General features: G+C 72.9%; 45 protein-coding genes, 1 tRNA gene and 1 pseudogene (2 of these 47 running past the window's edge). 22 read left to right on the top strand and 25 right to left on the bottom strand.

The window, feature by feature from the left end; translation table 11 throughout:
* The 6 genes from ACZ607_RS00725 to ACZ607_RS00700 form a co-directional block, all read left to right on the top strand.
* Window positions 1–775, top strand: the 3' portion of a protein-coding gene (locus tag ACZ607_RS00725) for a vWA domain-containing protein (protein WP_469730368.1). It extends 587 nt beyond the left edge of the window; only the last 775 of its 1362 coding nucleotides appear in the window; its start codon lies off the left edge, out of view; it ends in the stop codon at window positions 773–775.
* A gap of 112 nt (window positions 776–887) precedes the next feature.
* Window positions 888–2336 carry an FHA domain-containing protein gene (locus ACZ607_RS00720; protein ID WP_469730366.1) on the top strand — a complete coding sequence of 483 codons (1449 nt, stop codon included), beginning with the start codon at window positions 888–890 and terminating at the stop codon, window positions 2334–2336.
* Window positions 2337–2408: 72 nt separating this feature from the next.
* On the top strand, window positions 2409–2813 hold the full coding sequence (locus ACZ607_RS00715) for a globin (RefSeq protein ID WP_469730364.1): 405 nt from the start codon (window positions 2409–2411) through the stop codon (window positions 2811–2813).
* A gap of 160 nt (window positions 2814–2973) precedes the next feature.
* Entirely contained in the window at window positions 2974–6303 is a 3330-nt protein-coding gene (locus ACZ607_RS00710) for an FtsX-like permease family protein (protein ID WP_469730362.1), read from the top strand.
* 1 nt (window position 6304) lies between these two features.
* A complete protein-coding gene (locus tag ACZ607_RS00705; protein WP_469730361.1) occupies window positions 6305–9076 on the top strand; it encodes an FtsX-like permease family protein in 2772 nt (923 codons plus the stop codon).
* Window positions 9073–10029 (top strand): ABC transporter ATP-binding protein, encoded by a 957-nt coding sequence (locus ACZ607_RS00700; protein ID WP_469730359.1) that lies wholly within the window; start codon window positions 9073–9075, stop codon window positions 10027–10029. The genes ACZ607_RS00705 and ACZ607_RS00700 overlap by 4 nt, the downstream gene beginning before the upstream one ends.
* A 15-nt stretch (window positions 10030–10044) precedes the next feature.
* Here ACZ607_RS00700 and ACZ607_RS00695 read toward each other — a convergent pair whose 3' ends face one another.
* The 7 genes from ACZ607_RS00695 to ACZ607_RS00665 all read right to left on the bottom strand — a co-directional run bounded on the left by ACZ607_RS00695 (window position 10045) and on the right by ACZ607_RS00665 (window position 18888).
* Window positions 10045–10743 carry a DUF8010 domain-containing protein gene (locus ACZ607_RS00695; RefSeq protein ID WP_469730357.1) on the bottom strand — a complete coding sequence of 233 codons (699 nt, stop codon included), beginning with the start codon at window positions 10741–10743 and terminating at the stop codon, window positions 10045–10047.
* Window positions 10740–11162: an acyl-CoA thioesterase gene (locus ACZ607_RS00690; protein ID WP_469730356.1), complete on the bottom strand. Its 423-nt coding sequence runs from the start codon at window positions 11160–11162 to the stop codon at window positions 10740–10742. The genes ACZ607_RS00695 and ACZ607_RS00690 overlap by 4 nt, the downstream gene beginning before the upstream one ends.
* Window positions 11163–11167: 5 nt before the next feature.
* The gene (ettA, locus tag ACZ607_RS00685) at window positions 11168–12832 is read right to left on the bottom strand and encodes an energy-dependent translational throttle protein EttA (protein WP_362669341.1); all 1665 of its coding nucleotides are present in this window, start codon (window positions 12830–12832) and stop codon (window positions 11168–11170) included.
* Between the two features lie 222 nt (window positions 12833–13054).
* On the bottom strand, window positions 13055–14470 hold the full coding sequence (locus tag ACZ607_RS00680; RefSeq protein WP_469731812.1) for a Cys-Gln thioester bond-forming surface protein: 1416 nt from the start codon (window positions 14468–14470) through the stop codon (window positions 13055–13057).
* Between the two features lie 244 nt (window positions 14471–14714).
* Window positions 14715–15140 carry a single-stranded DNA-binding protein gene (locus tag ACZ607_RS00675; protein WP_469730354.1) on the bottom strand — a complete coding sequence of 142 codons (426 nt, stop codon included), beginning with the start codon at window positions 15138–15140 and terminating at the stop codon, window positions 14715–14717.
* A gap of 95 nt (window positions 15141–15235) precedes the next feature.
* Entirely contained in the window at window positions 15236–17248 is a 2013-nt protein-coding gene (locus tag ACZ607_RS00670; RefSeq protein WP_469730352.1) for a YfjP family GTPase, read from the bottom strand.
* Entirely contained in the window at window positions 17245–18888 is a 1644-nt protein-coding gene (locus tag ACZ607_RS00665) for an ATP-binding protein (protein ID WP_469730350.1), read from the bottom strand. Before ACZ607_RS00665 ends, ACZ607_RS00670 begins: the two co-directional genes overlap by 4 nt.
* 318 nt (window positions 18889–19206) lie before the next feature.
* On the opposite strand from ACZ607_RS00665, the gene ACZ607_RS00660 reads away from it, so the two are divergent.
* Window positions 19207–19279: transfer RNA gene (locus tag ACZ607_RS00660), tRNA-Arg, on the top strand.
* Between the two features lie 228 nt (window positions 19280–19507).
* On the opposite strand, the gene ACZ607_RS00655 is transcribed toward ACZ607_RS00660, so the two are convergent.
* Together ACZ607_RS00655 and ACZ607_RS00650 are read right to left on the bottom strand one after the other, a co-directional pair.
* A complete protein-coding gene (locus tag ACZ607_RS00655) occupies window positions 19508–20077 on the bottom strand; it encodes a hypothetical protein (RefSeq protein WP_469730348.1) in 570 nt (189 codons plus the stop codon).
* Window positions 20078–20328: 251 nt separating this feature from the next.
* The gene (locus ACZ607_RS00650; RefSeq protein ID WP_469730346.1) at window positions 20329–20925 is read right to left on the bottom strand and encodes an NADPH-dependent FMN reductase; all 597 of its coding nucleotides are present in this window, start codon (window positions 20923–20925) and stop codon (window positions 20329–20331) included.
* Window positions 20926–21037: 112 nt separating this feature from the next.
* Between ACZ607_RS00650 and ACZ607_RS00645 the strand changes: the two genes are divergently transcribed.
* Window positions 21038–21877 (top strand): helix-turn-helix domain-containing protein, encoded by an 840-nt coding sequence (locus tag ACZ607_RS00645; RefSeq protein WP_469730344.1) that lies wholly within the window; start codon window positions 21038–21040, stop codon window positions 21875–21877.
* Window positions 21878–22011: 134 nt separating this feature from the next.
* Window positions 22012–23886 carry a TerD family protein gene (locus tag ACZ607_RS00640; protein WP_469730342.1) on the top strand — a complete coding sequence of 625 codons (1875 nt, stop codon included), beginning with the start codon at window positions 22012–22014 and terminating at the stop codon, window positions 23884–23886.
* A 40-nt stretch (window positions 23887–23926) separates the two neighbouring features.
* On the opposite strand, the gene ACZ607_RS00635 is transcribed toward ACZ607_RS00640, so the two are convergent.
* Window positions 23927–24727 (bottom strand): HAD-IIA family hydrolase, encoded by an 801-nt coding sequence (locus tag ACZ607_RS00635; RefSeq protein ID WP_469730340.1) that lies wholly within the window; start codon window positions 24725–24727, stop codon window positions 23927–23929.
* A gap of 107 nt (window positions 24728–24834) precedes the next feature.
* Here ACZ607_RS00635 and ACZ607_RS00630 point away from each other — a divergent pair, with 107 nt between their 5' ends.
* The 7 genes from ACZ607_RS00630 (at window position 24835) to ACZ607_RS00600 (ending at window position 32125) form a co-directional block, all read left to right on the top strand.
* Complete coding sequence (locus ACZ607_RS00630) at window positions 24835–26109, top strand: phosphoribosyltransferase family protein (protein WP_469730338.1); 1275 nt, start codon at window positions 24835–24837, stop codon at window positions 26107–26109.
* A 118-nt stretch (window positions 26110–26227) separates the two neighbouring features.
* Complete coding sequence (locus ACZ607_RS00625) at window positions 26228–26779, top strand: GNAT family N-acetyltransferase (RefSeq protein ID WP_469730336.1); 552 nt, start codon at window positions 26228–26230, stop codon at window positions 26777–26779.
* A 282-nt stretch (window positions 26780–27061) separates the two neighbouring features.
* Window positions 27062–28579 (top strand): sugar ABC transporter ATP-binding protein, encoded by a 1518-nt coding sequence (locus ACZ607_RS00620; RefSeq protein ID WP_469730334.1) that lies wholly within the window; start codon window positions 27062–27064, stop codon window positions 28577–28579.
* Window positions 28576–29628: an ABC transporter permease gene (locus tag ACZ607_RS00615; protein ID WP_469730332.1), complete on the top strand. Its 1053-nt coding sequence runs from the start codon at window positions 28576–28578 to the stop codon at window positions 29626–29628. Before ACZ607_RS00620 ends, ACZ607_RS00615 begins: the two co-directional genes overlap by 4 nt.
* Complete coding sequence (locus ACZ607_RS00610) at window positions 29612–30667, top strand: ABC transporter permease (RefSeq protein ID WP_469730330.1); 1056 nt, start codon at window positions 29612–29614, stop codon at window positions 30665–30667. The genes ACZ607_RS00615 and ACZ607_RS00610 overlap by 17 nt, the downstream gene beginning before the upstream one ends.
* Window positions 30668–30706: 39 nt before the next feature.
* Window positions 30707–31792 (top strand): rhamnose ABC transporter substrate-binding protein, encoded by a 1086-nt coding sequence (gene rhaS, locus ACZ607_RS00605; RefSeq protein ID WP_469730328.1) that lies wholly within the window; start codon window positions 30707–30709, stop codon window positions 31790–31792.
* Between the two features lie 18 nt (window positions 31793–31810).
* Window positions 31811–32125 (top strand): L-rhamnose mutarotase, encoded by a 315-nt coding sequence (locus ACZ607_RS00600; RefSeq protein WP_469730326.1) that lies wholly within the window; start codon window positions 31811–31813, stop codon window positions 32123–32125.
* A 95-nt stretch (window positions 32126–32220) separates the two neighbouring features.
* On the opposite strand, the gene ACZ607_RS00595 is transcribed toward ACZ607_RS00600, so the two are convergent.
* The 3 genes from ACZ607_RS00595 to ACZ607_RS00585 all read right to left on the bottom strand — a co-directional run bounded on the left by ACZ607_RS00595 (window position 32221) and on the right by ACZ607_RS00585 (window position 37553).
* Window positions 32221–33810: a vWA domain-containing protein gene (locus ACZ607_RS00595; RefSeq protein ID WP_469730324.1), complete on the bottom strand. Its 1590-nt coding sequence runs from the start codon at window positions 33808–33810 to the stop codon at window positions 32221–32223.
* A gap of 126 nt (window positions 33811–33936) precedes the next feature.
* Window positions 33937–34827 (bottom strand): ABC transporter permease, encoded by an 891-nt coding sequence (locus tag ACZ607_RS00590; protein ID WP_469730322.1) that lies wholly within the window; start codon window positions 34825–34827, stop codon window positions 33937–33939.
* Window positions 34824–37553 (bottom strand): alpha/beta fold hydrolase, encoded by a 2730-nt coding sequence (locus tag ACZ607_RS00585; protein ID WP_469730320.1) that lies wholly within the window; start codon window positions 37551–37553, stop codon window positions 34824–34826. The genes ACZ607_RS00590 and ACZ607_RS00585 overlap by 4 nt, the downstream gene beginning before the upstream one ends.
* Before the next feature lie 252 nt (window positions 37554–37805).
* Between ACZ607_RS00585 and ACZ607_RS00580 the strand changes: the two are divergent.
* Window positions 37806–38384: pseudogene (locus ACZ607_RS00580) on the top strand (phosphatase PAP2 family protein); the annotation flags it as partial.
* 90 nt (window positions 38385–38474) lie between these two features.
* Here ACZ607_RS00580 and ACZ607_RS00575 read toward each other — a convergent pair.
* Together ACZ607_RS00575 and ACZ607_RS00570 are read right to left on the bottom strand one after the other, a co-directional pair.
* Window positions 38475–39158 (bottom strand): response regulator, encoded by a 684-nt coding sequence (locus ACZ607_RS00575; protein WP_469730319.1) that lies wholly within the window; start codon window positions 39156–39158, stop codon window positions 38475–38477.
* 7 nt (window positions 39159–39165) lie between these two features.
* Window positions 39166–40605 (bottom strand): sensor histidine kinase, encoded by a 1440-nt coding sequence (locus ACZ607_RS00570; RefSeq protein WP_469731810.1) that lies wholly within the window; start codon window positions 40603–40605, stop codon window positions 39166–39168.
* A gap of 142 nt (window positions 40606–40747) precedes the next feature.
* On the opposite strand from ACZ607_RS00570, the gene ACZ607_RS00565 reads away from it, so the two are divergent.
* The gene (locus ACZ607_RS00565; RefSeq protein ID WP_469730317.1) at window positions 40748–41302 is read left to right on the top strand and encodes a nucleoside/nucleotide kinase family protein; all 555 of its coding nucleotides are present in this window, start codon (window positions 40748–40750) and stop codon (window positions 41300–41302) included.
* Here ACZ607_RS00565 and ACZ607_RS00560 read toward each other — a convergent pair.
* Both ACZ607_RS00560 and ACZ607_RS00555 read right to left on the bottom strand, forming a co-directional pair.
* Complete coding sequence (locus tag ACZ607_RS00560) at window positions 41268–41873, bottom strand: DUF4291 domain-containing protein (protein ID WP_469730315.1); 606 nt, start codon at window positions 41871–41873, stop codon at window positions 41268–41270. The two genes, ACZ607_RS00565 and ACZ607_RS00560, sit on opposite strands and share 35 nt — an antisense overlap.
* Window positions 41874–41994: 121 nt before the next feature.
* Window positions 41995–43098, bottom strand: a complete 1104-nt coding sequence (locus ACZ607_RS00555) for a C40 family peptidase (RefSeq protein ID WP_469730313.1) — start codon at window positions 43096–43098, stop codon at window positions 41995–41997.
* 260 nt (window positions 43099–43358) lie between these two features.
* Here ACZ607_RS00555 and ACZ607_RS00550 point away from each other — a divergent pair, with 260 nt between their 5' ends.
* Window positions 43359–44447 carry a hypothetical protein gene (locus tag ACZ607_RS00550; RefSeq protein WP_469730311.1) on the top strand — a complete coding sequence of 363 codons (1089 nt, stop codon included), beginning with the start codon at window positions 43359–43361 and terminating at the stop codon, window positions 44445–44447.
* Here the strand turns inward: ACZ607_RS00550 and ACZ607_RS00545 are convergent, their stop codons facing one another.
* From ACZ607_RS00545 to iolC, 6 genes are all read right to left on the bottom strand, one after another.
* Entirely contained in the window at window positions 44448–45485 is a 1038-nt protein-coding gene (locus tag ACZ607_RS00545) for a phosphotransferase family protein (RefSeq protein WP_469730309.1), read from the bottom strand.
* Between the two features lie 41 nt (window positions 45486–45526).
* Entirely contained in the window at window positions 45527–47026 is a 1500-nt protein-coding gene (locus ACZ607_RS00540) for a CoA-acylating methylmalonate-semialdehyde dehydrogenase (RefSeq protein WP_469730308.1), read from the bottom strand.
* Window positions 47027–47039: 13 nt separating this feature from the next.
* Entirely contained in the window at window positions 47040–48935 is a 1896-nt protein-coding gene (gene iolD / locus ACZ607_RS00535; protein WP_469730306.1) for a 3D-(3,5/4)-trihydroxycyclohexane-1,2-dione acylhydrolase (decyclizing), read from the bottom strand.
* The gene (gene iolB / locus ACZ607_RS00530) at window positions 48932–49813 is read right to left on the bottom strand and encodes a 5-deoxy-glucuronate isomerase (RefSeq protein ID WP_469730304.1); all 882 of its coding nucleotides are present in this window, start codon (window positions 49811–49813) and stop codon (window positions 48932–48934) included. Before iolB ends, iolD begins: the two co-directional genes overlap by 4 nt.
* Before the next feature lie 124 nt (window positions 49814–49937).
* Window positions 49938–50828: a Cgl0159 family (beta/alpha)8-fold protein gene (locus ACZ607_RS00525; protein ID WP_469730302.1), complete on the bottom strand. Its 891-nt coding sequence runs from the start codon at window positions 50826–50828 to the stop codon at window positions 49938–49940.
* A complete protein-coding gene (gene iolC / locus ACZ607_RS00520; protein ID WP_469730300.1) occupies window positions 50825–51901 on the bottom strand; it encodes a 5-dehydro-2-deoxygluconokinase in 1077 nt (358 codons plus the stop codon). The genes ACZ607_RS00525 and iolC overlap by 4 nt, the downstream gene beginning before the upstream one ends.
* Window positions 51902–52068: 167 nt before the next feature.
* On the opposite strand from iolC, the gene ACZ607_RS00515 reads away from it, so the two are divergent.
* Window positions 52069–52995, top strand: coding sequence for a sugar phosphate isomerase/epimerase family protein (locus ACZ607_RS00515; RefSeq protein WP_469730298.1), 927 nt, complete (start codon window positions 52069–52071; stop codon window positions 52993–52995).
* Window positions 52996–53198: 203 nt separating this feature from the next.
* Window positions 53199–53390 (top strand): helix-turn-helix transcriptional regulator, encoded by a 192-nt coding sequence (locus ACZ607_RS00510; RefSeq protein ID WP_129263096.1) that lies wholly within the window; start codon window positions 53199–53201, stop codon window positions 53388–53390.
* Window positions 53391–53420: 30 nt separating this feature from the next.
* Here ACZ607_RS00510 and ACZ607_RS00505 read toward each other — a convergent pair whose 3' ends face one another.
* Window positions 53421–54473 carry a zinc-dependent alcohol dehydrogenase family protein gene (locus tag ACZ607_RS00505; protein ID WP_469730296.1) on the bottom strand — a complete coding sequence of 351 codons (1053 nt, stop codon included), beginning with the start codon at window positions 54471–54473 and terminating at the stop codon, window positions 53421–53423.
* A 106-nt stretch (window positions 54474–54579) separates the two neighbouring features.
* Window positions 54580–56838, bottom strand: coding sequence for an MMPL family transporter (locus ACZ607_RS00500; protein WP_469730294.1), 2259 nt, complete (start codon window positions 56836–56838; stop codon window positions 54580–54582).
* 158 nt (window positions 56839–56996) lie between these two features.
* Between ACZ607_RS00500 and ACZ607_RS00495 the strand changes: the two genes are divergently transcribed.
* A protein-coding gene (locus ACZ607_RS00495; RefSeq protein WP_469730292.1) for a TetR/AcrR family transcriptional regulator crosses the window boundary here: on the top strand, window positions 56997–57054 show its 5' end (the start). Its footprint extends 701 nt past the window's final position; only the first 58 of its 759 coding nucleotides appear in the window; it begins with the start codon at window positions 56997–56999; the stop codon falls past the right edge of the window.

Here is a 57054-nt window from a genome sequence, read left to right as displayed (position 1 = left end):
GTTCACCTGTGACGCGAGAGGCGTCGGCACCGACTGGGAGGTGAAAGAGGTCACAGCGATCGCCTCGGCCCTGCTCGGGACGGCGGACATCGTCGCCGATCCGGCGGGCCTCGCCGCGGACTTCACACGGATGATGGAGAACGCGATGGGCAAGGAGGTCGCGGACGTGGTCCTGCGGCTCTGGACGCCCGTCGGTGTGGACATCGTGTTCGTCAAGCAGGTCGCTCCGACGGTCGCCGACCTGACCGGCCGCCGCACCGGGGCGGGACCGCGCGCCGGCGACTATCCGACCGGCTCCTGGGGCGACGAATCCCGGGACTACCACGTCTGCGTAAGGGTTCCGGAGGCCGGGATCGGCCAGGAGATGCTGGCGGCCCGGGTCTCGCTGATCCTGCCGCCCCCGTCCGGCGGGGGCGCCCCGCAGACCCTCTCCCAGGGGCTCGTACGGGCCGTGTGGACCGACGACATGGCCGCGTCCACGTCGATCAATCCCCAGGTGGCGCACTACACAGGACAGGCGGAACTGGCACAAGTCATCCAGCAGGGGCTTGATGCGCGTAAATCGGGAGACTTCGACGGCGCGACGGCCAAACTGGGCCGTGCGGTGCAGCTCGCGTCGGTCTCCGGAAACGCGGATACTGCGAAACTGCTTTCGAAGGTGGTCGACGTCGTCGACGCGGCGACCGGTACTGTGCGACTGAAAGCGAGGGTCGCTGAAGCGGACGAGATGACACTCGAAACGCGCTCGACCAAGACGGTTCGCGTCAAGAAATAGCGACGCGAGCGACAGGAACGCAGCCGTACGGAGGGCCGCCCCGGCCGACCGGACGCTGCACCGACCAGCATGGCGGCCTCCGGGCCGGACGAGGAGAGGGGGAAGCGCCGACATGCCGACCTGCCCGAACGGACACCAGTCGGGTTCCGAGGACTGGTGCGAGGTCTGCGGACACCGCATGGCCGGGACGGGCGCGCCCGCGGGCGCGGTCCCGCCGCCGCCTCCCCCGCCGCCCGCGCCCGGTTACGGATATCCGGGGCCCGGCTCCGGGGAGCCGACCGCACAGGCCGAGCTCTGCCCACAGTGCCGCACCCCGCGTGAGGCGATGGCGCCGTTCTGCGAGGAGTGCCGCTGGAACTTCCTCACGAACACGGCGACCTCGTACACCCCGCTGGCTCCGCAGGGCGGTGCGAGCGGCCCGGCTCCCGGGCTGAGTCTGCCGCCCGGCTTCCAGGCACAGCAGGGACCGCCGCCGCAGCAGCAGCGGGACCCGTTCGAGTACCAGGGCTCCCGGCCCTCGCAGATGAACCGTCCGGCCGAGCCGCTCTCGCCGGAGCAGGGCAGCCGTCCGGGTCCGCCGCCCCCGCCGTCGTTCCAGCAGGGGCCGCCGCCTCCGCCGGCGTTCCAGCAGCAGTCGCCGTCCCCGTTCGAGTCACAGGGACAGCAGGGACAGCAGGGGCAGCAGGGGCCGCACGGTCCTGGCACCCAGGGTCCCGGCCCGCAGGGTCCGCCGTCCCCGTTCGAGCCGCAGGGCCGTCCGGGCCAGGGCCAGCAGGTCCCCGGCCAGCAGGGTCCGGGCCCGCAGGGTCCCGGCGGCCCCCAGGGTCCCGGCGGCCCCCAGGGTCCCGGCGGACCTCAGGGTCCCGGGCAGGGTGGCCCGCCGTCGCCGTTCGAGCCGCAGCGGCAGGGGCCGCCTCCCCCGCCGTCGTTCCAGCAGCAGTCCGCGCCGCCGGCGCCCCCGCGCCCGCAGGCCCCGGGCCCCGGTGCCGACGACGACTGGATGCTGCCGCCGCCCTCGCAGCAGCAGCAGCCTCCGCAGGCCTTCCAGCAGGGCCCGCAGGCGCCCCAGGCACCGCAAGCTCCGCAGGCACCGCAGCCTCCGCAGCAGCAGTTCCCCGGTCAGGGCCCCGCCCAGGGCGGACGGGACCAGGGGCCGGGCAGCTGGACGGCCGTCATCGGCCCGGACCGTGACTACTTCCTGGCGATGATGCAGCGCAGCGGGCCCGAGGCGACGGGGCTCAACCTGCCCGCGTACTCCCCGGAGCAGCACCTTCCGCTCACCGGCAACCAGATCACCATCGGCCGCCGCCGGCACAGCACCGGCGAGTCCCCCGACATCGATCTCGCCGTGCCGCCGGAGGACCCGGGCGTCTCGCACCAGCACGCGGTGCTGGTGCAGCAGCCGGACGGCACCTGGGCGGTCGTCGACCAGAACTCCACCAACGGCACCACGCTCAACGGTGCCGAGGACCCGATCCAGCCCTATGTCCCCGTCCCGCTCCAGGACGGCGACCAGGTGCACGTGGGCGCCTGGACGACGATCACGGTCCGCCGCGACTGACCCGCACACCCCGGCCGGGGCGGGAGTCCTAGGACTCCTGACCTCGGCCGGTGCGTCTGCGACGATGGACGGGTGACAGAGATTCCGCGCGACACGCTTCAGGAGCAGACCTTCTACGAGCAGGTCGGCGGCGAGGAGACCTTCCGGCGCCTGGTCCACCGCTTCTACCAGGGCGTCGCGGACGACCCGCTGCTCCGGCCGATGTACCCGGAGGCGGATCTGGGCCCCGCCGAGGAGCGGTTCGCCCTGTTCCTCATGCAGTACTGGGGCGGACCGCGCACCTACAGCGACCAGCGGGGACATCCCCGGCTGCGGATGCGGCACGCCCCGTTCCAGGTGGACCGGGCGGCGCACGACGCCTGGCTCGGGCACATGCGGACCGCCCTCGACGAGCTCGGCCTTCCGCCCGAGCAGGAGCGGCAGTTGTGGGACTACCTCACCTACGCGGCCGCCTCGATGATCAACACCGCGGGCTGAGCCCTGGCCGCGCCCATGTGCGGAATGCGGTGCTCCGCTGCCGCATAACGGTCACGATCCCATCAAGGTGCACCCACAAGCGGTTTCCAGGAGCCTGTGCACTCTGAAAGCATCCGGTACACGTCGGGGGGCGTGCGGCTGCTGAGGTTCGGGGGATCAGGTGACGGGGTTCGTCCTTCTGCGGGTGCGCGCGCACCGGCTCCTCCTCGCCGCCGCGGTCCTGGCCGTCCTGCTCACCACCTGTGTGCTGGCCGCGCTCACCGCCTTCTCGGGCTCCATGGGCGACGCCGCGCTGCGCCACACGCTCACCCACCGCTCGGCCGCGCAGGCGTCCCTGTTCGTCTCCGCCGATGTGGACCGCGAGCAGCGGGACGAGGCCGACGCCGCCGTACGCCGGGCGGCCGGTGAGACGTTCGACGGGCTGCCGGTGACCGTACGGAAGCTGGAGAGCTCCGGGGCGTACGCGCTGCCGCCCGGCCCCCATGCGTCCGCCGCCCAGCGAGACGAGCCCGATCTGACGCATCTCGCCTCGCTCGACCGCAGCCGGGTCCGTCTCACCGCCGGGCGCATGCCGGTCGCCGGGGCCGGGAGCGCCGGGGAACGGGTGCAGGTCGCTCTGCCGCGCGCCGCCGCCGAGGCGCTGGAGCTGAAGCCGGGCTCCCGCCTCACCCTCACCGACCGGCTGGCGGAGACACCTCTGCCGGTCGAGATCACCGGCCTGTACGAGGTGTCCGACCTGGAGGACCCGTACTGGCAGCTGGACCCGCTGGCCGGGCGCGGCGCCCGCAAGGTCGTCTTCACCACGTACGGCCCGCTGCTGGCCGATCCCGCGGTGCTCGCCTCCGGCCGGGTCAGCGCCGGGCCGGTGTCCTGGCTGGCCGCCGCCGACTTCCGGGCGGTGACGACCGGCCGGACCGAGGCGCTGCGCCGGGCGTCGACGGACGGGCCGAAGGCGCTGTCCGCCTCCCCTCTCTTCGAGGACGGGGCGACGGTGCGGACCGCGCTGCCGACCGTCGTCGGCCAGATCGAGCGGGCGCTGCTGGTGTCCCGCTCCACCATCATGATCGTCGCGGTGCAGCTGGTCCTGCTCGCCGGGTACGCCCTGCTGCTGGTGGCCAGGCTGCTGAGCAGCGAGCGCGGCGGTGAGACCGAACTGCTGCGCGCCCGGGGCGGATCCCGGGGCCGGATCGCCTCGCTGGCCGCGGTCGAGGCGCTGCTGCTCGCGGTGCCCGCCGCCGTCGTGGCACCGCTGCTCGCCGGTCCGCTGACCCGGCTGCTGGCCGCCCGGAGCGAGCTGGGCCGCATCGGGCTGCGGCTCGACGGGGGCGCGGACGGCACGGTCTGGCTGGTGGCGGGCGCCGTCGCGCTGGTGTGCGCGCTGGCCGTGGTCGCGCCGGCGCTCGCGGAGGGCGCGGGAGGCCGCCGGGGCGCCCGTTCGGCGGCGCTGCCCACCCCGGTGCGCGCGGGCGCCGACATCGGGCTGCTGCTGATCGCCGGGGTGGCGTACTGGCAGCTGGACCGGCAGACCGGGGCGTCCGGCAGCGGCGCGCTCAGCGGTGACCGGTCGGGTGAGCTGGGCATCGATCCGCTGCTGGTCGCCGCCCCCGCGCTGGCGCTGCTCGCGGGCACCGTCCTGACCCTGCGTCTGCTGCCGCCCGCCGCCCGCCTCGCCGAGCGCCGTGCGGCGGGAGGCCGGGGGCTGTCCGCCGCTCTGGCGGGCTGGCAGTTCAGCCGCCGGCCGCTGCGGGGCGCGGGGCCGGTGCTGCTGCTGGTGCTGTCGGTGGCGATGGGCATGCTGGCCATCGGTCAGAGCGCGTCCTGGGACCGTTCGCAGAGCGACCAGGCGGACTTCAGGTCGGGTGCCTCCGTGCGCATGGTGGGCACGCTCTCGGGCGACCCGTCGAAGGCCGCCCCGTACACGGATCTGCCGGGTGTCCGGGAGGCCGCCCCCGCGTTCCGTACGACCGCCGAGCTCTCCGGCGGCCGGACGGCGGAGGTGCTCGCCCTGGACACCGCGCACGCGGACGAGGGGATGCTGATGCGGGAGGACCTCTCCGGGGTGTCCTCCGGCGAACTGTTCGACGCGATCGCCCCGCCGAAAACGGCACGGGCCGGGGTGGTCCTGCCGAAGGGCGGCGAACGGGCGGAGTTCGATGTCCGGATCCGTGACACCTCGGCGTCCGGCGGGAGATCACCGTCCGGTTCGACGGTGCTGGTCAGCGTGCTGCTGGAGGACCGTTACGGCCTCGGGTACCGGATCGGGGCCGGCCGGGTCCCCGTCGACGGCGGTGCGCACGCCCTGTCCTTCCCGGTGTCCGCCCCCGGTGAGCTGGCGGTGACCGGCTTCGAGGTGGACGGCGATGTGCCGCCCGCCCGCTCCGAGAAGCGTCTGGTCTCCGTGACGGGGCTCCGGTCCATCGCCGGGGACGGGAGCGAGCGGCGGGCGACTGCCGACGGCGTCCGCTGGCAGGCCGCGGCGACCGTGTCCGACGGGGGCGAGAGCCGCCCGGGCGGGGAGGTCCAGGAGGTGACCGGCTCGGGTGCCGCCCCGTCCTTCCGGTACGACAGCGGAGCGCTCCCGCCGGACGACTCGTTCTGGGGCGGCGGCGCCTCGGTCGGCACCCTCCGGATCACCGCCGCCCGGCCCGCCGCCCCCGCGCTGAAGGCGGTGGCCACCGACGCGTATCTGACGTACGCGGGGGCGGAGCCGGGGCAGGAGATCGACCTCACGCTGGCGGGCAACACCGTCCGGGTGAAGCTGGTGAAGTCGGTGCGGCAGCTCCCGACGACCGGCCCCGGCGCGGCCACGGGCTCGCCCGAGGGGGTCACGGGGGACTCGTCCACGAAGCCGGGCGGCGGTCTGCTGCTGGACCTGAGGGCGGTGTCGGAGGTGCTCGCCCACCGGACGGGCGCCACCCTCGCGCCGACCGAGTGGTGGCTGAGCGCCGCGCCCGGCGACGGCCCGAAGGCGGCGGCGGAGCTGCGCAAGCTGCCGGGCACCGACCCGGCGCAGGTGCGGGTGCGTGACGAGGTGGCGCGGGAGCTGGCGGACGATCCGCTGGGGGCGGGGCCGCAGTCCGCGCTGCTGGCCGTCGCCGTGGTGGCCGCCGCGCTCGCCGCGGTCGGGTTCGCCGTCGGTCTGGTGGGCTCGCAGCGGGAGCGGGCCGCCGAGTTCGCCGTGCTGCGTGCGCTGGGCGCGCCCCGCCGGCGGCTGGCCCGGACGGCGGCAGCCGAACAGGGCGTCCTGATCGCCCTGGCCCTGCTGATCGGGCTCGCCCTCGGGGCGGTGCTCACCCGGGCCGTCGTACCGCTCGTCGTGCTGACCGGACAGGCCACCAGGCCGGTGCCGGACGTGCTGGTGCTGCTGCCGGGCGGACAGGTCGCGGTCCTGCTCGCCTCGGTCGCCGCACTGCCGCTCCTGATCGTCGCCGCGATCACACTGCGCCGCGCCGACCCCGCGGTGTCGCTGCGCCACCAGGGGGACAACTGACATGAACGCCGCCAAGATCCCGGCCGCCTGCGCCCCCTGGGTGCGTACGCGGCTGCGCACCGCCCCCGGAATCCCGGCCGCCCTCGCGGTCCTGGTGTTCCTGACGGCGTTCCTCGCCGCCGCCTTCCCGCGTTCCGTGGACGCGTACGAGACGAAGGCGCTGCGCCACGACGTCGGGACGGCGGCGCCCGGGCTGAGCGTGCTCGACGTGGCCACGCCGCCGCCCTCGCTCGCGGTGCCGCGCCCGAAGCGCGAACAGGTCCTGCGGGAGGAGGCGCTGGCCGGGGTCGACCGGGCGCTGGTGAAGGCGCTCCCCGATCCCGTACGGGCCGATGTGCCGCGCTCCTCCTACGGGGTGCACACCACGAAGCCGATCGTCGCGGAGGAGCCCTGGCTGCCCCGCCCCGACGCGCTGCCCCCGAGGCTGCACTACGCCGTTCCGTCGGCGCTCGACGCGCACAGCAGGCTCACCGCGGGCCGCTGGCCCACCACGCACGGCGAGGTGACGGCCGGCACCCGCGAGGTGGAGGCGGCCGTCACCGAGGAGACCGCGGCGGAGCTGAGGATGAAGCCGGGCTCGACGGTCACGGTGCCCACCCAGAGCGGGAAGCAGGTGACCGTGCGCATCACGGGCCTGGTCGTCCCGCTGCATCCGGAGAGCGGCTACTGGGCGGTCGACCCCCTCTACCGCGCCCCCTCCCTGACACCCGAGCCGGGCTCCCGGCCCCCCGTCTCCTACTGGACGGCGACGCTTCTCCTGGCCTCCGACAGCGGGCCGGCGCTGCTGGACACGACGGGCGAGCCCGAGCTGTACTGGCACCTCGCCCCGGACGCCTCCGGCCTGACCGCGGCCGACATCCCGGGGCTCCGGGACGCCGTCGCCTCGCTGGAGAACGGCCCCGAGCTGCTGAAGCTGCGCGCCATCGTCGGACCGAACGCGACGCTGACCACGGACCTGGACGCGATCCTCGACTCCTACACGGCGATACGTACGGCCATCGGCCCCGTGGTCACCGTCGCCGCCGTGGGGATCGGCGCGGTGGCGGCCGTCGTCCTGCTGATGACGGGCGGGCTGATCGGTGCCCGCCGCCACCACGAGCTGGCCCTGCTGCGTTCGCGCGGCGGCTCGCTGCGGGGCATCGGCGGGCGGTTGCTGGCCGAGACGGCGGTGGCCGTCGTGCCCGCGGCGGCGCTCGGACTGCTGCTGGCCGTCTTGCTCATCGACGAGGCCCGGTTCCTGCCGGCCCTGGTGGGCGCCGCCGCCGTCGGGGCGCTCGTCTGCCTGGTGCTGCCGCTCCGTACGGCCCTGGGCCACCGCAGGCCGCTGCTGCACGGCGCCCGCGAGGACATGGTGGACACCAGGCCGTCCCGGCGCCGTACGGTGGCCGAACTGACCCTGCTGGTCCTGGCGGTGGGCGCGGTCGCGGCGCTGCGCCGCCGTGGCACGTCGACGGGCTCGGACGCGGACCTGCTGGTCAGCGCCGCACCGGTGCTGGTGGGGCTGATCGCCGCGCTCGTCCTCGTACGCCTGTATCCACTGCCGCTGCGGCTGGCGGCCCGGCCGGTGGCGCGGCTGCGCGGGGCGGTCGGCTTCCTGTCGCTGGCCCGCGCGGGACGGGCCTCGTCGAGCGGCACGCTGCCCCTGCTGGCCCTGCTGATCGCGCTGACCACGGCGGCGTTCGGCGGCTCGGTGCTCGCGGGGGTCGCGGACGCCCGCGACGGGGCGGCGCTGCGGGCCGTCGGCGCGGACGCCCGGATCAGCGCGGAGGGCGGGCCCTCCCCGCTCTCCGAGGGCTTCGTGCGCCAGGTGCGGGCGGTGGACGGCGTCGAGGACGTCACCGGCGTACACATCGAGTACAGGACCCCGCTCGCGGCCGAGAAGGACGTCAGGTCGGACACCAAGCGCGCGACCCTGATGGGCGTCGACCCCGGGTCCTACGCCCGGCTGGCACGCGTCACCGGGCTGCCGGCCTTCCCGGCCGCCGCGATCGAGGACCGGCCGGGCCAGGACGCGGCGCTGCCCGCGATCGTCTCCCCCGCGCTCGGTGAGCGGCTCGGCGGCGGGGCGCACACCGTACGGTCGCAGACGGGCGACATCCGGGTGCGGGTCGCCGGGGTGCTCGCACGGACCTCGGCGGTGAGCGACTCGGAGTTCCTGATCGTCGACGCGAAGCGGCTCTCCCGGCCGGACCCGACGACGCTGCTGGTGACCGGCTCCTCGCTCGACGGCCGGCAGTTGCTGGCCGCCGCGCGCGAGGCGGGATTGCGGTCCGAGGTGCGGCTGCGGTCGGCGGAGCGCGAGCGGTTCGTGGACACCCCGATGCAGTCGGGCGCCGAACGGATCTACGGGGCGGCCGTCGTGGCGGGCGCCGGATACGCGCTGCTCGCCGTGCTCCTCTCCCTGCTGCAGACGGCCCCGGAGCGCGCCACGCTCCTGGCCAGGCTGCGCACCATGGGGCTCACGACACGGCAGGGGCGGCGGCTGCTGGCGTCCGAGGCGATGCCCCAGGCGCTGCTCGCCGCGCTCGGCGGGCTCCTCGTCGGCTGGGCGACCATCGCCCTGCTGGCACCGGGCGTCGATCTGGGCGCGCTGGCACTGGCCGGTGGCGACCCCTCGACGCAGTACACCGCTTCGCTGCGGGCCGACCTCCCGTCCCTGGTGCTCCCCGCGGCCGGGGTGGTCGTCCTCGCCGCCGCCGTGGCCGGGGTCCAGGCGTGGTGGGCGAGCCGTCGCGGATCGATCAAGGAACTCAGGGCAGGAGACACCCGGTGACATCGTCGACAGAGACCACCCTGGCGGAACTGGAACAGCGGGCAGCGGCCCGCCGCGACCGGCCCTCGTACGGGCATGACGCCCTGATCGCCTGCGACCGGCTGGTGCGCATCTTCTCCACGGACGGCGTGGAGGTGCAGGCGCTCCAGGGCCTCGACCTGCTGGTCGCCGAGGGCGAGTTGATGGCGCTGGTCGGCGCCTCGGGCAGCGGGAAGTCGACGCTGATGAACATCCTGGCGGGCCTGGACGTGCCGACGGCCGGGTCGGCGAAGGTGGCGGGCTGCGACCTGCTGGCGATGGGGCAGAAGGAGCGGCTGCGCTACCGCCGGGACGTCGTCGGCTTCGTCTGGCAGCAGACCTCCCGCAATCTGCTGTCGTACCTCACCGCCGTACAGAACATCACGCTCCCCATGCAGCTGCGCGGTGGCAGCCGCAACCGTGAACGGGCCGCCCGCGCCGAGTCGTTGCTGGAGATGCTGGACGTCGCGGACTGCCGTGACCGGCGCCCCGCCCAGATGTCCGGCGGGCAGCAGCAGCGGGTGGCGATCGCGGTGGCCCTGGCCAACAACCCGTCGGTGCTGCTGGCCGACGAACCGACCGGCGAGCTGGACTCGGCGACCGGCGAGCAGGTGTTCGCCGCGTTCCGCCGCGCCAACGAGGAGCTCGGCACGACGATCGTGATCGTCACCCACGACCAGGCGGTGGCGAGCGAGGTGCGCCGCACGGTCGCGATCCGCGACGGCCGTACGTCCTCCGAGGTGCTGCGCACCACCGAGGTGGACGAGGCGACGGGACAGGAGTCCCAGGTGGCCCGGGAGTACGCGATGCTCGACCGGGCCGGCCGGCTGCAACTGCCGGCCGACTACACGGAGGCGCTGGGGATGGAGCACCGGGTGATGCTGGAGCTGGAGCAGGACCACATCGGGGTGTGGCCGGACGCGCCGAAGGAGTAGCTTCTCCCGCCCCGGTCAGGCCGTCCCGACCGTCACGGCGAGCGTGCCGAGTCCGCCGGCGCCCTCGCCGCGCAGGGCGATCGAGCCGAACGGGGTACGCAGCCGCAGCCAGGCACCCGCGGTGAGCAGCGCGACGGGGAAGTCGGGAGCGGGGCGCAGGAAGCCGAGGGACTGGGCGGCGTGGACGGCGCGCAGCGGGAGCTCGGTGTCCCCGACCGTCCGGGACCAGATGTCGCGGCCGATCAGGTCGCGCTCCGCCCGCGTACGCCGCTCCTCGGGCAACGCCGCGTCACGGGCCCGGAATTCGGCCACGGCGTCGGCGAGCCGGTCACGCAGATCGACGGGGTCCGGCAGCCCGGGGCGCTCCTGCCAGCCGCCGCGCGGCGGCAGCATCCCGGCCCACGGCGGCCCGGTGACGGGCGCCGGGAGGGCGCTGACACCGGCCGCCTCGTCGGCCCCGTCCGTGTCGAGTGCTTCCAGGAGCTCACCGGCGGAGACCGTGACGTCGAAGTCGTGGACGCCGGAGAGCCGGACCGTGCGCACGGCGAGCACCTCGAACGACGGTGGCCGGCCGAAGACGGCCAGCGCGCCGCCGCCCGCCTGGAGGCGGACGGCGGCGGCCCGGTCGTAGTGCAGCAGCCGGCCGAGGAAGGCGGCGAGATCCGCCGCCTCCCTCGCGTCGGCGAACCGCGGCGACCGCACGGGCACTGTCATGCGACGGCGGGCTCCTGGTCGAGGTACTCCTGGAGGAAGAGCTTCTCCTCGGCGGTGATCCGCCGGGGCCGCTCCGCCACCAGGTCGTAGGGCACGACGACCGTCGAGGCCCGTACGTACACCTGCTCGGGGTCCTTGATCTCGTAGGCGATCGTCAGCGACGCCGCGGTGATCTTCGTGACCCAGGACTCGATGGTCACCGGCGCGTGCCGGTGCACCAGCGGGCGCACGTAGTCGATCTCGTGCCGGGCCACGACGGACCCGCCCGCGAAGGACGGCGAGCCGTCCCCCGGCGCCAGCCGGAACATGAAGTCGATGCGCGCCTCCTCCAGGTAGCGGAGGAAGACCACGTTGTTCACGTGGCCGAAGGCATCCATGTCCGACCAGCGCAGCGGGCAGCTGTAGATGTGACGGGCCAAGTCGATCAGCCTCGCGTGAGCTTCTTGTAGGTGGCGCGGTGCGGGCGGGCCGCGTCCGCACCGAGACGCTCGATCTTGTTCTTCTCGTACGACTCGAAGTTGCCCTCGAACCAGTACCACTTGGAGTCGCCCTCGTACGCCAGGATGTGCGTGGCGACGCGGTCCAGGAACCAGCGGTCGTGGGAGATGACCACCGCGGCACCCGGGAACTCCAGCAGCGCGTTCTCCAGCGAGGACAGGGTCTCGACGTCGAGGTCGTTGGTGGGCTCGTCGAGGAGCAGCAGATTGCCGCCCTCCTTGAGCGTCAGCGCCAGGTTGAGGCGGTTGCGCTCACCACCGGAGAGGACGCCGGCCGGCTTCTGCTGGTCCGGGCCCTTGAAGCCGAACGCGGAGACGTACGCCCGCGAAGGCATCTCGACCTGGCCGACGTTGATGTAGTCCAGCTCGTCCGACACGACGGCCCAGAGGGTCTTCTTCGGGTCGATGTTCGCGCGGGACTGGTCGACGTAGGAGATCTTGACCGTGTCGCCGATCTTGACCGAGCCGCTGTCCGGCGTCTCCAGGCCCTGGATCATCTTGAACAGCGTGGTCTTGCCCGCGCCGTTCGGACCGATGACGCCGACGATGCCGTTGCGGGGCAGCGTGAACGACAGGTCGTCGATGAGGACCTTGTCGCCGAAGGCCTTGGAGAGGTGCTCGACCTCGACGACGATGGAACCGAGCCGCGGGCCCGGCGGGATCTGGATCTCCTCGAAGTCCAGCTTCCGCATCTTGTCGGCCTCGGCCGCCATCTCCTCGTAACGGGCGAGACGGGCCTTGGACTTGGTCTGCCGGCCCTTGGCGTTGGACCGCACCCACTCCAGCTCTTCCTTGAGCCGCTTCTGACGCTTCTCGTCCTTGCGGCCCTCGACCTTGAGGCGGGCCGCCTTCTTGTCGAGGTAGGTGGAGTAGTTGCCCTCGTAGGGGATCGCGCGGCCGCGGTCGAGCTCGAGGATCCACTCGGCGACGTTGTTCAGGAAGTACCGGTCGTGGGTGACCGCGACGACGGCGCCCGCGTACTTCGAGAGGTGCTGCTCCAGCCAGTTCACCGACTCGGCGTCCAGGTGGTTGGTGGGCTCGTCGAGGAGGAGCAGGTCCGGGGCCTCGATGAGCAGCTTGCAGAGCGCCACCCGGCGCTTCTCGCCACCGGAGAGGTTGGTGACGGGCCAGTCGCCGGGCGGGCAGCCCAGGGCGTCCATGGCCTGCTCCAGCTGGGCGTCCAGGTCCCACGCGTTGGCGTGGTCCAGGTCCTCCTGGAGCTTGCCCATCTCCTCCATCAGCGCGTCGGAGTAGTCGGTCGCCATGAGCTCGGCGACCTCGTTGAAGCGCTTGAGCTTGCCCATGATCTCGGCGGCGCCGTCCTGGACGTTCTCCAGGACCGTCTTCGACTCGTCGAGCTTCGGCTCCTGCATGAGGATGCCGACGCTGAACCCGGGCGACAGGAAGGCGTCGCCGTTGGACGGCTGCTCCAGGCCCGCCATGATCTTCAGCACCGTGGACTTACCGGCGCCGTTGGGCCCCACGACACCGATCTTCGCGCCGGGCAGGAAGTTCAGGGTGACGTCGTCGAGAATCACCTTGTCGCCGTGCGCCTTGCGCGCCTTGCGCATGGTGTAGATGAACTCAGCCAAGAGAAACCGTCCGGCAGCAATAGAGGTGTGGGCAGATACACCCATCTTGCCTGACGTCGGTACCCGGACGGAAACCAGTACCGGTCCCCGGTACGGGCCGGGCACGTCCGGCAGGGGCCCGGGGACGGTCCCGGGACGCGAGGAGCCCGGTACGGAGGTCCGTACCGGGCTCTTCACCGGCGCATTCCCGCCGCGCCTGTGCTCAGTCACTCACCTGCTGGGTCACTCACCGCCGGTCTGCGGCTTCTTCCGGCGGAGCAGGAAGACCGCGCCGCCGCCGAGGACGACGAGGGCGATCGCGACGCCCGCGATGATCGGGGTGGCGCTGGATCCGCCGGTCTCGGCGAGGTCGCCCTCCGGAGCGGGGGAGCTCGTGGCGGGCGTGGGCTCGGAACCGGTCTGGGTGGTGACGTCGTCACCCGGGGCGGGGGTGCCGGCGGTCTCGCAGTCCAGGACGCCCTTGAAGTTCTTGCTGAAGCCGTCGGGGCCGGTGATCGTGAAGTCGTAGGCCTCGTCCTCGCCGACCGGGACGGTCACCGTACGGGTCTCACCGGCGGGGACGGTGTGCTCGGTACCGGCGAGCTCGAAGGTGAAGTCCTCGTCGCCCGTGTTGCTCGCGGTGATGTCCACGCCGCCCTTGGCGCAGTTCTTCTCCGCGGTCACCGCGGGAACGGCGCCCTTCTCGGCCCAGGTGGCGGTGGCCGTCGCGGAGACGGTGGACTCGCTGGAGCCGGCGAGGATCATCGTCTGGCTCTTGATCAGCCCGGCGAAGACCCGGCCCACGGGCACGGAGGTCGAAGCCTGGACGGAGAACGAGGAGGAGCCGTTGGCGGCGTCCTGGGGGACGGAGAAGTACAGGTCGGTGCCGTCGGCGGCCTCGGTGACGGGCTTGCCGGCCTTGTCGGTGACCTGGACCCCGCTGGCGGCGGCGTCGGCGGGCGGAGCCACCGCGACCTCACCGGCGTCGGTGTGGACGGTGACCGGACCCAGCTTCTCACCGGCCTTGCCGGAGACCGCGGCCGGAGACAGCGCCACGGACGCCTTGGGCTCCGCCACGTTCTCGGCGTTCGCCTCCAGCCAGTCGGCGAGCTTCTCGGCGTTCGCGTCCTTGGCCGTCACGTCGGCCTTGTCCGAGAAGCGCCAGATGGCGACCTGGGTGCCGGCGGCGGCGGTCTTCTCGTCGAGCTGGCCGGTACCGGCCTGCTCGGCGAGCGCCGCGAAGTCGTTGACCTGCGGGTAGGAGTGCTGCAGGATCCAGCGCACCTTGCCGGCGTCCTGGTTGGTGCCGAGCGAAGACTGGTCCCAGGGGGTCTCCAGGTACTTCGCGCCGTCCTTGGTGGGCGTGTGGAAGTCGATGCAGTACGTCTGGATCGTGCCGCCGCCGTCGACCTTCATCTCGAACAGGCCGGCGGGCAGCTCCTGGGGCTTCTCGCCCTTACCGGTGTTGAGCTGGGCGGTGCCGTAGGTCTTCAGACCGTCCAGTACGGCGACCGCCCCACCCTGGTGCTGCCCCGTCTCGTCCGTCGGCGCGGCCGTGGCGGCCGTCGCCCCGACGAGGGTGCCCGCCGCGACCAGCCCGGTGACCAGCGTCGCGGCCGCCGCCTTGATGAGGCCACGGCCCTTGCCCCGGCTCCCCATGGAGCCCTCCGTCGCCGCCGTCGACGACGACGTGGATGCTGAAGACACAGAAAACACAGAATTCCCCTCCGGGCGAGACCTTCACGCTTGGGGCGCGTGTGGGAGGTGTCTCGCCAGCAAACTCAAGTGCCGCATGAGTACGGGGGAATCGTATGGAGCGAGCGAAGGGGAATCCCCCGTCATGCCATCAGATAAGCATTCCGACTCGTAATCGTTATCGCCTCGTTCGGCGCGCCCCCCTTCTTCAGGACAGCGATGCCATGTCCGTGGCCGGTTTCTGACGATGCGTAGGCACCGTGAGCGCGGGGTCGCCCCTGACCACCCTCCGGAACGCCGCCGTTCCCCTGGTCAGGTCATGTCCCACCGCCACGGCGTCGATGTCGACGGAGCTCTTCCACGCCCCGTCGCGCTCCTCCTCACGCACCTTCAGACGGCCGTGCACGAGGAGCGGCTCGCCGACCGACACCGAGCCGGACAGATTCGCCGCGAGGGTCCGCCGCGCCCACACCGTGTAGAAACTGGTGTGCCCGTCGGTCCAGATCTGCTGCTCCCGGTCCCACCGCCGGGGCGTGACCGCCAAACGGAATCGCGCCGTCGACCCGGTCGCCGTCTCCCTGAAGTCCACCGCGGTCGCGGCGTTTCCGACCAAGGTCACCATGGTCTCGTTCATTTCCCTGCCCCCGATTCCTGCCCGATCGGTACGTCTGTCCGATCCGCTGCACACCATGCTGGACGGAAACCGGGAATCCCGCCGGGGCCTGTGGATTACCCGCCGGTTGTGGACAACTCCGTCACCGCCACATACCGCTCCCGCACCTCGCGGTAGCGCGCCAGCTCCGCAGCCACGGGGTCGAGGACTCTGGCCCTGCCGCACCCGGCGGCGGCCTCACGGAGCCGCCGTTCCGCCTCCTGCCCGTACCGGCGCGCGGGTCCCCGTGCCGCGGCCGCGCAGGACCACTCGACGAGCGGCCCTCCGACCACGCCGGCCAGCATGAGCAGGGCCGGTGTGAGCAGGCCGGGTTCGAGTACGCCGATGATCTGGCCGAGCAGCCACAGCCCGCCGAAGATCTGGAGCAGCGTCATCGAGGCCTGCGCGAGCACCGCCGCGGGCCACCACGCCGGGCGCGGCGGCCTGGACCCCCGACCGCCCTGGGCGCCGCCGACGGGCGCTCCGGTCCTGCCCGGGGAGTCCGATCCGCGTCGGCCGGAACCCGTCGCCGCGCCTCCACCCGGACCCTTCACATCCGGACCCCGGGCATCCTCTCCGTCCGATCCCCGTGCGCCCCGGCCCTTGTCCCCGGAACCGGCCTGGACGGATCCCGTGTCCCCGTTGCTCCCGCGCCCCCGGCCCCCGGCGCCCGCCTGTGCGTTCCGCGACAGCTCGTCCAGCGCCTCGGGAAGCCCCTTCGCCCCGTTCACGGCCGTCTCACGCACCGCCTGCGCCCAGGGCGCGGGAAGCCCGTCCACCGCGTCGTCCGCCAGCTTCCGCACGGCCTGTTCCACCCGCTGCCGGGCGGTGAGCTCCTCCTCCGGCGGCGCGAGGACCTGCGCCATCAGGTCGAGGCCGCCCAGTTGCCGGGTGGACTCGTACCAGCGCCACAGCCGCAGCCAGGGCGTCCCGCAGGCCCGCCCGGCGTTCCTGCGCCACTCGCGCTCCGCCGCCTGCCCGGCCGCCGCCGCGCCGACGGCCTCCGCGAGCCGGTCCGTGAACTGCTCGCGGGCCCGCTCGCCGAGCCCCGGCCGTCCCTCGGCGACGTACACCGGACGGAGCCGCGCGGCGGCCGCGTCCACGTCGGCGGAGAGCCGGCGCGCCGCCGCCGTACGGTCCTGGACGAACCGGCCGAGCACCTCGCGCAGATCGCCGACCCCGGCGCCGGTGAGCGCGGACAGGGACATGACGGTGGCGCCGGGCTCACCGTGCTCCCCCACCGCCATGCCGTCCTCGTCGAGCAGCCGGCGCAGGTCGTCCAGGACCAGGTCGGCGGCCTCGCCGGAGAGCCGGTCGATCTGGTTGAGCACGACGAAGGAGATCTCGGCGTGCCCGGCGAGCGGCCGCAGATAGCGCTCGTGCAGGGCCGCGTCGGCGTACTTCTCCGGGTCGACCACCCAGATCACGGCGTCGACCAGCGCCAGCACCCGGTCCACCTGTTCGCGGTGGCCGGTCGCCGCCGAGTCGTGGTCGGGCAGGTCCACCAGGACGAGCCCCTGCAGGGCCTCGTCGACGGCCGTGCCGCCCTGCACCGGCCTGCGGCGGAGGCGGCCGGGGATGGCCAGCCGGTCGAGCAGTCCCGCGGCGCCGTCGGTCCAGCTGCAGGCGATCGGGGCCGAGGTCGTCGGCCTGCGCAGCCCGGTGTCGGAGATCTGGACGCCCGCGAGCGCGTTGAAGAGGGTGGACTTCCCGCTGCCGGTGGCGCCCGCGATGGCGACGACCGTGTGCCGCGAGGAGAGCCGCTGCCGCGCCGACGCCTCGTCGAGCACCCGGCCGGCCTCGGCGAGGGTGTCCCCGTCGAGCCGGGCGCGGGAGAGCCCGACCAGTTCACGCAGCGCGTCCAGCCGCGGCCGCAGGGGGCTGCCGGGCAGTCCGTACGCCTCGACCTGGGGCCCCGGTTCGTCGTCCCGGGGGGTCCGTCCGGCCTCCGCGTTCTCCTGCGCGGCCTCGGCGGCGCGGCGGGCGATGAGCCCGTCGTCCCAGCGCCGTCCGTCGTCCCCCGGGGCGTCCCCGGCGCCTTCGGGGTCTCCCTGCCCGTGGTCCCGGCCCTGGTCAGTGACGGCAGTCATCGCTGCCACCTCTCCTTCTGCAGTACGGACAGCGCGGCGATGAGTTCGGCCTGCGGCTCGGGGGCGACGTCGAGCGCGTCCAGCGGGGCGAGCCGCCGGTCGCGTTCGCCGTTCAGGACCCGGTCCAGGCAGTCGGTGAGCAGTGCCCCGCCCTTGTCGCGGAGGCGCAGCGCCCCCTGGGCGCCGATCCGTTCGGCGAGCTGCTCCCCGGCGCCCCTGGCGCGGCGCCCCCCGAGGAGGGCGGCGGCCAGCAGCGCCGCGACCGTCTCGGCGTCGGGTGCGGCACTGCGTTCGAGCAGCCTGGCCTCCTCCTCGGCCAGCTCCTCCAGGACGCGCCTCCAGCGGCGTACGGCCATGCCGATGCGGCCCTGGATGTCCTCGGCGGGGCCCCACCCGCCGGCCTCCCGGCCCGCGTCCTCGAACCGGAAGTTCCCGGCGGCGGGGTCACGCTGCCAGGTCGTACGGATCTGCTCGTCGGAAGCCTCGACGGCGCACTGGAGCAGGGTCGCGAGGCTCTCCACCAGTGCGTCCAGCAGTTCGCCCGCGGTGCTGTAGAGCGGATAGCCGCGCCACCGGGTGCGGGCTCCCCCGGCGAGCACCGCGCCGTCCCGGAGCCGCCGCCGTACGCGGGCCAGCTCCTTCCCGTACGCCTCCTCGACCACGCCGGTCAGCCGCACGGCCGCGGCGTACTGCGCGGCGACGGCCCCGGCGAGTTCGGGCATCCGTACGTTGAGCGAGTCGATGACCCCGGACGCCGTACGTCCCACGGCCTGCTGACGGGCCGCCGGGTCGTGCGCCCGGTGGGTGAGCCAGGCCCGCAGGGGTGCGACCGCGGTGGTGGGCAGGAGTCCGCTGCCGCCGCCCGCGGACTCGGGCAGCTCCGGGATGGTGAACCTGGGCACGTCGCCCAGGCCGGCCCGGGTGAGCAGGGCGGCGTACTGCCGGGACACCTCGGCGATCACCTGGTGGGGCACCCGGTCCAGGACGGTGACCAGGGAGGCGTCGTACTCCTTGGCGGTGCGCAGCAGATGCCACGGCACGGCGTCCGCGTACCGGGACGCGGTGGTCACCATGACCCATACGTCGGCGGCGCAGATGAGTTCGGCGGCCAGGACCCGGTTGCGTACGACGAGGGAGTCGATGTCGGGGGCGTCCAGGAGCGCGAGTCCCCGGGGCAGGGTCGCCGCGGTCTCCACGCGGAGGACGGTGTCGTCACGGTCCCCGTCGCCGCCGAGGTGGTCGAGCCCGTCCGGGTCGGGGACCTGACCCGGCGGCAGCCACACCCGGGTCAGCTGCGGCAGCACCCGCACCCCGGCGAACCAGTGGTGGTCGTCCGGGTGGCAGACGAGCACGGGGGTCCGCGTCGTCGGGCGCAGCACACCGGCCTCGCTGACCCGGCACCCCACCAGGGAGTTGACCAGCGTCGACTTGCCCGCGCCGGTGGAACCCCCGATCACCGCGAGCAGCGGCGCCTCGGGATCCTTGAGCCGGGGTACGAGGTAGTCGTCGAGCTGGGCGAGCAGTTCGGTCCGCGTCTGCCGGGCGCGCGGGGCGCCCGGCAGCGGAAGTGGAAGACGCACGGCAGCGACACGGTCGCGCAGGGCGGAAAGTGCGTCGATGAGCTGGGGCCGTACATCCATGGTTACCACATGTGAAGAATGCCCAATTTTGACGCCTTTTTGAAGCGTATAGGCCTCTCTGCGCGGCGGATCCACCCCCGGGGACAGAGGGGACGAGTGGGGCGCAGGCATAACGAGTGCACAACACCCGGGGCGTGAGGCGCCAAAAGCGGTGCATGAATCGCACCTACCTGCGATTATCGGTTCGCTTCACCGAACCTCCACATCGTGCCACGCAGGTGAAGCAACCGGGACGAGGCGATCTGAGCCCTATCCTTGTCCCCGCAAGGTCACGGATGGCTTGAACCAGCGCCTTCCGGGGCACCAGGCCGACACCCGGCCCCCGTAGCTCAGTGGATAGAGCAGGCGCCTTCTAAGCGCTTGGCCGCAGGTTCGAGTCCTGCCGGGGGCGCACAGTTCGCACAGCGTGAGGCCCTCCCTCGGGAGGGCCCTTTTTTGCGGGTCACCGCACCGTAACGAGGACGGCGTAGCGAACGCGTAAGCGCCGGGCCGCCCTCGATCGGCTGCGAGGGCGGTCCGGCGCGGTCCTGCTTCCGGGTGCCGGGGAGGGGCGGCTCGCGGTGTGATCCGTTCGCTGCCGGTGACCCCGGGGTTTCTTGTCGCTGGGACGATCAGCGAGTCACTTCTGCACCGGCGGGCAGGTGCCCGTGTCCTCGCCGATGGAGTTGATCTCGGCGTTCGAGCGGGAGTCGTCCGCGTAGTTGATCTGGTCCGTGCACTTGGTGTCCGGGTCCTTCGGCGTACCCGACCCCTCGCCGGCCTTCTGCACCGGCGGGCACGTGCCCGTGTCCTCACCGATCGAGTTGATCTCGGCGTTCGACCGCGAGTCGTCCGCGTAGTCGACCTGATCCGTGCACTTGGTGCCCGGGTCCTTCGGCGTACCCGACCCCTCGCCGGCCTTCTGCACCGGCGGACACGTGCCCGTGTCCTCACCGATCGAGTTGATCTCGGCGTTCGACCGCGAGTCGTCCGCGTAGTCGACCTGATCCGTGCACTTCGCACCGGACGCGGCGGGCGTGTCGGACGACTTGCCCTCCACCGCGTCGGACTGCGGGGTGTTCGTGGTCGTCACCGACGAGCTGCTCGCGGCGGAGGACGCGGTGTCGCCGCCGTCGTTGCCGCACGCCGTGAGCGCCAGGCCGAGAGCCACCGCGGTCATGGTCAGTACCGAGATCTTCCGAGTGCGCATGCTGGTCTTCCTCCGTGTGGGGGGCGGGCGAACGGGCTGGGCGATCGTTCGCCGGTGTGGCTTTCTGCTTCCCCAGACGGCCGGCGTGGTTGCCCGAGTTGCTTCTTGATCGTCTTCAAGACACGTTCGTGACATGGCGGTCGCCGCCTCGTGAAGTCGCGTCCGCGTCGGGCATCGGCGCAGGTGAGCGCCCGCCCCGTCCCGGTCGTGAGGGGGAGGGACCGGCGCCGCCCGGCCGTCACCGGGTTTCGTCACGCGGGATACGGGTCCGCCTCGCGCGCCGTCCGGAGGGCGCGCGCCCACCAGGCCAGTTGCTCCAGCAGCGTCTTGGCGTACCCGGGGGCCTCGGGGTCGAGGGGGCGGCCGTCCTCCCACGCCGTGTAGTAGTTCGGGAAGGCGAGACCGTCGCGGATCGTCACGGCGTGCAGCTCGGTCAGTACGTTCTCCAGGTGCAGCACCGCGTGCCGGCCGCCCGCCGCCCCGCCGTAACTGACGAAGGCGACGGGCTTGGCGGTCCACTGGGTGAAGTGCCAGTCGATGGCGGCCTTCAGCGACGCGGGATAGCTGTGGTTGTACTCCGGCGAGACCAGGACGAACGCGTCGGCGCCCTCCAGGGCGGACGTGAGCGCCGCCATCCCGGCCGGGCGGGGATAGTCGTCCCCGGCGTACTTCGGTGACGCCGCCGGAAGCTCCAACGGGATGTCGATACCGGCCAGATCGACGACGTCCACGTCGAACGTGCCGTGAGCGGCCGCCTGTTCGGCGACCCATGAGGCCACGACCGGGCCGAATCGTCCCTCGCGGACGCTTCCGACGAGGATGACCAGCTTGTGCCTGTTGTTGTCCATGCCCCTCACGATCAGACCGCGCCGCGGCCGCAGCCAGACCGTGCTCAGGCTGGCCCCCACAGGGCCACCCTCGGCCCTCCGCGATCCGCCCGGCCCGCCCTATCCTCGACGCATGGGAACGCCGTTGGGGGATTTCATCCGGGCCAAGCGGGACAGCATCCAGCCGCAGACGCTGGGCCTGCCGGACCACGGGCGCCGCAGGGCGCCGGGGCTGCGGCGCTCGGACCTCGCGGGGCGGGCCGGTATCAGCGTGGAGTACCTGACCCGCCTGGAGCAGGGCCGGGACCGCAACCCCTCGGTCGCGGTGGTGAACGCGGTCGCGGACGCGCTCAGCCTCAGCGCCTCCGAGCGCGAGCACCTGCGCTACCTCTCGAAGATCACCGGCGGCGAGTGCACCGCCCACGCCCGGCCCGCAGCGCCGCTCCGCGAGGTGCGCCCACCGGTCCTGGAGACGCTCCGCCTCCTCGAACCGGGCCTCGCCATGGTCACCAACCGGCTGGGCGACATCCTGGCGCACACCAGCGCGTACGGGTCGGTGGCCGGCGGGACCGGGCTGCTCGACACCGACACCCCGAACCTCACCCGCTACGTCTTCACCGACCCCCGCGCCCGGGCGTTCTTCGCCGACTGGGACGCCGTCGCGGACGAGCAGGCCTTCGACCTGTGGCTCGCACCGTCCGTCGAGAACTCCGAGTGGCTCACCGCGGAACTCGCCCCCGTCGCGGGCCCCGACTTCACCCGCCGCCTGAACGGCCATGTGGTCCCGCGACGCGGGATCCTGCGCCTCAACCACCCGTCCGGGGCCGAACTCCGGCTGCTCCGCGAGACGCTCGACCTGCCCGCGGACGCCCAGCAACTGGTCGTCTTCCTCCCCGCCGACGAGGAGACGTCGCAGGAGGTGGCCAGGCTGCGCACATCGCCACCGCAGGGCCGGCTCCGGGCCATCTCGTAACAGCGGTCACGGGAAGCCTCCTCCGCGCTCGGAGGACAACCCACGCACCGGTTTCCGCACACCCGGAAGGACATTTGCGGATGAATGACCATCCGGGTTGAAGGACATCCCTATATCGGATCATCCTTACCACCATGTCTCTCGCTTCCCCTGCGCTCAGTACGTCCGGTGTGCGTGATTACGCCTTCGACTGGGCGGTGGTGGATGTCGAGACCTCCGGGCTGGTGGCACGCCGCGACCGGGTGCTGTCGATCGCCGTGGTGACTCTCGGCCCGGACGGCGTACAGACCGGCGAATACTCCACGCTGCTCAACCCCGGCTGCGATCCCGGGCCGGTGCATGTGCACGGGCTCACGGCCGACCGGCTGCGCGGTGCCCCCACCTTCGAGCAGATCGCCGACCGGATCGGCGCGATGCTCCAGGGCCACGTGCTGGTCGCCCACAACGCCCAGTTCGACTACGACTTCCTCGCCCATGAGTTCGCCCGGGCAGGGCTGAGGCTCCCGGTGTCCCAGCGGCTGTGCACACTCGCACTGAACCGCCGCGTGGATCCGCCGACCGATGACCTCCGGCTGGGCACGCTCGCCACGCATTACGGCGTCACCCAGGTACGGGCGCACGACGCGCTCGACGACAGCCGAGTGCTGGCGGGTGTGTTGCGGGGCACCCTGCGGGACGCCGCACAGCTCGATCTGCCCCTGCCGCTGGTGGCGTGTCCGCCCCGCCAGGACCCCGAGTTCGCGCCCCGGCCGCCCAAGACCCCGTGCGACTTCAGCAACCCGGGGCGGCTCGTCGGCGACGGCCCCCTGGTCCAGGGCATGAAGGTCGCCATCACCGGGGAGACCGCGACCTCCCGCTCCGAGCTGATCCACCGGTCCGTCGCCGCTGGGCTGAATCCGATGTCGTCAGTGAGCCGCCACACCAGCGTCCTCGTCACCAATGACAGCGCCTCGGGTTCCGCCAAGGCCCGACGGGCCCTGGCGGAAGGCATCCCCGTCATCGACGAGCCCACGTTCCTGCGTCTGCTGGCCGACGTGCGCCCGGGGGCCCGGCATGAGGGGAGCACCGGTGCCGCGGTTCCCGCCGTGTCGGCGGCCGTCGCCGTCCCCGCGCAGGCGGCGCCTCTCGCTCCATCCTCCCCCGCGCCGGTGGCGGTTCCTCCTCCCGCGCGGCCCACACGCATGCCGAAGGAAGAGGCCGTCCCGGCGGGCAAACCCCTGACCGGGCGGCGGGTTCTCGTTCTCGGCGGCACGCACCCCGAGGCCGTGGCCGCCCGCACCCGCATCGTCGAACTCGGCGGGTCCGCAGCGATCAATCTGTCCGCGAGCGTCACGGACGTCGTGCTTCTCTCCGGCGGAGCTGCCGACCGGCGCATGCGCCGGATCACATCACTCCAGTTCCCCACGCACGAGGCCGCCTGGATCGAAGCGCCGGGCACCGATCTGCACAATGACCGGAGGGCGCGCGGGCAGTCCCGATACGTGCTGCCCCGGGGCGGCGTCGTGGACCTGCCCCAGGATCGATCCGTGGCGGTGCCGTGGACCGTCACGGCCACCTGGGCGCAGCAGACGGACTGCGAGATCGATATCGTCGCGTTCGTCGTCGACGGGGACGAACAGGTCTCCTTCGACGAGGACTTCGTGTTCTACGGCGCTCCGGAGAACCCGGCCGGCACGGTGCGCGTACTCGGTGACGGGCCCACCGAACAGACGGTCAGCGTCCGTCTCGGCGCGCTCCCGCCCTCCACGCGCCGCGTCGTCGTCGCGGCGGCCATCGACGGCGCGCTCACCTTCGGCGACATCGGCGCGATCCAGATCACCGCCGCTCCGGGCACCAGCGCGGCGCCCCTCGCACAGTCCACTCTCGACGCCGCGACCACGGAGCGCACCATGCTGCTCGCCGAGTTCTACCGTCGCGGGCCGCTGTGGCGGCTGCGAGCTGTGGGGCAGGGGTACGACCACGGCCTCGGCACCCTCGCCCGTGGGTACGGAGTCGACGTATCGGACTGACGGGCCGCCACGCGGTCCGCTCGACTCTGCGGGAGCCCCCTCAGCCGCCGAGCCGTTCCAGCAGCGCCGGCACGTCCGCGAAGGAGTCCAGCACGTGGTCCGGGGTTCCATCCGCCGCCGCGTGGGTGTCCGGGCTGTACTTGCCCGTCCTCACCAGTGCCCCCGTGATGCCCTGCCGCTGGGCCGCGAGTACGTCCGTGTCGATGTCGTCGCCCACCATCAGCGTCCCGTCCGGGGTGGCGCCGAGGTGGGCCAGGGCCGCCGCGAAGAACGCGCCGGACGGTTTGCCGGTGATCACGGCCTCGGTGCGTGCGGCGCGCTCCAGGCCGAGGAGGAAGGCGCCGGTGTCGAGGTCGAGGCCGTCGGCGGTGCGCCAGTACAGGTTGCGGTGCATGGCGACCAGGGCCGCGCCCTGCTGGACGAGGCGGAAGGCGCGGTTCAGCGCCGCGTACGTGAAGGCGCCGCCCGCTCCCCCCAGGACGACGACGTCGGGTACGGCTCCCTCGGTGTCCTCCTCCTCGACGAGGGCGATCCCGGACAGGTCGCCCCGTACGTCACCGGTGTTGATCAGCAGACAGCGCGCCTCGGGGTGGTGTTCACGGAGGTGGGCGGCGGTGACGGCGGGCGCGGTGAGGATGTCGTCGGGGCCGACCGGGAAACCGCGGTCCGCGAGCCGCTCGGCGATCCGGGCACGCGTCCGCGACGTGGTGTTGGTGACCAGCGCGAGCGGGACGTCCGCGGCGCGCAGACGTCGCATGGCGTCCACGGCGCCCGGCAGCGGCTCCCAGGACACCGTGAGCACTCCGTCGATGTCGATCAGGACCGCACCGGTTCGCTCCATGGGACCGACCGTCCCCGACTTGCCCGACCGGCGCAAATGCGGTTGCTTCGAAGGTGGGGGTCACGCGTGCGTGTTCCGCTCTCTCCCCCCGTTGGAGGTGAACCCCCGTGCTGTTCACCGACCGCACGGATGCCGGGCGACAGCTCGCCGAGTCCCTCAGGCACCTGGAGCGACGCGATCCCGTCGTCCTGGGGCTGCCACGCGGCGGGGTCCCGGTGGCGTACCAGGTGGCGCGGGCTCTCGGTGCCCCGCTCGATGTCATCGTGGTCCGGAAACTCGGGGTGCCGTACCGTCCGGAGCTGGGATTCGGCGCCATCGGTGAGGGCGGGGCCCGGGTCATCAGCGAGGAGATCGTCCGCCACGCCGGGGTCCGGGAGGAGGACCTGGAGGCCGTGGAACGCGCCGAGGAGGCGGAGCTGCTGCGGCGGGCCGGGACGTACCGGGCGGGCCGGCCGCGCCTGCCCCTGAAGGGGCGCGTGGTGGTCGTGGTGGACGACGGGGTCGCCACCGGGGCGACCGCGCGGGCCGCCTGTCAGGTGGTGCGGGCGCAGGGGGCCGCCCAGGTCGTGCTGGCCGTGCCCGTCGCGTCCCCGGATGTCGCCGCCAGGCTGCGCGAGGACGTCGACGAGGTCGTCTGTCTCTCCACGCCGCATCTCTTCTCCGCCGTGGGCGAGTGGTACCGGGACTTCTCCCAGACCTCCGACGAGGAGGTCGTCACGCTGCTGGCACGGGCCTCCGCGGGGACCGTCACGGCCGAGGAGGTCGAGGTGGACGCGGGCGGGGTCCCGCTGTGCGGGGATCTCGTGCTCCCCGGGGACGCCGGGGCGGTCGTGGTGTTCGCCCACGGCTCGGGCAGCAGCCGCCTCAGTCCGCGCAACCGCGCCGTGGCCGGGGTGCTGAACCGCGCCGGTCTGGGCACCCTCCTCTTCGATCTGCTCACGCCCGGGGAGGAGGTCTACCGCGCCAACGTCTTCGACATCGGCCTGCTGGCCGCGCGGCTGGCGGACACCACCGCCTGGCTGAGGCGCCGGGTGCCCCTCCCGGTGGGTTCCTTCGGGGCGAGTACGGGTGCGGCGGCGGCGCTGCGGGCCGCCGCCGCGACGGACTCGGGTGTCGGCGCCGTGGTCTCCCGCGGCGGGCGCCCCGATCTGGCCGGGGCCGACCTGTCCGGGGTGCGCGCGCCCACGCTGCTCGTCGTGGGCGGCGCCGACACCACGGTGCTCGGCCTCAACCGGCAGGCCCAGGCGGCGCTGCACTGCGAGAACCGGCTGGAGATCGTCCCCGGCGCCACGCACCTGTTCGAGGAGCCGGGCGCCCTGGACCGGGTCGCTGAGCTGGCCCGGGACTGGTTCACCACGCATCTGGTACGGCCCGCCGGCTGAGCGGGGCGGGGGCTCCTTCCGGACAGCCGGCATCCGGAAGCCCCTCCTCCGGCCACGCTCCCGCGACCGCGCGCCCTATCCTTTCCGGAACGGTCCAGGGGTGGGGAGTGGTGCGGTCATGCGGGTCCGGCTGGTCGAGGGCGCGAGCCTTCCCGCGTACGCCGACGGGATCCGCCAGGTGTACGCCGACGTGTTCTCCGAGCCCCCGTGGAACGAGGACCCCTCGGCGGGCGCCGGTTACGTCGAGCGGCTCGCCGCCGATGCCGCGCGCCCCGGGTTCACCGCCGCGCTGGCCCTCGACGGGGGCACCGTGGGCGGCTTCGCCACCGCCTGGACGACACCGGACGTCTTCCCCTCCGGCCGCAGCTACGGTCATGTCGCCGAGGCGCTCGGGCCCGGCCGTGTCGAGGAGTGGCTGTGCGGGGCGCTGGAGGTCGACGAGCTGGCCGTGACCCCGGACGCACGCGGCGCCGGGCTGGGCGCCGCCCTGCTGACGGCGGTCACCGAGGCCGCTCCGGGCGGGCGCTGCTGGCTGCTCACGTCCGTACACGCCGAGGCGACGCTGCGTTTCTACCGGAGGGCCGGCTGGCATCAGGTCCCGGTGCCCGTGCCCGGGCGGGCGGGGCTCGTCGTGCTCCTGGGACCGGGCCATCCCGCGGCGCGCCCATGAGCGCCGGTCCGTGGGCTGTGTGGGACCGCGTAGGACCGTTACGCGCGTTTCCATGACATTGCGTGAATCGATTCAAGGACGGGGAAGATAGTGGCCCGCCCCAAGGGCTGTCAAGGGTGCCCACCCGCTCCCCGCGTCCAGCCCTGACATCGCCCCTGTTCCTGGAACTTCTCGCCATCAACCCATTGACGGCGCCCACCATCGCCGTTTAGCTTCCGAGCAACCTCATTGAAACCTTTCACGGCGGGTGGAGCGGAACAGTCCCTCCGCTGAGGAGCTCCCATGAACCAGTCCGCCCCGGCCCCGGTCCTGGCCCTGAAGGGCGTGAGCAAGTCCTTCGGTGCCGTACGGGCCCTGCGGGACGTGTCCCTGCAGTTGTTCCCCGGCGAGGCCCACGCACTCGCCGGGGAGAACGGCGCAGGCAAGTCGACGCTGATCAAGGCCCTCGCCGGGGTGCACCGCCCGGACAGCGGCGAGGTGCTCCTCGACGGGGAACCCGTCGTCTTCCACGGCCCGGCGGACGCCCGCGACGCCGGCATCGCGGTCATCTACCAGGAGCCGACGCTCTTCCCCGACCTGTCCGTCGCCGAGAACATCTTCATGGGCCGTCAGCCCCGGCGGTCCCTGGGCCGTATCGACCGCAGGGCCGTGCACGCGACCACCGCCGCGCTGATGCGGAGACTCGGCGTCGATCTGGCGCCGGACCGCCCCGCCCGGGGCCTGTCGATCGCCGACCAGCAGATCGTCGAGATCGCCAAGGCGCTCTCCTTCGACGCCCGCGTCCTGATCATGGACGAGCCGACGGCCGCCCTGACCGGCAGCGAGACCGCCAGGCTGTTCTCGGTCGTCCGGGCGCTGCGCTCCGAGGGCGCGGCGGTGCTGTTCATCTCGCACCGCCTGGACGAGATCTTCGAGCTGTGCCAGCGCGTCACGACCCTGCGCGACGGCCGGTGGATCTCCTCCGAGCCGGTGGAGGGGCTCACCGAGGACGACCTGGTGCGCAGGATGGTCGGCCGTGACCTCGACGACCTCTACCCCAAGCAGGACGCCGAGGTCGGCGAGGTCGCCCTGTCCGTGCACCGGCTCACCCGCGAGGGTGTCTTCCGCGAGGTGTCCTTCGACGTCCGCCGCGGCGAGATCGTCGCGCTCGCCGGGCTCGTCGGCGCCGGGCGCACCGAGGTCGCCCAGGCCGTCTTCGGCGTCGACCGGGCCGACGCGGGCGACGTGAGGGTGGCCGGCACCGTGCTGCGCCCCGGTTCGCCGACCGGCGCGATGGACGCCGGGCTCGCGCTCGTACCGGAGGACCGGCGTCAGCGCGGGCTGGTCATGGATATGTCGATCGAGCGGAACATCGGCCTCACCGGCCTGACCGAGGTCCGCAAACGCGGGCTCGTCAGCCGGGCCCTGGAGCACGACCGGGCCGCCGACTGGGCGGTGCGCCTCCAGCTCAAGTACAGCCGGCTCGCCGACACCGTGGGCGTGCTGTCCGGCGGCAACCAGCAGAAGGTCGTGCTGGCCAAGTGGCTGGCGACCGGCCCCGCCGTGCTCATCGTCGACGAGCCGACCCGCGGGATCGACGTCGGCACCAAGGCGGAGGTCCACCGGTTGCTCTCCGCGCTCGCCGCCGACGGCCTCGCCGTCCTGATGATTTCCTCCGACCTCCCCGAGGTCATCGGCATGGCGGACCGGGTGCTCGTGATGCACGAGGGCCGGCTCGTCGCCGAGATCCCGCGCGGGTCCGCCACCGAGGAGTCGGTCATGGCCGCGGCCACCGGACGCAACGAGAGGGCAGCGGCATGACCACCACCGTCGAGAGCCCCCCGGACACCGCGAAGGCACCCGAACGCAGCGCCTCCTCGCTCGTGGACGCGGTCTTCCGGGCGCGGGAGATCTCCATCGCGGGGGCGCTGGCCCTGCTGGTCCTCGGCACCTACCTGGCCAACCCGCGCTTCCTGTCCGACCAGGGCATCAAGGACCTGCTGCTCAACGCGTCGATCCTGGTGCTGCTCGCGGTCGGCCAGTCCGCCGTCGTGATCACCCGCAACATCGATCTGTCCGTCGGCTCGGTCGTCGGCCTGTCCGCCTTCGCCTGCGGGAAGTTCGTCGCGGGGAGCGACCACGGTGTGCTGACGGTGCTGCTGCTCGGCGTCGCGATCGGCGTCGTGTGCGGCCTGGTCTCCGGCGCCCTCGTCAGCTTCGGCCGGGTCCCGGCGCTCGTCGTGACCCTGGGCATGCTCTACATCATCCAGGGCGTCGACTACTGGTGGGCGCAGGGCGAGCAGATCAGCGCCTCCGACGTACCGGACGCGGTGCTGGGGCTCGGCAGCGGGAGCGTGCTCGGCATCCCCTATCTGCCGCTGATCGCCCTCGTGCTGCTCGCGGCGACGGCGTACTTCCTGCGCGGCTACCGCTCGGGGCGTGAGCTGTACGCCATCGGGTCCAGCCCCGAGGCCGCCCGGCTCGCCGGTATCCCGATCCGCCGCCGGATCCTCGCCGCGTACGCCTTCTCCGGGGCCGTCGCCGGTTTCGCGGGGGCCCTGTGGCTGGCCCGCTTCGGCACCGTCGTCGCGGACAACGCGCACGGCTGGGAGCTGACCGTCGTCAGCGCGGTCGTCGTCGGCGGTGTCGCGATCACCGGCGGCACCGGCACCGTCTGGGGGGCCGCGCTCGGCGCCCTGCTGCTCACCACCATCGGCAGCGTCCTGGTCGTGCTGAAGGTGGACTCCTTCTGGCAGGGGGCCATCACCGGTGCGCTCCTCCTGCTCGCCATCAGTGTCGACCGGATCGTGAACCTGCGGATGACCGCCGCCCTGAGGAAGAGGAACGCCCGTCATGACCACGGCGCCTGACACGAAGACGGCCCCCGCCCCGGGGGCCGCGACGAAGCCCTCTCCCGTACGTGATCTGGCGTTGCGCTGGGACACCGCGGTCGGTGTCCTGCTGGTGGCGGTCCTCGTCGTCGGGCTGGGGACCACGGAGGGCTTCGGTTCGGGCGAGAACCTCGCGTTCGCCTTCAACGACATCGCCGAAGTCGCCCTCATCGCCCTGCCGATGACGCTCCTCGTGGTCGCCGGCCAGGTGGACCTGTCGGTGGCCTCCATGCTGGGCCTGGGCAGCGCGCTGACCGGAGCGCTGTGGGAGGCGGGCTGGGCGTTCGAGACGATCGTGCCGGTGGTGCTGCTGGTGGGCGTCGCCGGAGGGCTCCTCAACGGCTGGCTGGTGACGAGGGTGGGGCTCCCCTCCCTGGCGGTCACCATCGGCACCCTGGCGCTCTACCGGGGTCTGGCCTCGGTGGCGCTCGGCAGCGACGCGGTGACGGACTTCCCGCAGGTCTACGCGGACTGGGCCGTCGACACCACGACCGTGCCGGGCACCTTCCTCACCTATCCGGTGCTGCTCTTCCTCGTCCTGGCGGCGGTCACCGCGGTGGTGCTGCACGCCACCGGGCTGGGCCGCTCGCTCTACGCGATCGGCGCCCAGGAGGAGGCCGCGTACTTCGCCGGTATCCGGGTCAAGCGGATCAAGCTGCTGCTCTTCGTCGTGACCGGGCTGTTCTCCGCCTTCGCGGGTGTCGTCTTCACCCTCCGCTACGGAAGTGCCCGCGCGGACAACGGACTCGGCTTCGAGATGCTCGTCATCGCGTCCGTCCTGCTCGGCGGCATCGACTTCGACGGCGGAAAGGGCACGCTCTTCGGCGCGGTCGCCGGTGTCCTGCTGATCGGCCTGCTGAAGAACCTGCTCACGCTCAACGACATCGCCAACGAGGTGCAGGTCATCGTGACCGGGCTGCTGCTCGTGGCGTCCGTCCTGACCCCCCGGGTCATCGCCACGGTCGTCGAACGCCGGCACAGGAGGGCCGCGAACACTCCCCCGCCCCGGTCGTCCTGAACGCCCTCTCCCTACCCCCTCCGAAAGGCACACGCCGTCATGATGCTCCGCAATGCCGCCGGGCGCCGCGCCGTCGCGTCCGCAGCCGCCGCCGTCTCGCTCGCCCTCGCCCTCACCGCCTGCTCCGGCACCACGAAGGACAGCGAGGGGAGCGGGAGCGCGAAGGCCGGCAGCTCCGCGAAGGCCGATCCGGACGCGCCGCTGAAGAAGGGCCTGAAGCTCGCCTTCCTGCCCAAGCAGATCAACAACCCGTACGAGAAGCTCATCGACGAGGCGGGGATCGCGGCGGCGAAGGAGTACGGCGGCACGGGCAAGGAGGTCGGCCCGTCCGACGCGAGCGCGTCCTCGCAGGTCTCCTACATCAACACCCTGATCCAGCAGCGCCAGGACGCCATCCTCGTGGCCGCGAACGACCCCAACGCGGTGTGCGGCCCGCTCAAGCAGGCCATGAAGAAGGACATCAAGGTCGTGGCGTACGACTCGGACACCGCGAAGGACTGCCGTCAGCTCTTCATCAACCAGGCCGGCTCCGAGGAGATCGGCCGCAGTCTGGTCCAGCACCTCGGTGAGCAGATCGGCTACAAGGGCAAGGTCGCGATCCTGTCGGCCACCCAGAACGCGACGAACCAGAACACCTGGATCGAGTACATGAAGGAGGAGCTGAAGCTCCCGAAGTACAAGGACATGGAGCTGGTCAAGGTCGCGTACGGGGACGACGCGGACCAGAAGTCCTTCCAGCAGACGCAGGGCCTCCTCCAGGCCTACCCGGACCTCAAGGGCATCATCTCCCCCACGACGGTCGGGATCGCCGCGGCGGCGCGCTACCTGGGCGACTCCTCGTACAAGGGCAAGGTCGTCCTCAACGGGCTCGGCACCCCGAACCAGATGCGCAAGTACATCAAGAACGGCACCGTCGAGCAGTTCTCGCTCTGGAACCCGGAGGAGCTCGGCTACCTCGGCTCGTACGCGGCCGCGGCGCTGGCATCGGGGCAGATCACCGGTGCGGAGGGCGAGAAGTTCAAGGCGGGCAGGCTCGGCGAGTACACGGTCGGCAAGGACGGCGAGGTCGTCCTCGGGGAGCCGACCGTCTTCGACGCCAAGAACATCGACTCGTTCGACTTCTGACCGGAGGGGACCGGCTCCATGCAGCGCGTCTGCTTTCTGCTGAAGGTCCGTGAGGACCGCAAGGACGAGTACCGCGAGCGCCATGCGGCGGTGTGGCCGGACATGCTCGCCGCCCTGTCGGAGGCGGGCTGGCACAACTACTCGCTCTTCCTGCGCGAGGACGGCCTGCTGGTCGGCTATCTGGAGACGGAGGACTTCGACGCGGCCCGGGAGGCGATGGCGTCGACGGAGGTCAATGCCCGGTGGCAGCGGGAGATGGGCGAGTTCTTCGAGCAGCCGGAGGCGGCCGACGAGGCCATGGTCCCGCTGACCGAGGTGTTCCACCTGGCGTGACGGGTGCCCCGCCCCCCCGGGCGGCGCGTGCGGCTGCCCCCGGCTGCCCCCGGCGGGCGGGGTCGGCCGGGGGCAGCCGGGAGGGGGCAGTCGGATCAGCCGAGTTCGCCCTCGCCGGTGTCGCCCGTCGGTCCGTCGCCGCCGCCCTTGAGCCGGTCGGCCCGCTCGATCATCGTGGCGAGCTTCTCCACCGAGCTGTCCTCGGTCGATCCGGCCAGTTTCCTCGCCCGGGAGGCGAGTTGCCCGAGCGAGGGCGTCCCCGGCAGGTCGCCGCCGCGCAGCGTGTCCGCGAAGTAGGCCGCCACCGCGATCACCTGGAGCCGTGCGCCGGCCGTGTCCCAGAGCTTTCCGTCGATCGCGCCGGTCTCCACGGAGCCGGTCTCCTCGTGCGCCTTGCGGGTCTTCGGGTCCAGCCAGCGTACGGTCGCCGTGGCCACCCGGCCGGAGGCGCCCTCACGGAGCCGCACGGCGTAGAGGGCGGTCACCGTGTGGCCGGGGCCCACCTCGCCGCCGTCGACGCTGTCGTCCCGGAAGTCGTCGTCGGCGACCTTGCGGTCCTCGTACCCGATGAGCTGGAACTGCTCGACCGTCTTCCGTTCGAAGGCGACCTGGGCCTTGGCGTCCCGGGCCCTGAGCTCGACATGGGCGGGCAGCTGGTCGACGAAGACCTTTCGGGCCTGCGTCTCGTCGGCGATGTACGTGGTGTTGCCGTCGCCCTTGTTGGTGAGGCGCTCCATCAGCTCGTCGCCGTAGTCGCTGCCGACCCCGACGCCGAACAGGGTGATGCCGTACTCCTTGCGGGCGTCGCCGATGCGTTCCAGGATCGTGTCGGCGTCCGTCGCCCCGGTATTGGCGAGTGCGTCGGAGAGCAGGACGACCCGGTTGGTGGCGCCCTCGCGGTGGCCCTCGACCGCTTCCCGGTAGCCCACCTCGACACCGGCCGCCACATTGGTGGAGTCGGCGGGTTCCATCTCGTCGATGGCGTCCCGGATCCTGGTGCGGTTGCCCTGGAGGCGGGTCATCGGGAGCCGGGTCTCGGCCTGGCCGCTGAAGGTGACCAGGGAGACGGAGTCGTCGTCGCGCAGCTCGTCGGCGAGGATGCCCAGCGAGGTCTTCGCCAGGTCGAGGCGGCCGGGTTCCGACATCGACCCGGAGATGTCGACGACGAAGGTCAGTGCGGCGGGCGGGCGTTCGCCCGCATCCGAGGCGGCCCTGGTGGCCAGCCCGACCCGTACGAGCGACCAGTCGGCGGCATCGGGCCGGGCGCCGTCGACGCTCACCGAGAAACCGTTGCCCTTGGGCTGCTCGTACCCCTGGCGGAAGCTGTTGACGAACTCCTCCGGGCGCACCGTGGCGGCGTCCGGCAGCCGCCCGTCGTCCAGGGTGCGGCGGGCGTATCCGTAACTGGCGGTGTCGACGTCCAGGGCGAACGTCGACAGGTAGTCGGGCGCGGCGCTCTCCCGGGCCGCTCCGTCCTCCGCCTCACTCGCCCCGCTCTCCCGCTGCCCCGGTGCGGCGGACGGGGCGGCGGGAGCCCCCTTGCCCCCGGCCGGCCCGCCGCTGCCCGCGACACCGCGGTCGGCGGAGTCGGTGCTCGTGCCCGTACCGCTGCAACCGGTGACGAGGATCCCGCCCGCCAGGAGGAGCGCGAGTGCTCCCCGGTGCGTCCATGCCCTGCGTTCCATACGTACCCCCCACGTCGTGGACATCTGTGAATGTGACGTACGAGGTGGCCGGTCGGAGTCGTCGGAAGCGTTGCGGAACCGTCTCGATGACGCAACGACGGGCTCCGGCGGGGCGGAACATCAAGGTCAGGACACGATGTCCTTACGACTGAACCCCCGGAAGGCGAGTGCGAACAGGATCAGGGCATAGGTCACCGATACGGCCGCGCCCTTCGCCATCCCGCCCCATTCGAGGTCGGGCTGGAGCGCGTCGGCCCAGGCGAACTGCCAGTGCGCGGGCAGGAATTCACGCCAGGTACCGAGCGCGGTGACCGCGTCCAGGACGTTGCCGACGATGGTCAGCCCGACCGCGCCGCCCACCGCGCCGAGCGGTGCGTCCGTCTTCGTCGACAGCCAGAACGCCAGCCCGGCGGTGACCAGTTGGGAGACGAAGACGAAGGCGACGACGAGCGCGAGGCGCGGCACGGTGTCGGAGGTGGCGAGGGCGCCCCCGGTGGGCAGCTTCAGCGGCCCCCAGCCGTACGCCGCCGCTCCCGCGGCCAGTGCGACGAGCGGCAGCAGCACCATGGCGGCGAGGCTGAAGCCGAGCGCCACGACGAGCTTGCTCCACAGCAGCCGGGCCCGGGGGACGGGCGCCGCGAGCAGGTAGCGCAGCGAGGACCAGCTGGCCTCGGAGGCGACCGTGTCCCCGCAGAACAGGGCGACCGGCACCACCAGCAGGAAGCCGGCCGAGACGAAGAGGCAGGTCGCCGCGAAGTTCGCGGCGGACTCCGTCGCGACGTCCATGAGGTTGATCCGCGAACCGCCGCCCCCGCCTCCCCCTTCACCGCCGCCGGGGGTGCCGCCGACCGCGAAGGCGATGATCAGGATGAACGGCAGTGCCGCCAGCACCCCGAACATCAGCACGGTGCGCCGCCTGCGCAGCTGCCTCATGGCCTCCACGCGCAGCGGAAGGGTGCGGTGGGGACGGTAGCCGGGGGCCTCGGGGAGTGCCTGGATCTCTGGTGCGGAGCTCATGCGGATCCTTGGGAGATGAGGGTGAGGAACGCGTCCTCCAGGCGGCGGTGCGGCCCGACGCCCGTCACCGGCACGTCGAGGCGGACCAGTTCGGCGATCAGCTGGGACGCGGTGGCGCCGTCGAGGCGGACCAGCAGGCCGTGGCCGTCGTCGAGGCGGGCGGCGGAGCCGATGCCCGGGAGGGCGGCCACCTTGTCCACGAGCGGTTCGGCCACCTCGGTGCCCGTGGTGACGAGCAGCATGTCGCCGGAGCCGGTGATCTCGGCGACCGGACCGGCCTGGACGAGCTGCCCCCGGTCCATGACCACCAGGTGGGTGCAGGACTGTTCGACCTCGGAGAGGAGGTGGCTGGAGACGATCACGGTCCGACCGCCGGCCGCGTACCGGATCATCACGTCCCGCATCTCGCGGATCTGGGGCGGGTCGAGCCCGTTGGTGGGTTCGTCGAGGATGAGGAGGTCCGGCATGCCGAGCATCGCCTGGGCGATGGCGAGCCGCTGCCGCATGCCCTGGGAGTAGGTGCGTACGGCGCGGGCCAGGGCGTCGCCGAGTCCGGCGATCTCCAGGGCCTCGTCGATGTGGGCGTCCTCGGCGGGGCGCCCGGTGGCCTGCCAGTACAGCTCCAGGTTGGAGCGGCCCGAGAGGTGCGGGAGGAAGCCGGCGCCCTCGACGAAGGACCCGACGCGGGACAGCACGGGCGCCCCGGGGCGGATCGCGTGCCCGAAGACGCGGATCTCACCGGCGTCGGGGGTGATGAGCCCCATCAGCATGCGCAGGGTGGTGGTCTTGCCGGCGCCGTTCGGTCCGAGGAGGCCGAGGACCTGACCCTTCTCGACGCGGAAACCGAGGTCGCGTACGGCGTACCGGTCCGAGGACTTCGCGTACTTCTTGGACAGGTCCGTGATCTGCAGCGGCACGTCGGCCAGCGCCGGGTCGGGGGCGGGGGTGGCGGTGCGCCGGCGGGCGGTGAGCAGGAGGGCGGCGGCGATGACGAGCCCGGCCGCCGGGAGTCCCCAGGTCCACCAGGGCATGGTGGCCGCGGCGGTCTTCACGGCGGGTGCCGTGGGGACGGTGAGCGGTCCGTCGAGGGAGACGGTGTACGTCGCGGGCTCGGCCCGTGAGGCGTAGGCGAGGTCGGTCGCGGAGAGTACGACGCGGAGGCTGTGCCCGGCCTCGACCTCGTGGTCGACGGCGGGCAGGGTCAGCTCGACCGGCTTGCCCTGTTCCTCGGGGGTGATGCGGTACGGCGCGACGAGCTGGGAGGGCAGCACCTGCTGCTTCCCGTCCGGCGAGACGTCGTAGACCTTGCCGAACAGCACGGCGTCGCCCTGGTCCGCCTTGACGTTCACGCGGACCGTGGGTGAGCCGGTGACATGGACGGAGCGGTCCAGCGGGGCGGAGTCGAAGCGGGCGTACTGCCCCGGGAAGTCGAGGGAGAAGCCGACGCCGAGCGAGGACAGCTGGGAGAGCCCGCCTCCGACGCCGGGGACGGCGGAGATGGAGGGCGGGTTGGCCCCGGCGGGGTTGCGGAAGGTCTGCGTCAGGTTCTTGCCGGGGGCGCTCTGCCCGCCGCCGGTCCCGGGCCGGTCCATCGCGCCGCCCGTGGCGGGCGGCTGCCCGGCGCCGGTGAGCGGGATCTTCCGTCCGCCGCTGGTCAGGCCGGGGTAGGAGGCGCTGCTGGCGCCGCGCTTCAGGGCGGCGCCGTCGGTGGAGTCGACTCCGCCGGTCCGGGTCACCCGGAAGCCGGGCCCGGTGTCGGCGCTTTTGTCCTGCTTCAGATACCGGTCGAACCAGTCGCCGACCCTGCCCTCGACGCGGTCGCCCTCGTCGTCCCCTCCGTCGTGGCCGCCGGCGATCCAGTCGACGGAGACGGGCGCCCCGTTCGACTTGATGGCCTTGGCCATGGCGTCGGCCTGGCCGAGCGGGAACAGCGAGTCGCTCTGGCCCTGGAGGATGAGCGAGGGCACGTCGATCCGGTCGGCCACGGCCTCGGGGGAACGTTCCGTCAGGAGTGCGCGTGCCGCCGCGTCCGGTTTACCGCTGACGGCGACGCGCTCGTACATCTCGCACAGCTGCTTCTGGAACCTCTGGCAGCCGCCGCCGGAGGAGACGAAGATCCCGGCCCAGAGCTTCTTGAACACCCCGTCCGGGAAGAGCGCGTCGGCGAGGTTCCAGTAGCTGATCACGGGGGCGATGGCGTCGACCCGCTCGTCGTACCCGGCGGCCAGCAGCGACACGGCACCACCGTACGAAGCGCCGGTGACCCCGACGCGCGGGTCGCCCTTCGCGTCGAGCTGCACCTCGGGGCGGCCGGCCAGCCAGTCGATGAGACCGGACACGTCCTTGACCTCGCCGTCGGGGGCGTTGAGCGTGATCTCGCCGGTCGTCCTCCCGAATCCACGGGCGGACCAGGTCATGACGGCGTAACCGTCGGCGGCCAGCTTCTCGGCCTGGGCGCGCACATCGTTCTTGCTGCCGCCGAAACCGTGCCCGATGAGGACGGCCGGCCGGGGCTTCGTGCCACCGGACGTGAAGTACGACGTGTCGACCGACACCCCGTTCATCTTCATCATCCGGTCCTGCCGGTGCACGGTCGGGGCGCTGTCGTCGGCGACGGCCGTCCAGGTACCGGCGCCCACGAGCACGGCGAGGGCGGCGACGACCGCGGCCCACCGGCCTGGGGTGCGGGGCAGCCGGTGCCGCCACCGGGAAGTCGGTTTCTCCATGACTCGACCCTAAACGGAGCGCGCGGTGCACCAGGATGCCGCCAGGGGGAGCTCCCCGGCCTCCCTGAGAGGTACGGCACGGCCCGCCCGTACTCCGCATGCGGTACACCGGCCTCGCGAAAGGCCCGTACGCGCATGACCGGGGCCCCGTCCACGTAAGCGCTCAGCGGGGCACCCCCTGACGATCGCCGTGTGCGGTGCCTGCCGTTCGGCCCGGGTGCCGGGCCTCCCGGCGCTCGTACGTTCGGCGGCATGAAGAATCCACATCCCCTGACGGCCCGCCTGCTCGCGTCGGCGGCCGTGCTGTCCTCGGCGGCCGTCGCCGTGGCCCTCCTGTCACCGGGCGGGCTCGGCCGGCCCGGGCCGACGGTGGTGACCGACGGTGTCTCCGTCTCGGTGTACCGGTCGCTGACCGCAGCGGTCGCGGACCGGCCCGCCTGGCTGGTCCACCTCCTGGAGCCGGTCACCGAGGCGACCCTCGTCGCCCTGGGCCTGCTGCTGCTCCTGCTCGGCTGGACGGCTGTCCGCCGCGGGGCCCCCCGCCTCGCCGCCGGAACCCTCCTGACCGGGGCGGGGACAGTCGTGGCGTACGCCGTCAGCGAGGCGCTGAAACTTGTGGCCGACGAGGAACGCCCCTGCCGGGCCGTGCCCGGTGCCGAGGCCGTGGCCGTGTGCCCGGAGGCCGGCGACTGGTCGTTCCCCAGCAACCACGCCACGCTGGCCGCCGCACTGGCGACGGGGATCGCGCTCCGGCGGCCCCGGCTGGCGGCCGTGACCGTACCGTTGGCCGTGGCGGCGGCGCTGCTGCGTGTCCTCACGGGCGTCCACTATCCACACGACGTGCTGGCCGGCGCGCTGCTCGGGGCGGCCGTGGTGACGGCGCTCCTGCTCGCCGCCGGCCGGCCAGTGGAGCGCCTTGCTTCAGCCGGCCTCGACCGTCCGCGCGGGCACGACGCCCGCCTCGTGCGCCACGACGGCGGCGGCGGCCCGGTTCTCCACCCCCAGGCGGGACAGGACGGAGCTGACGTGCGCCTTGACGGTCCCCTCCACCACGTGGAGCCGCCGGGCGATCTGCCCGTTGGACAGTCCGCTGCCGAGGAACGACAGCACCTCGCGTTCCCTGGGGGTCAGCCCGGCGACCTTCTCCCGGGCGGCGGCCCGGCGTCCGGCCTGGGCTCCGGCCCCGCCGGACGCGAGGTGCGCGACCACCCGCGCGGCGACCTTCGGTGACAGATAGGCGGCGCCGTCGGCCACCGCGCGTACGCCCGCGACGAGTTCCTCCGGCTCACCCGACTTGATCAGGAAGCCCGCGGCTCCGCAGCCAAGCGCCCGGAGGATGTAGTCGTCCTCGCCGAAGGTCGTGAGCATGATGACGCCGGTGGCGGGAGCGATCCGGGTGATCTCCGCCGCCGCGTCGATGCCGTCGGTCCTCGGCATCCGTACGTCGAGCACGGCCACATCGGGGCGGTGGAGCCGTACGAGCTCCACCGCCTGGCGTCCGTCGGCGGCCTCGGCGACGATCTCGACGGCGGGGTCGGTGGACAGCACGGCCCGCACGCCCGCCCGGATCATCGGTTCGTCGTCGGCGATCAGCACCCGGGTCATCGCACGCTCACCCGGCCAGTGCGTCGAGGGAGACGAGCGTGCCGTCGCGGAAGCAGAGCCGGTAGGCGTCCCCGGACCGGTCGTCGAAGCGATCGGCCGTCATCGCGTAGTACTCGCACGTCACTCCTCGTCCCTCGGGTTGCTCGCCACCGGGCGGCCGGTGGACCGACTGGCGGTCCGGCAGCACCCGCCGTACCTCCGCACGATCCTGCCCCACCCGGAGGCGGGCGTAGTCGCCCGGATCGAGGGTCGAGCGTGCCGCCACCACCATGTCCCACCCCGTCACCGCGGCGCCCAGCACCGCGCCCGCGGCCAGTGGAACCAGGAGCGCGAAGGCCAGGGTGCGGCCCATACGCCGCCGTGCCCTGCGGAACTCCGCCGGCGCCCCGTCCTCGGACCGCCCGGCCGGGGGTGCGGGGCGCTCCGGCAGGCGTCCCACAGGGCTGTGCGGGAGCCGTCCCGCAGGGCTGTGCGGCAGCCGGGCGCACACGGCGAAGCCGCCGTCCCGGGGCCCGTGCTCGAAGGTGCCGCCGGCCAGTCGGACCCGTTCGTCCAGACCGATGAGCCCCCGGCCTCCCCGCCCCGGCGGGTGCCCGGCGGGCGTCGGCGCCGGGCCGTTGACGACGGCCACCTCCGTCTCGGTCCCGGTATGCCTGACCTGGACCGTCGTCGCCGCGCGGGGCGCGTGCCTGGCCACGTTGGTCAGGGCTTCCTGCACGACCCGCCGCACGGCCCGGGCGGCAACGGGCGGGAGGCCGTCCGCCTCCCCGTCCACCCGGAGTTCGACCCTGAGCCCGGACTCGGCCGCATCGCCGACCAGTTCGGTCAGCTCCCGCCCGTGCGGCCGCAGCGGAGCCCCCTCGGCGTTCTGTGTGTCCTCGCTCAGGACGCCGATCACCTCGCCCAGACGCTCGACCGCCGTGGCCGCGCGCGCCCGGATGTCCTGGGCGGTCCGCCGCTGCTGGTCGCCGAGTCCCGGGGCAAGCTGGAGAGCGCCCGCCGAGAGGGCGATCAGGCTGAGGTCGTGGCCGAGCACGTCGTGCATGTCCTGTGCGATGCGCGCCCGCTCCGCCTGCCGGGCCTGCTCGGCGACCAACCGCCGTTCCCGTTCGAGGCGTTCGGCCCGCTCCCAGCCGGCTCGGACGAGCTCCTGGTACTGCCGCCAGAACCGCCCCGCACACCAGGGCAGCAGGACGCCGAGTACCACCACGCCGACGAACCGGGTACCGGCCGCGAGCAGCGACGGCACCAGCGAGGCGGCCACCACCCCTGCGGCGAGCACGGCGCCCAGCGCGCAGAGCACGGCTCCCGTACGCCCGGGGCGCCGCCCCGCCAGGAACGCGGCGACCGCGGTCGGCACGCCCCACCACGGGCTCACGAGGCTCAGCCCGCCGAACCCGGCCACCACCACGGGCACCATGACAGCGACCACTCGTTCGGCGTTCATGGTCCGGCGCGGCGTCGGATTCAGGTTGGGGTCCACCGGCCCGACGGTACGGAATCCGGGGCCCGTCCGGCACTGCCGAAAGTCATGGGTGCGCCCCGGAATGCGATGGCGGCGGCGCCCTGTCCGCTGCGAGGCTCCGGGCATGAACGCGAAACGTCCCGAGGTACTTCTCATCGGCGGCCGGGCCGGTGTCGGCAAGACGACGGTGGGCTGGGAGGTGTCCGACCTGCTGCGGGAGGCGGGGATCGCGCACGCGGTCGTCGAGGGCGACTACCTGGGACAGATCCACCCCGCCCCGGTGGACGACCCGCACCGTTCGGCGGTCACCGAGGCCAACCTGACGGCGGTGTGGCGGAATTACGCGGCGCTCGGTCACCACCGGCTGATCTACACGAACACGGTGAGCGTGCTGCCCGCCTCGGCCCCCATGTTCGAGCGGGCGCTGGGCCCCGGCGTGCGGATCGTCCGGGTGCTGCTCACCGCGTCGGACGACACGACGCTGGTCCGGCTCTCCGCCCGGGAGACCGGCTCCGCCCTGGACCGCGAGGTCGCGGGCAGTGCGCGCAAGGCGCGGCTGCTGGACGAGCAGGCGCCGCCGGACACCGTGCGGGTGGCCACGGACGGCCGGACGGTGGCGGAGATCGCCGGGGAGGTGCTGGAGCTCACGGGGTGGCGGCGACCGGGCGGGGTGCCCTGAGGTCGAGCGGGGTCTCCACGGGCAGCAGGGCGGCGGCCTTCTCCCGGTCCCCCGCGCGGACCGCCTCGTGCACCTCGTGGGCCAGGGGTGTGACGTCGCGGACGGACACGGTCCACTCGTCGGCGTACCTCCGGGAGGCCTCCCCGGAGAGCCCGAGCTGGAGCGAGCGGTACGGGAGCGGGTTCAGGGCCGGATCGCGCTCGGGGTCCCACTGGACACGGGCGGGCGCGGACCGCAGGGCCCGCTTCCACGCGTCGTGGTCCCCGTGCACCTCACGTACGTAGTGGGAGAGTTCGGCGTTCTCCAGGGCCCAGGCGAAGCCGTCGCGGGTGATCTCGACGGCGAGCACCGTCTCCTGGCCCTCCTTGGTGCCCCAGCCGCAGCGGTACATCATCCACAGGAAGCTCGGCTTGATCCACGTCATGCGGTCGCGCTTCCAGGCGGGCGGGAAGCGCCCGTCACGGGCGGCCGGCAGGCCGATGGCCGGCGGGTAGGCCTGGTACACGGTGACGGTGGTGTCGGTGTGCTGCGCCCGGATCTCGTAACGCGGCGGGTCGGTACGGTCGTTCATGCGCCCAGGATGCGCGACCCCGGCGCGCCGCGGCATCCGGTTTTCGTCTCGGCCGGCCACGCACGCAAACGGCTCCCGCGCACCGCGGCGCGGTGAGCGGGAGCCGCCGGGACCGCCCGGGTCAGCGGGAGCCGAGCAGGGTGCGCCAGGTGTTCGGGCCGACCACGCCGTCGACCTCCAGCTTGTGGTTCTTCTGGAAGGCCACCACCGCGGCCTTCGTCCTCGTGCCGAAGCTGCCGTCGACCGCGAGGCCGTAGTTGTAGACGTTCAGCTGCGTCTGCGCCGCCTTCACCGCCGAACCGGACGAGCCGGACTTCACGACCTTGGTCAGCTTGGACCAGGTGTTCGGGCCGATGACCCCGTCGGCGGCCAGGGAACGGGACTTCTGGAACTTGACCACCGCGGCGCGGGTGTTCGGGCCGAAGCTGCTGTCGGCCGCGATCGAGTAGCCCTGCGCGATCAGCAGTTGCTGGGCGGTCTTCACGTCCGCGCCCTTGGAGCCGCTCTTGAGGACCGGCCAGGAGACGCTCGGGGACGGAACCTGCCCGCCGCCACCACCGCCGGTGCCGCCACCCAGCTTGACCGGGCGGAAGGGGTCGTAGTTGTCGCTGCCGATCCCGTACGTGAGCTGCCGGTAGGTCGTGCCGTACGTGCCGCGCTGTTCGTAGGCGTAGTAAGCACTGTGTGCGGTGTTGGCCCACTTCTCGAAGATCACCACGTGCCGGAAGTCGCCGTCGTCGGTCCTGTAGTCGATCAGCAGGTCGCCCTTCTTCAGCTGGCTCACGCTGCTGAGCCGCGTGGTGACGCCGCTCTTCGGGTCGGCCAGTCCGACGGTGTTCAGGCCGGGCTTCGCCAGTCCGAGGGCCATGGAGACGAAGCCGGAGCAGTCCTGGCGGTAGCCGTCCTTCCAGACCCGCTCCATGCTGTACGGGACCGGGCCGCCGTTGTCGGCCGTCAGCCAGGTGCGGGCCCTGCTGATCATCGTGTCGGGCGAGAGGGTGGCCGTGGCCATGGTGGACAGCCCGCTGACCCGGGTGACGAGCTTGCTGTCCGCCTCGGGCTCGGGCCCGTAGCCGGCTTCCTTCTGGGCGGCGACGGTGGCCGGCTCGGAGGCGCCGCTGTCGGCGAGCGACGGCACGACGGCGATTGCGGCAGCAACACCTCCGGCGGCGACGCCGATGAGAGCGATCCGGGTGCGGCGCGTGAACCTGCTGCGAAGTGTCATGGTTTCCATTCCCCCGTGTTCATTGGCTTGTTGAGCGACGAGCCCGGGCGGGCCGCTCGCATGTGAAGCTTCTGCCGTTCACCGGGGGCCGACTGCGCTCCCCGGCGAGTCATTACGATGGCAAACTTTGCTGCCCACGCCCAGCGCTGTACGGAAGCGCCATCAGCCAGTGACGCGACCCCGACAATGTTCGGGATGTGTGACCGTCGCCGGAACCGGCGTACGCGTCTGCCGGTCCGTCGTACCCGAAGGGCTTTCCCATGACCCGCACCACCCCGCCGCGCCCCCTCGACGTGGAGGCGGCCTTCCCTGCCCTCGCGGCGCACCGGCGTACGGCCACCCGGCTGCACCCCCGTCATGGCGCGCCCGGCGTACGGGAGAGTTCGGTGGCGGGCCCTCTGCTGTGGCCGGCCGACGAACCGTGGCCGGTGTGCACGGACGTACACCCGAAGGGCACGGGCCATCTCCTCTCCGACCTGCGGCTGCGCCGTCGGATCCAGGAGGACGCGCGGGGGCGGGACTTCACCGAGGATGAACAGCGCCTGCTCGCCGCACCGGCCCGGGGGTGCCATCTCCCGGAGCTCCACGACGACGACCCGGTGCCGCTGCTGGCCGTCGCCCAGCTGTACGCACGCGAGGTCCCGGATCTCGTGGGGCCGGAGGGGCACGATCTGCTCCAGGTCCTCTGGTGTCCCTTCGAGGCACACGGCGAAGCCCGCACGATCGACGTCGTGCTGAAGTGGCGGCGCTCCTCCGAGGTCGGCGCCGTACTCGCCCCGCAGCCCGAGCCGTTGGTCGTCGGTCGCGCCGAATGCGTGCCGGACATGTGCGTCGTGCACCCGGAACAGGTCGTGGAACACGAGTACCTCGGGCTGCTGGACGAAGGACTCCAGGAGGAGATCGACGCCTGGGAGGAAGGGCTCCGCGACGAGGACGGCGAGGACGGCGAGGACGGCGACTGCCCCTTGCCGTCACGGAGTTACGCGACGTACGAGGAGTACGCGGCGGCCATGGCCTCGGACCGGGCCGATGAACCGGAGGAGGTCGACTACATGAGCGACCTCTCGATCGCGCCCGGCTGGAAGGTCGGAGGCTTCGCGTCCTGGCATCTGACCGATCCCGCCCCGGTCGACTGCGGGGTGTGCGGAGCGGCGATGCCGCCCCTGCTCACCGTGGCCATGGGGGAGTGCGACGGGGCGTCACGCAGTTGGCTGCCGATCGAGGACCGCGACGCCTCCGACGACCCGCGCGTCATCGACCCCACCGGGGTCTACCTCGGCCGCGGTCTGATGCGCGTGCACACCTGCCCGGCCGGCCCCGCCCACCCGCACCGGCTGAGCTTCCAGTGATTACGGGCGCCGCTCCGGCAGCGGGCGCAGCGTCGGCCAGCGGTCGAGGACGGCGCGGCGCAGGTCGGTGGCGAGGGCGCCGAGCTGCCGCAGCTCCCCCTGGTCGGCAGCCATGCCGGCGACCACCCCGAGCCGGTGCGCGAGGCGGCGGCGGGCCGACGCCGTGCCCCAGGTCCAGTCCTCGTCCGGTACGCGGGCGAGGTGGTCGGTGCCGTCGCGGTGGGCGCGCTGCACCAGGGCGTCGCCTCTGATCAGCCAGCCCGCGCAGGCGTCGGCCAGGCCGGTGTCCGGGAGTGCGGTGCCGGTCACGGCGAGCCAGGCCGTGCGGTAGGCGGCCTCGGCGCGCTCCAGCAGCGGGGCGGACGCCCTGGTGACGCACCAGCAGGTCGGGAACCCGATGCGGAGATAGGCGAGTTCCATCAGGCCGCTGCCCAGGGACGCCTGCTCGAAGTCGATGAACCGGACGCCGGCCGGGGTGTGCAGATCGTTTCCGGGGCACGGGTCGCCGTGCAGGAGGGCGGTCCCTTCCGCCCGGCCGAGGCGCTCCACGAGGGCGTCGAGTTCGTCCCGTACCCCGGGCGGCCCGGTGACCCCGAGGGTCTCGGCGAGGGTGAGGAAGGAGGTGACGTCGGCGGCGGCCGGGCCCTGCCAGCGGGGCAGGGCCCCCGCGTCGCCGGGGCGCGCGGTGGCGTGCAGCCGGCCCAGGGACGCCGCGTAGCCGACGGTCCAGTCGGCGGGCGGACGCGCCTCGTCGAGGTGTTCCAGGACGAGGACCCGCTCGGCGGGGTCGGTGCCCAGGAGCGCGGGCACGACCGGTACGGCGGCACGGGCGGCGATGCGCAGGGCGGCCACCTCGCGCCCGTACCTTTCGTCGGCCTCGGGCCCCGCCACCAGCTGCTTCAGCACGGCCGGGCGCCCGGCGAGCTCGATGCGCCAGACCCGGGAGCGCGGGCTGCTCTCCAGCGGGGACGGGTGCGCGGGCTGGCCCAGGCGGGCCCGCAGGGCCGCGCCGAACGGAAGCTGCGACGCCGGCACCATGCGGTCAGTCTTCCACCCGGCGGGCGCCCCTGTCCGTCGTGTCAGTGATTGCGGGGGAAGCCCAGGTCCACGCCGGCGGGGGCGTCGGCGGGGTCGGGCCAGCGGGTGGTGACGACCTTGCCACGGGTGTAGAAGTGCACGCCGTCGTTGCCGTAGATGTGGTGGTCGCCGAAGAGGGAGTCCTTCCAGCCACCGAAGGAGTGGTAGCCGACGGGCACCGGGATCGGGACGTTGACGCCGACCATGCCGGCCTCGATCTCCAGCTGGAAGCGGCGGGCCGCCCCGCCGTCACGGGTGAAGATCGCGGTGCCGTTGCCGAAGGGCGAGGCGTTCATGAGGGCGACGCCGTCCTCGTACGTCTCGACGCGCAGCACGCAGAGCACGGGGCCGAAGATCTCGTCGCGGTAGGCGTCGGAGTCCGTGGAGACGTTGTCCAGGAGGGACAGGCCGATCCAGTGGCCGTCCTCGAAGCCCTCGACCGTGTGGCCGGTGCCGTCGAGGACCACGTCGGCGCCCTGGGCGGCGGCCCCGGTGACGTAGGAGGCGACCTTGTCGCGGTGGGCGGCGGTGATCAGCGGGCCCATCTCGGAGGCGGGGTCCGTGCCGGGGCCGATCGTGATCTGCTCGGCGCGCTCACGGATCTTCGCGACCAGCTCGTCGGCGATCGAACGCACGGCGACGACCGCGGAGATGGCCATGCAGCGCTCACCGGCGGAGCCGTACGCCGCCGAGACCGCCGCGTCGGCGGCCGCGTCCAGGTCGGCGTCCGGGAGGACCAGCATGTGGTTCTTCGCGCCGCCGAGCGCCTGGACCCGCTTGCCGTTCGCGGAGGCGGTGGCGTGGATGTACCGGGCGATGGGGGTGGAGCCCACGAAGGAGACGGCGGCTACGTCGGGGTGGGCGAGCAGCCCGTCCACGGCGACCTTGTCGCCGTGCAGGACGTTCAGCACACCGTCGGGGAGGCCCGCCTCGGCGGCCAGCTCGGCCAGCAGGTTGGCGGCCGAGGGGTCCTTCTCGCTGGGCTTGAGGACGAAGGTGTTCCCGCAGGCGATGGCCAGCGGGAACATCCACATCGGCACCATGGCCGGGAAGTTGAACGGGGTGATGCCGGCGACGACGCCGACCGGCTGCCGGATCGAGGAGACGTCGACGCGGCTGGAGACCTGGGTGGAGAGCTCGCCCTTGAGCTGGGTGGTGATGCCGCAGGCCAGCTCGACGATCTCCAGACCGCGGGCGACCTCGCCCAGCGCGTCGGAGTGCACCTTGCCGTGCTCGGCGGTGATCAGCGCGGCGATCTCGTCGCGGTGGGAGTCGAGCAGGGCGCGGTAGCGGAAGAGGACGGCGGTGCGCGCCGAGAGCGAGGAGGTGCCCCACGTCGCGTACGCGGCCTTCGCGGCGGAGACGGCGGCGTCGACCTCCTCGGTGGAGGCAAGCGCCACCTGCGTGGTGACGGCGCCTGTCGCCGGGTCGGTGACCGGACCGTAGTTGCCCGACGTGCCCTCGACGGCCTTGCCACCGATCCAGTGGTTGACGGTCTTCATGACGAGGTCTCCTTCACAGGTGGCGGCGTCGGGCTGCGATCTGCCGGTCGTACTCTTTCCTGGCCTCGACCGCCGACGGGCGGGTCGCGGTTTCGGCTACCGGAACATCCCACCACGCCTGTGCCGGGGGCGGGCCCGACACTGTGTCTGCCGTTTCGGTCTCGACGTAGACACAAGTGGGGCGGTCCGCGGCGCGTGCCTCCGCGAGGGCCTTGCGCAGCTCCCCCACCGAACCGGCGCGCAGGACGCGCATGCCCAGCGAGGCCGCGTTGGCGGCGAGGTCCACGGGGAGCGGGGCGCCGGTGAACGCGCCCGCGTCGGTGCGGTGGCGGTAGGCGGTGCCGAAGCGTTCGGCGCCGACGGACTCGGAGAGGCCGCCGATGGACGCGTATCCGTGGTTCTGGAGGATGACGAGCTTGACGGGCAGGCCCTCCTGCACGGCGGTGACGATCTCGGTGGGGTTCATCAGATAGGTGCCGTCGCCGACGAGCGCCCAGACGGGCCGGCCGGGGGCCGCGAGCTGCACCCCGAGGGCGGCGGGGATCTCGTATCCCATGCAGGAGTAGCCGTACTCGACGTGGTACTGGTGCGGGGAGCGGGCCCGCCACAGCTTGTGGAGGTCGCCGGGGAGGGAGCCCGCCGCGTTGATCAGGATGTCGTCCTCGGTGACCAGCTCGTCCAGCAGCCCGAGGACCTGCGCCTGGGTGGGGCGGGCGTCCGGGTCGCCGGCGGCGAAGGCCGCGTCGACACGCAGCTCCCAGCGGTCCTTGGCGTCGGTGTACTCGCTCTCGTAGGCCGGGGCGACACGGTGGCCGCATGCGCCGAGGGCCGCTCCGAGCGCCTCGATCGCGGTGCGGGCGTCACCGACGAGGGGCAGAGCGGCGAGCTTGTGGGCGTCGAAGCCGGTGATGTTGAGGTTGAGGAAGCGGACCGCCGGGTCGGCGAAGAGGGTGCCGGAAGCGGTCGTGAAGTCGGTGTAGCGGGTGCCGATCCCGATGACGAGGTCGGCCTCGCGGGCCAGCGCGTCGGCCGTGGCGGTCCCGGTGTGGCCGATGCCGCCCACGTCGGCGGGGTGGTCGTGGCGCAGGGACCCCTTGCCGGCCTGGGTGGAGGCGACGGGGATGCGGGTGGCGGCGGCGAACGCGGCGAGCGTCTCCTCGGCCCCGCTGTGGTGGACGCCGCCACCCGCGACGATCAGGGGACGGCGTGCGGCGCGCACGGCGCGGACGGCCTGGTCGAGTTCGTACGGATCGGGGGCCGGCCTGCGTACGTGCCAGACGCGCGTCGCGAAGAACTCGGCCGGCCAGTCGTACGCCTCCGCCTGCACGTCCTGCGGCAGCGCGAGCGTGACGGCGCCCGTCTCCGCCGGGTCGGCGAGGGTGCGCATGGCCTGGAGGGCGGCCGGGATCAGCGCCTCGGGGCGGGTGATCCGGTCGAAGGAGCGGGAGACGGGGCGCAGGCAGTCGTTGACCGACACATCGCCCGCGTGCGGCACTTCGAGCTGCTGGAGCACGGGATCGGCGGGGCGGGTCGCGAAGGTGTCGCCGGGCAGCAGCAGCACGGGCAGGTGGTTGACGGTGGCGAGCGCGGCGCCGGTGACGAGGTTGGTGGCGCCCGGGCCGATGGACGTGGTGACGGCGTGCGCGGAGAGCCGGCCCGACTGGCGGGCGTATCCGACGGCGGCGTGCACCATGGCCTGCTCGCTGCGGCCCTGGAGGTACGGCATCGTGGGGCCGGCCTCGACGAGTGCCTGCCCGACGCCCGCGACGTTGCCGTGGCCGAAGATGCCCCAGGTCGCGTCGATCAGGCGGTGGCGGCGGCCGTCGCGCTCGGTGTACTGGCGGGCGAGGAAGGCGATGAGCGCCTGGGCGGTGGTGAGCCTGCGGGTGCCGTGCGGCCCGGTGGTCATCGGACGGCCTCCGCTCCGTACAACGGGAGCCGCGGGTCGGCCGGTTGGGCCGGCCAGGTGTCGCGGATCCAGCGGTGGTCCGGATGGTCGCTGATCAGCCACTCGCGGGCTCCGGGGCCCGCCATCACGTTCAGGTAGTACAGGGTGCGGCCGGGCGGGGCGATGGACGGGCCGTGCCAGCCGTCGGGGATGAGGACGGCGTCCCCCGTGGCGACCTCGGCGAGGACGTCGGTGCCTCCGGGGCGCGACGGCGACACCCGGTGGTAGCCGAGGCCGTCGCCCTCGACCTCGAAGTAGTAGATCTCCTCCAGCACCGACTCGGTGCCGGGGCGGTCCTCGTCGTGCTTGTGCGGGGGGTACGACGACCAGTTGCCGCCGGGGGTGAGGACCTCGACGGCGATGAGTCGGTCGCAGTCGAACGTGTCGGCCGCGGCGAAGTTGTTCACCTGGCGCGAGCACGCGCCGGCGCCGCGGAGCTCGACCGGTACCTCCGGCGCGGGGCCGTAGCGAGCGGGGAGTCGTCGCTCGCACTTCGCTCCTGCCAGGGCGAAGCGGCCTCCTGCGCCGGAGGCGATCTGGGCGCGGGCGTCGCGTGGGACGTAGGCGAAATCGGTGGCTGCGCTGAACACGTCCTTCCTGCCCAGCAGTTCAAAGATCTCACCTGCTGTCTGCACCGTACAGCCACCGGACAACGGCAGGATGATCCATTCGCTCTCCCCGGTGTCCAGCGTGTGAACACCACCGGGTCCGAGCTCCAGGACGCGCAGGCTCGACCGCTCCCACCCGGCGCGCTCCGGGTCGATGTCGAGGGCGTAGGGGCCACGTGCGGCACGGCCGGCCCTGAGGTGGTGCCTCTGCTGCTCGTCGGTCGTCGTCATGGCTCCATCCCTACCCGTCGTCCCGCCCCTTCACGGAAGCCCTCGGCCCGTCGGCCGGCCCCTTCACGGAAGCCCCTGCCCCGTCGGCCGGTTTTCCCACGGACGCCCCGGCGGCCGTACGTGTTCACAGCAGCCCCACGGCCGTGTCGACCGCGCCCGCCACGTCCCCGTCGGCGGGGTAGAGCAACGAGCGCCCGACCACCAGCCCCTGGACGGTCGGCAGCCGCAGGGCGCCGCGCCACCGCTCGTACGCGGTGTCGGGGTCGCCGGTGACCTCGCCGCCGAGCAGCACGGCGGGGAGGGTCGAGGCGCGCATCACCCGGTCCATGTCGTCGGGATCGTCGGTGACGGGGACCTTGAGCCAGGTGTACGCGGAGGTCCCGCCGAGCCCCGAGGCGATGGCGATGGAGGTGGTGACGGCGGTGGCGCCCAGGTCGGTGCGGAGCCCGGCGGGGGTGCGGTGGCAGAGGAACGGCTCGATGAAGACGGGCAGCCGGAGTGCGGCCATCTCGTCCACGGTGCGCGCGGCGGTGTGCAGGGTGTCCAGCGAGCCGGGGTCGTCGTGGTCGATCCTCAGCAGGAGCTTGCCCGCGTCGTAGCCGTGGTGGGCGAGGTCGGCGGGGCGGTGGCCCGTGAAGCGGTCGTCGAGCTCGAAGGCGGCTCCGGCGAGTCCGCCGCGGTTCATGGAGCCGAGGACGACCTTGTTCTCCAGGGCGCCCAGGAGCAGCAGGTCCTCCAGGACGTCCGCACCCGCGAGCACCCCGTCGACACCGGGGCGGGTGAGGGCGAGGCAGAGGCGTTCCAGCAGGTCGAAGCGGTCGGCCATGGCCAGGTCGTCGTCGCCGACGGCGAGCGCGCCACGGGCGGGGTGATCCGCCGCGATGATCATCAGGCGTCCGGTGGGGCCGACGAGGGGGCGTCTGCGGCGGGCGGCGGCGGCCTCGGCGACGGCTTCGGGGCGGTGGGCGCGGAGCCGGACGAGATCGGCGACACCGGCTGCGGCGGGCGGGGTCATGGGGTGGCTCCCGGGGACGCCGCGCCGATCCGGCCGGCGGCGAGTGCCTGCTCGACCTCGTGGGGAAACGGCATCGCGGACGAACAGGCGAGGCGGGAGGCGACGATGGCCCCGGCCGCGTTGGCGTAGCGCATGATGTGCGCCGTGTCCCAGCCGGCGAGAAGGCCGTGGCAGAGGGCTCCGCCGAAGGCGTCCCCGGCGCCGAGGCCGTTGACGACGTCGACGGGGAGGGGCGGGATCTCCGCCGTGGTGCCGTCGCGGTGGACGGCGAGGACGCCCGCCGGTCCCTGTTTGACGACGGCGAGTTCGGGGCCGGCGGCGAGCAGGGCGTGGGCGGCGGCGTACGGTTCGCGTTCCCCGGTGGCGATCTCGCACTCGTCGAGGTTGCCGACGGCGACCGTGGCGTGGGCGAGGGCCTCGCGGTAATGGGCGCGGGCGGCCTCGCCGTTGCCGCCCCGGGTGCCCTTCGCCCCGCTCCCCTCGTTCTCGTCGTCGGCCTCGTCGGCCTTGTCCGCCTCGTCCCAGAACATGGGGCGCCAGTCGAGGTCGAAGACGGTGGCACGCGGGTGGCCCGGCGCCTCCGGCGGAGCTGCCGCGCCGCGGGCGCGGAGCGCGGTGAGCGTCGCGGTGCGGCTGGGTTCGGCGCACAGCCCGGTGCCGGTCATCCAGAAGACCCGGGCGGTCCGCACCGCGTCCAGGTCGAGTTCGGCGCTGTGGATCTCCAGATCGGGCGCCTTGGGCTGCCGGTAGAAGTAGAGCGGGAAGTCGTCCGGCGGGAAGATCTCGCAGAAGGTGACCGGGGTCGGATACTCCGCCACGGCGCTCACCCACCGGTCGTCCACCCCGAACTCCCGCAGCGCCTGGTGGAGATAGTCACCGAAGGGGTCCTGGCCGGTCCGGGTGACCACCGCCGTGCGCCGTCCCAGCCGGGCGGCCGCCACCGCGACGTTGGACGGGGAGCCGCCGAGGAACTTCCCGAAGGTCTCGACCCGGGCCAGCGGTACACCGGTCTGCAGCGGGTAGATGTCCACTCCGATGCGGCCCATGGTGATCACGTCGTACGGCTCAGGCATACGCATCCCTTCGACCCGGTGCTCCGGCCCGGCACGGCGTCCGGGAGTCGGCCACGGCCGGACGGCCGCTCCCAGGTCTAGCCCTCGCCCGTAACCCTGTCAACACTTTGTCCGGACATTCGGACGAACTCTTGACACTCCTTCCCGAGGGCTGGAGGGTGGGCGATATGACCTCCTCCGTACCCTCTCCGGCCCGCATCCGCATCGGTTCGGCACCCGATTCGTGGGGAGTGTGGTTCCCCGACGATCCGCAGCAGGTGCCCTGGGAGCGATTCCTGGACGAGGTCACCGAGGCGGGCTACGAGTGGATCGAACTCGGCCCGTACGGCTATCTCCCGACCGACCCCGCCCACCTCGCGGACGAGACCGCCCGCCGGAATCTCGCCGTCTCCGCGGGCACGGTCTTCACCGGATTGCACCACGGCCCGGCGGTCTGGGACCGGACCTGGGAGCATGTCGCGGGCATCGCGGCACTCACCCGGGCGATGGGCGCCGGGTATCTGGTGGTCATCCCGTCGTTCTGGCGGGACGACAAGACGGGTGAGGTGCTGGAGGACCGCACGCTCAGCGCCGCGCAGTGGCGCGACCTCACCACGCAGACGGAGCGCCTGGCGCGCGAGGTGAGGGACCGTTACGGGCTGCGGATCGTGGTGCATCCGCACGCCGACACGCACATCGACAGCGAGGAGAACGTCAACCGCTTCCTCGACGCCACCGACCCCGACCTGGTCTCCCTCTGCCTCGACACCGGGCACTACGCGTACTGCGGCGGGGACAGCGTGAAGCTCATCAGGACCTACGGGGAACGGATCGGCTATCTGCACCTCAAGCAGGTGGACCCGGCGGTACTCGCCGATGTCGTGGCGGACGGGGTGCCGTTCGGTCCGGCCGTGGCGCGGGGCGTGATGTGCGAACCGCCGGGCGGGGTGCCGGCGCTGGAGCCCGTGCTGGACGCCGCACGCGCCCTCGGCAAGGACCTGTTCGCCATCGTCGAGCAGGACATGTATCCCTGCCCGCCCGACAAGCCGCTGCCGATCGCCCGCCGCACCCGCGAGTTCCTCCGCATCTGCGGGCCCGCGCGACCGTCCGTCTGAGCCATCCCCCGCCTCTCCCGTCACCGCTGTCACCGCTGTCACCGCTGTCACGGCAGCCCCGACCGCCACGGCAGTCACTTCCCTGTTACGTATGTCCGCGTTCGACTGAGCCTGTGTCACGGGCTCGCGACGCCCCCTGCCCGGCCCGGGCCCCTCTCGTTCACCGGGACAGAGGCGCACGGACGTACAGAGAGGTGTCATTCATGACGGACAGAACGCTCTGGTCGTACAAGGACATTGCGGCGCACATCCGGGTGCAGCCGGACACGATCCGCTCGTACCGCAAGCACGGGCTGCTCCCGCCCCCCGACGATGTCCGGAACGGGAAGCCCTACTGGTACGTGGACACCGTCCTCGCCTGGATCGCCTCCCGGCCCAGCAACCGGGGCCGTTGAGGCGGGGCCGGTCCCGACGTCCCCGGCCGCTCAGGCTCTTTTCGCCGGTTCGATGATCGTGACACCCGCTCCGGGGGTGGTGCCCATCGCGGCGAGGGCCGCCGGGGCGGCGTCCAGGGCGAGGGTGGAGGTCACCAGCAGATCCGGCCGGAGGGTGCCGGCCACCACCATGTCCATCATGGGCGGGTAGTCGTGGGCGGCCATGCCGTGGCTGCCGAGGATCTCCAGCTCCTGGCCTATCACCTGGGCCATGGGGACGACGGGGTCACCGGCGGCCGACGGCAGCAGCCCGACCTGGACGTGACGGCCCTGCCTGCGCAGGCTCCGTACGGAGGCGGCGCAGGTGGCCGGCGACCCGAGCGCGTCGAGCGACAGATGCGCACCGCCGCCGGTCAGTTCGCGAACGGCCTCATCCGCGCCGCCGGGGTGCGCCGAGGCGTCCACGCACGCCGCCGCGCCGAACGCCCGTGCCAGCTCCAGGGCCTGGCGTGAGACGTCGACCGCGACGATCCTGGCTCCGCAGGCCACCGCGATCATCACGGCGGACAGCCCCACCCCGCCGCAGCCGTGCACGGCGACCCACTCCCCCGGCGCCACCCGTCCCCGCCCCACGACGGCCCGGAACGCCGTGGCGAACCGGCATCCGAGTCCCGCCGCCGTGGCGGACGTCAGCCCCTCGGGCACCGCGACCAGATTGACGTCGGCCTGCTCCAGCGCCACGAACTCCGCGAAGGAGCCCCAGTGGGTGAAGCCCGGCTGGGTCTGCCGTTCACAGACCTGCTGGGCGCCGGCCGCGCAGGCGGAGCAGCGGCCGCAGGCGCAGACGAAGGGCACGGTGACCCGGTCGCCGGCGCGCCAGTTGTGCACGCCGGGGCCCACCTCCTCGACCACTCCGGCCAGTTCATGGCCGGGGACGTGCGGGAGGGTGATGTCCGGGTCGTGTCCCATCCAGCCGTGCCAGTCACTCCGGCACAGCCCCGTGGCCTCCACCCGCACCACCACTCCCCCGGCCGAGGGCGAGGGATCCGGGAGATCCCGCACCCGGGCCTCCTGCCCGAACTCCTCGAACACCACTGCCCGCATCGCCCGCACCTCTCCCGGCGCGGCGCCGCCCGGCTCGCACAGCCCGGCCCGCACCTCGCCCAGCCCGGTCCGGGCCCGCGCCGCCCGGCTCCTTGATCCGGCGAATCTACGCCCCGGCCGTGACCTTGTCCCGCTCCCGGCCGCCGCCCGCTCCGTCCGCCTCCTCGGTGTCCTGGTCACCGGCCGCCGGAGCCGGCTCGCCCTCGCTCAGCCCGAACCGCTGGTGGAAGGCGCGCAGCGGCGCGGGCGCCCACCAGGTGACCCGGCCCATCAGCTTCATCACGGCCGGCACCAGCAGGCTGCGCACCACCATGGCGTCCATCAGCACGGCCAGCGCGATCCCCAGCCCGAGCATCTTGGTGTTGGTCACGCGCGAGGTCCCGATGGCGACCATCACCACCGCCAGGATGACGGCGGCGGCCGTGATCAGCCCGCCGGTGTGGCGGAGCCCGAACGTCACCGCGTGCTCGTGGTCGCCGGTGCGGTCGTACTCCTCCTTGATCCGGGAGAGCAGGAACACCCCGTAGTCCATGGAGAGCCCGAAGGCCACGCAGAACATCAGCACGGGCAGGGTCGTCTCGATGTCCCCTGTGCTGGTGAAGGAGAGGATCCCGGAGAGATTTCCGTCCTGGAAGACCCAGACCACCGCTCCGAACATCGCGGTCAGGCTGAGCGCGTTGAGCACGACCGCCTGGAGCGGTATCAGGACGCTGCCGGTCAGCAGGAACACCAGCAGCAGCGTCACCACGACGATGATCCCCACGGCCCAGGGCAGCCGGTCGGCTATGGCGGCCTTGGAGTCGACCAGGACGGCTGCCGCACCGGTCACCGAGGTGTCGAACGGTGCGGGCTCGGCCCGCAGCTCCCGGACCAGGTCCTGGGCTCCCTGCCCGACGGCCTCCCCCTCGGGCAGGACGTCGTAGTACGCGGATCCGTCCGCCGTGACGGGCCCGTCGACCCGCTGCACACCGGGGAGCGCGGCGATACGTTCGCGGAAGTCGGCGTACCGGTCGGGGCTCGCCGCGCCTTCGGCGAGCACTTCGAGCCCGCCGCCGGGGCTGCCGGGGAAGCCCTCCCGTATGTGCTCCTGGACGACACGGGACTCCGCGTCGGCCGGCAGCTGCCGGTCATCCGCCGTACCGAACTTCACCCCGAGGAATGGGAGCCCCAGGAGGACGAGCCCGACCGTGGTGACGACGGCGAAGACGGGCGCCCTGCGCATCACGAGCACCGAGAAGCGCGCCCACCCCCGACCCGGCCCCTCACCGGCCCCGGCCGGACCGGAGGCCGCCGCCTTCCCGCGGCGGCGCAGCAGCCGGCGCAGGTCCAGGGAGTTGACCCGCGGCCCGAGCAGCATCAGCGCGGCCGGCAGCAGGATCAGGGCCGCGGCGGCGGCCAGCAGCACGACGGCGATGCCCGCATAGGCGAAGGAGCGCAGGAAGTACTGGGGGAAGACCATCATCGCGGCCAGCGACACCGCCACCGTCAGCGCGGAGAAGAGCACCGTGCGTCCCGCCGTACGCAGGGTGGTGCCGATCGCCGCCCGGGTGTCCGCCCCGGTGGACAACTCCTCGCGGAACCGGCGCACGATGAACAGGGCGTAGTCGATGGCGAGTCCGAGCCCCAGCGCCGTGGTGAGGTTCTGGGCGAAGACCGACACGTCGGTGAACTCGGTGATGCCGCGCAGCACCGCGTTGGTGCCGAGGATGGCGACGATGCCGACGCCGAGCGGCAGCAGTGCCGCGATCGCGCTGCCGAAGACCATGACCAGCAGCACCAGCGTGACGGGCAGGGCGATGAGCTCCGCCCGCAGGAGGTCCTCCTGGATGATGCTCTGCATCTCGTGCCGCACGGCGACGGGCCCGCCGACGGAGACCTCCACCGGGCCGTGCGTGCCCCGGTAGGCGGGGGCGATCCGGTCGAGGATCTCACCGGCGGCCTTCTCGTCGCCCTCGATCCGGGCGGCGACGAGCGCCTCGTGTCCGTCCGTGGAGCGCAGGGCGGGCGACTTCGTCCGCCAGTACGAACCGACGCCCGCGATGCCGGGCTCGGCCGACAGCCGCTGGGTGAGCCGGTCGGCCTCCGCCGCCACCGCCGGGGCGTCGACCGAGGCGGAGCCGCTGTCGACGAGCAGCAGCAGGTTGGGCTGCGAATCGGGGAACTCACGCTCCAGCGCCCGGGTCGCGTACGTCGACTCGGCGTCGGGCGCCTCCCAGCCCCCGCTTCCCATCCGGTCGGCCACACCACTGCCCGCGAACACGGCGAGCGCCGTGATCACCAGGGCGGCCAGCAGGGCGAGGCGCGGCCGCGCCGTGACGAAGCGGGTCCACCGCCCGACATGCTCCGAGCTGTTGACTTCGGACATGGTGCGGTGTCCCCTTCACCGGGACCCGGGCAGCGCGGAACGGCACGGGTCGTTCATTGCCACGTACACTGGCAAACACGAGTACTCGCTCGCGTTTCTTCAGAATGCGAGCACCCACTCGTGTTTGTCAACCGCGTCTTGAGAGCTGGGGATGGACCGTGCCGGAGGCCAGAGCGGGAGCAGCCGCCACACCCGCACAGAGCGGCGAGGACACCA

The organism is Streptomyces sp. NPDC104381 (genome assembly GCF_055583745.1).
Note: the sequence above shows the minus strand (reverse complement) of the source record. Positions and strands in the feature narration are given on the sequence as shown.

Coding starts and splice junctions, on each gene's coding strand:
- ACZ607_RS00585 (WP_469730320.1), bottom strand. CDS start 37,553: ATGGAGAAACCGACTTCCCGGTGGCGGCACCGGCTGCCCCGCACCCCA.
- ACZ607_RS00625 (WP_469730336.1), top strand. CDS start 26,228: ATGCGGGTCCGGCTGGTCGAGGGCGCGAGCCTTCCCGCGTACGCCGAC.
- iolC (WP_469730300.1), bottom strand. CDS start 51,901: ATGCCTGAGCCGTACGACGTGATCACCATGGGCCGCATCGGAGTGGAC.
- ACZ607_RS00705 (WP_469730361.1), top strand. CDS start 6,305: ATGAACGCCGCCAAGATCCCGGCCGCCTGCGCCCCCTGGGTGCGTACG.
- ACZ607_RS00680 (WP_469731812.1), bottom strand. CDS start 14,470: ATGGGGAGCCGGGGCAAGGGCCGTGGCCTCATCAAGGCGGCGGCCGCG.
- ACZ607_RS00610 (WP_469730330.1), top strand. CDS start 29,612: ATGACCACGGCGCCTGACACGAAGACGGCCCCCGCCCCGGGGGCCGCG.
- ACZ607_RS00600 (WP_469730326.1), top strand. CDS start 31,811: ATGCAGCGCGTCTGCTTTCTGCTGAAGGTCCGTGAGGACCGCAAGGAC.
- ACZ607_RS00675 (WP_469730354.1), bottom strand. CDS start 15,140: ATGAACGAGACCATGGTGACCTTGGTCGGAAACGCCGCGACCGCGGTG.
- ACZ607_RS00665 (WP_469730350.1), bottom strand. CDS start 18,888: ATGGATGTACGGCCCCAGCTCATCGACGCACTTTCCGCCCTGCGCGAC.
- ACZ607_RS00550 (WP_469730311.1), top strand. CDS start 43,359: ATGACCCGCACCACCCCGCCGCGCCCCCTCGACGTGGAGGCGGCCTTC.
- ACZ607_RS00655 (WP_469730348.1), bottom strand. CDS start 20,077: ATGCGCACTCGGAAGATCTCGGTACTGACCATGACCGCGGTGGCTCTC.
- ACZ607_RS00505 (WP_469730296.1), bottom strand. CDS start 54,473: ATGCGGGCAGTGGTGTTCGAGGAGTTCGGGCAGGAGGCCCGGGTGCGG.
- ACZ607_RS00575 (WP_469730319.1), bottom strand. CDS start 39,158: ATGACCCGGGTGCTGATCGCCGACGACGAACCGATGATCCGGGCGGGC.
- ACZ607_RS00640 (WP_469730342.1), top strand. CDS start 22,012: ATGTCTCTCGCTTCCCCTGCGCTCAGTACGTCCGGTGTGCGTGATTAC.
- ACZ607_RS00590 (WP_469730322.1), bottom strand. CDS start 34,827: ATGAGCTCCGCACCAGAGATCCAGGCACTCCCCGAGGCCCCCGGCTAC.
- ACZ607_RS00695 (WP_469730357.1), bottom strand. CDS start 10,743: ATGACAGTGCCCGTGCGGTCGCCGCGGTTCGCCGACGCGAGGGAGGCG.
- ACZ607_RS00635 (WP_469730340.1), bottom strand. CDS start 24,727: ATGGAGCGAACCGGTGCGGTCCTGATCGACATCGACGGAGTGCTCACG.
- ACZ607_RS00650 (WP_469730346.1), bottom strand. CDS start 20,925: ATGGACAACAACAGGCACAAGCTGGTCATCCTCGTCGGAAGCGTCCGC.
- iolD (WP_469730306.1), bottom strand. CDS start 48,935: ATGACCACCGGGCCGCACGGCACCCGCAGGCTCACCACCGCCCAGGCG.
- ACZ607_RS00620 (WP_469730334.1), top strand. CDS start 27,062: ATGAACCAGTCCGCCCCGGCCCCGGTCCTGGCCCTGAAGGGCGTGAGC.
- ACZ607_RS00545 (WP_469730309.1), bottom strand. CDS start 45,485: ATGGTGCCGGCGTCGCAGCTTCCGTTCGGCGCGGCCCTGCGGGCCCGC.
- ACZ607_RS00645 (WP_469730344.1), top strand. CDS start 21,038: ATGGGAACGCCGTTGGGGGATTTCATCCGGGCCAAGCGGGACAGCATC.
- ACZ607_RS00615 (WP_469730332.1), top strand. CDS start 28,576: ATGACCACCACCGTCGAGAGCCCCCCGGACACCGCGAAGGCACCCGAA.
- ACZ607_RS00500 (WP_469730294.1), bottom strand. CDS start 56,838: ATGTCCGAAGTCAACAGCTCGGAGCATGTCGGGCGGTGGACCCGCTTC.
- rhaS (WP_469730328.1), top strand. CDS start 30,707: ATGATGCTCCGCAATGCCGCCGGGCGCCGCGCCGTCGCGTCCGCAGCC.
- ACZ607_RS00525 (WP_469730302.1), bottom strand. CDS start 50,828: ATGACCCCGCCCGCCGCAGCCGGTGTCGCCGATCTCGTCCGGCTCCGC.
- ACZ607_RS00670 (WP_469730352.1), bottom strand. CDS start 17,248: ATGACTGCCGTCACTGACCAGGGCCGGGACCACGGGCAGGGAGACCCC.
- ACZ607_RS00560 (WP_469730315.1), bottom strand. CDS start 41,873: ATGAACGACCGTACCGACCCGCCGCGTTACGAGATCCGGGCGCAGCAC.
- ACZ607_RS00510 (WP_129263096.1), top strand. CDS start 53,199: ATGACGGACAGAACGCTCTGGTCGTACAAGGACATTGCGGCGCACATC.
- ACZ607_RS00555 (WP_469730313.1), bottom strand. CDS start 43,098: ATGACACTTCGCAGCAGGTTCACGCGCCGCACCCGGATCGCTCTCATC.
- ACZ607_RS00515 (WP_469730298.1), top strand. CDS start 52,069: ATGACCTCCTCCGTACCCTCTCCGGCCCGCATCCGCATCGGTTCGGCA.
- ACZ607_RS00565 (WP_469730317.1), top strand. CDS start 40,748: ATGAACGCGAAACGTCCCGAGGTACTTCTCATCGGCGGCCGGGCCGGT.
- ACZ607_RS00570 (WP_469731810.1), bottom strand. CDS start 40,605: ATGAACGCCGAACGAGTGGTCGCTGTCATGGTGCCCGTGGTGGTGGCC.
- iolB (WP_469730304.1), bottom strand. CDS start 49,813: ATGACGACGACCGACGAGCAGCAGAGGCACCACCTCAGGGCCGGCCGT.
- ACZ607_RS00540 (WP_469730308.1), bottom strand. CDS start 47,026: ATGAAGACCGTCAACCACTGGATCGGTGGCAAGGCCGTCGAGGGCACG.
- ACZ607_RS00720 (WP_469730366.1), top strand. CDS start 888: ATGCCGACCTGCCCGAACGGACACCAGTCGGGTTCCGAGGACTGGTGC.
- ACZ607_RS00595 (WP_469730324.1), bottom strand. CDS start 33,810: ATGGAACGCAGGGCATGGACGCACCGGGGAGCACTCGCGCTCCTCCTG.